Annotated in this window: 67 protein-coding genes; 34 read left to right on the top strand and 33 right to left on the bottom strand. The window is 57.6% G+C overall.

Annotation, left to right across the window (positions count from 1 at the left end):
* Positions 1 to 14: 14 nt before the first annotated feature.
* The gene (locus tag SIB72_RS00335) at positions 15 to 533 is read left to right on the top strand and encodes a DNA recombination-mediator protein A (protein ID WP_115018580.1); all 519 of its coding nucleotides are present in this window, start codon (positions 15 to 17) and stop codon (positions 531 to 533) included.
* Here the strand turns inward: SIB72_RS00335 and SIB72_RS00330 are convergent.
* Complete coding sequence (locus tag SIB72_RS00330) at positions 511 to 969, bottom strand: NfeD family protein (RefSeq protein WP_413744247.1); 459 nt, start codon at positions 967 to 969, stop codon at positions 511 to 513. The two genes, SIB72_RS00335 and SIB72_RS00330, sit on opposite strands and share 23 nt — an antisense overlap.
* Before the next feature lie 109 nt (positions 970 to 1,078).
* Here SIB72_RS00330 and SIB72_RS00325 point away from each other — a divergent pair, with 109 nt between their 5' ends.
* A complete protein-coding gene (locus SIB72_RS00325) occupies positions 1,079 to 1,993 on the top strand; it encodes an SPFH domain-containing protein (RefSeq protein WP_115118937.1) in 915 nt (304 codons plus the stop codon).
* 61 nt (positions 1,994 to 2,054) lie between these two features.
* Complete coding sequence (locus tag SIB72_RS00320; protein WP_413744246.1) at positions 2,055 to 2,525, top strand: nucleoside 2-deoxyribosyltransferase; 471 nt, start codon at positions 2,055 to 2,057, stop codon at positions 2,523 to 2,525.
* Positions 2,526 to 2,535: 10 nt separating this feature from the next.
* On the opposite strand, the gene SIB72_RS00315 is transcribed toward SIB72_RS00320, so the two are convergent.
* On the bottom strand, positions 2,536 to 2,991 hold the full coding sequence (locus SIB72_RS00315) for an MAPEG family protein (protein WP_413745142.1): 456 nt from the start codon (positions 2,989 to 2,991) through the stop codon (positions 2,536 to 2,538).
* A 74-nt stretch (positions 2,992 to 3,065) separates the two neighbouring features.
* On the bottom strand, positions 3,066 to 3,434 hold the full coding sequence (locus SIB72_RS00310) for a hypothetical protein (RefSeq protein WP_413744245.1): 369 nt from the start codon (positions 3,432 to 3,434) through the stop codon (positions 3,066 to 3,068).
* A 315-nt stretch (positions 3,435 to 3,749) separates the two neighbouring features.
* Here SIB72_RS00310 and SIB72_RS00305 point away from each other — a divergent pair, with 315 nt between their 5' ends.
* From SIB72_RS00305 to SIB72_RS00295, 3 genes are all read left to right on the top strand, one after another.
* Complete coding sequence (locus tag SIB72_RS00305) at positions 3,750 to 4,199, top strand: cupin domain-containing protein (RefSeq protein ID WP_413744244.1); 450 nt, start codon at positions 3,750 to 3,752, stop codon at positions 4,197 to 4,199.
* A 314-nt stretch (positions 4,200 to 4,513) separates the two neighbouring features.
* Positions 4,514 to 5,008, top strand: coding sequence for a YajQ family cyclic di-GMP-binding protein (locus SIB72_RS00300; protein WP_413744243.1), 495 nt, complete (start codon positions 4,514 to 4,516; stop codon positions 5,006 to 5,008).
* Positions 5,009 to 6,325: 1,317 nt separating this feature from the next.
* Positions 6,326 to 7,015, top strand: coding sequence for a hypothetical protein (locus SIB72_RS00295; RefSeq protein ID WP_413744242.1), 690 nt, complete (start codon positions 6,326 to 6,328; stop codon positions 7,013 to 7,015).
* 216 nt (positions 7,016 to 7,231) lie between these two features.
* Here SIB72_RS00295 and SIB72_RS00290 read toward each other — a convergent pair whose 3' ends face one another.
* Positions 7,232 to 7,492: a hypothetical protein gene (locus SIB72_RS00290; protein WP_413745167.1), complete on the bottom strand. Its 261-nt coding sequence runs from the start codon at positions 7,490 to 7,492 to the stop codon at positions 7,232 to 7,234.
* A 92-nt stretch (positions 7,493 to 7,584) separates the two neighbouring features.
* Between SIB72_RS00290 and SIB72_RS00285 the strand changes: the two genes are divergently transcribed.
* Positions 7,585 to 7,902 carry a hypothetical protein gene (locus SIB72_RS00285; protein ID WP_413744241.1) on the top strand — a complete coding sequence of 106 codons (318 nt, stop codon included), beginning with the start codon at positions 7,585 to 7,587 and terminating at the stop codon, positions 7,900 to 7,902.
* 197 nt (positions 7,903 to 8,099) lie between these two features.
* Here the strand turns inward: SIB72_RS00285 and SIB72_RS00280 are convergent, their stop codons facing one another.
* Both SIB72_RS00280 and SIB72_RS00275 read right to left on the bottom strand, forming a co-directional pair.
* Complete coding sequence (locus SIB72_RS00280) at positions 8,100 to 8,552, bottom strand: hypothetical protein (protein ID WP_413744240.1); 453 nt, start codon at positions 8,550 to 8,552, stop codon at positions 8,100 to 8,102.
* Between the two features lie 53 nt (positions 8,553 to 8,605).
* Positions 8,606 to 8,851 (bottom strand): hypothetical protein, encoded by a 246-nt coding sequence (locus SIB72_RS00275; protein WP_115018597.1) that lies wholly within the window; start codon positions 8,849 to 8,851, stop codon positions 8,606 to 8,608.
* A 63-nt stretch (positions 8,852 to 8,914) separates the two neighbouring features.
* Between SIB72_RS00275 and SIB72_RS00270 the strand changes: the two genes are divergently transcribed.
* Entirely contained in the window at positions 8,915 to 9,097 is a 183-nt protein-coding gene (locus SIB72_RS00270; RefSeq protein ID WP_115018599.1) for a hypothetical protein, read from the top strand.
* Positions 9,098 to 9,180: 83 nt separating this feature from the next.
* Here the strand turns inward: SIB72_RS00270 and SIB72_RS00265 are convergent, their stop codons facing one another.
* The 3 genes from SIB72_RS00265 to hemL all read right to left on the bottom strand — a co-directional run bounded on the left by SIB72_RS00265 (position 9,181) and on the right by hemL (position 12,809).
* The gene (locus SIB72_RS00265; protein WP_413744239.1) at positions 9,181 to 10,122 is read right to left on the bottom strand and encodes a DUF481 domain-containing protein; all 942 of its coding nucleotides are present in this window, start codon (positions 10,120 to 10,122) and stop codon (positions 9,181 to 9,183) included.
* Between the two features lie 101 nt (positions 10,123 to 10,223).
* A complete protein-coding gene (locus tag SIB72_RS00260; protein ID WP_413744238.1) occupies positions 10,224 to 11,489 on the bottom strand; it encodes a carbohydrate porin in 1,266 nt (421 codons plus the stop codon).
* A gap of 18 nt (positions 11,490 to 11,507) precedes the next feature.
* Entirely contained in the window at positions 11,508 to 12,809 is a 1,302-nt protein-coding gene (gene hemL, locus SIB72_RS00255; RefSeq protein ID WP_115118921.1) for a glutamate-1-semialdehyde 2,1-aminomutase, read from the bottom strand.
* Between the two features lie 137 nt (positions 12,810 to 12,946).
* Between hemL and SIB72_RS00250 the strand changes: the two genes are divergently transcribed.
* A complete protein-coding gene (locus SIB72_RS00250) occupies positions 12,947 to 14,404 on the top strand; it encodes an FAD-linked oxidase C-terminal domain-containing protein (RefSeq protein WP_413744237.1) in 1,458 nt (485 codons plus the stop codon).
* A 34-nt stretch (positions 14,405 to 14,438) separates the two neighbouring features.
* On the opposite strand, the gene xth is transcribed toward SIB72_RS00250, so the two are convergent.
* The gene (gene xth, locus SIB72_RS00245) at positions 14,439 to 15,269 is read right to left on the bottom strand and encodes an exodeoxyribonuclease III (protein ID WP_413744236.1); all 831 of its coding nucleotides are present in this window, start codon (positions 15,267 to 15,269) and stop codon (positions 14,439 to 14,441) included.
* Between the two features lie 19 nt (positions 15,270 to 15,288).
* Here xth and SIB72_RS00240 point away from each other — a divergent pair, with 19 nt between their 5' ends.
* Complete coding sequence (locus SIB72_RS00240; protein WP_413744235.1) at positions 15,289 to 15,618, top strand: hypothetical protein; 330 nt, start codon at positions 15,289 to 15,291, stop codon at positions 15,616 to 15,618.
* Here the strand turns inward: SIB72_RS00240 and SIB72_RS00235 are convergent.
* Positions 15,578 to 16,438: a tetratricopeptide repeat protein gene (locus SIB72_RS00235; protein ID WP_413744234.1), complete on the bottom strand. Its 861-nt coding sequence runs from the start codon at positions 16,436 to 16,438 to the stop codon at positions 15,578 to 15,580. The two genes, SIB72_RS00240 and SIB72_RS00235, sit on opposite strands and share 41 nt — an antisense overlap.
* 52 nt (positions 16,439 to 16,490) lie before the next feature.
* Here SIB72_RS00235 and SIB72_RS00230 point away from each other — a divergent pair, with 52 nt between their 5' ends.
* From SIB72_RS00230 to SIB72_RS00205, 6 genes are all read left to right on the top strand, one after another.
* A complete protein-coding gene (locus SIB72_RS00230) occupies positions 16,491 to 17,129 on the top strand; it encodes a hypothetical protein (protein WP_115118915.1) in 639 nt (212 codons plus the stop codon).
* Positions 17,129 to 17,806: a hypothetical protein gene (locus SIB72_RS00225; protein WP_413744233.1), complete on the top strand. Its 678-nt coding sequence runs from the start codon at positions 17,129 to 17,131 to the stop codon at positions 17,804 to 17,806. Before SIB72_RS00230 ends, SIB72_RS00225 begins: the two co-directional genes overlap by 1 nt.
* Positions 17,803 to 19,053: a LarC family nickel insertion protein gene (locus tag SIB72_RS00220; protein ID WP_413744232.1), complete on the top strand. Its 1,251-nt coding sequence runs from the start codon at positions 17,803 to 17,805 to the stop codon at positions 19,051 to 19,053. Before SIB72_RS00225 ends, SIB72_RS00220 begins: the two co-directional genes overlap by 4 nt.
* The gene (locus SIB72_RS00215) at positions 19,050 to 20,012 is read left to right on the top strand and encodes a lysylphosphatidylglycerol synthase domain-containing protein (protein WP_413745141.1); all 963 of its coding nucleotides are present in this window, start codon (positions 19,050 to 19,052) and stop codon (positions 20,010 to 20,012) included. The genes SIB72_RS00220 and SIB72_RS00215 overlap by 4 nt, the downstream gene beginning before the upstream one ends.
* Before the next feature lie 113 nt (positions 20,013 to 20,125).
* Positions 20,126 to 21,157, top strand: coding sequence for an esterase-like activity of phytase family protein (locus SIB72_RS00210; protein WP_413744231.1), 1,032 nt, complete (start codon positions 20,126 to 20,128; stop codon positions 21,155 to 21,157).
* On the top strand, positions 21,087 to 23,231 hold the full coding sequence (locus tag SIB72_RS00205; RefSeq protein ID WP_413744230.1) for a PhoX family protein: 2,145 nt from the start codon (positions 21,087 to 21,089) through the stop codon (positions 23,229 to 23,231). Before SIB72_RS00210 ends, SIB72_RS00205 begins: the two co-directional genes overlap by 71 nt.
* Here the strand turns inward: SIB72_RS00205 and SIB72_RS00200 are convergent.
* The 4 genes from SIB72_RS00200 to SIB72_RS00185 all read right to left on the bottom strand — a co-directional run bounded on the left by SIB72_RS00200 (position 23,210) and on the right by SIB72_RS00185 (position 26,705).
* Entirely contained in the window at positions 23,210 to 24,784 is a 1,575-nt protein-coding gene (locus tag SIB72_RS00200; protein ID WP_413744229.1) for an ABC transporter permease, read from the bottom strand. The two genes, SIB72_RS00205 and SIB72_RS00200, sit on opposite strands and share 22 nt — an antisense overlap.
* A gap of 228 nt (positions 24,785 to 25,012) precedes the next feature.
* On the bottom strand, positions 25,013 to 25,177 hold the full coding sequence (locus SIB72_RS00195) for a hypothetical protein (protein ID WP_170953782.1): 165 nt from the start codon (positions 25,175 to 25,177) through the stop codon (positions 25,013 to 25,015).
* Between the two features lie 67 nt (positions 25,178 to 25,244).
* Positions 25,245 to 26,360, bottom strand: coding sequence for a CobW family GTP-binding protein (locus tag SIB72_RS00190; RefSeq protein ID WP_413744228.1), 1,116 nt, complete (start codon positions 26,358 to 26,360; stop codon positions 25,245 to 25,247).
* A gap of 60 nt (positions 26,361 to 26,420) precedes the next feature.
* Positions 26,421 to 26,705: a 4a-hydroxytetrahydrobiopterin dehydratase gene (locus SIB72_RS00185; RefSeq protein ID WP_115118899.1), complete on the bottom strand. Its 285-nt coding sequence runs from the start codon at positions 26,703 to 26,705 to the stop codon at positions 26,421 to 26,423.
* Positions 26,706 to 27,213: 508 nt separating this feature from the next.
* Between SIB72_RS00185 and SIB72_RS00180 the strand changes: the two genes are divergently transcribed.
* Positions 27,214 to 27,564, top strand: coding sequence for a hypothetical protein (locus SIB72_RS00180; protein ID WP_115118825.1), 351 nt, complete (start codon positions 27,214 to 27,216; stop codon positions 27,562 to 27,564).
* Positions 27,565 to 27,993: 429 nt separating this feature from the next.
* Here SIB72_RS00180 and SIB72_RS00175 read toward each other — a convergent pair whose 3' ends face one another.
* A complete protein-coding gene (locus SIB72_RS00175; protein WP_413744227.1) occupies positions 27,994 to 28,842 on the bottom strand; it encodes a histone deacetylase in 849 nt (282 codons plus the stop codon).
* A 114-nt stretch (positions 28,843 to 28,956) separates the two neighbouring features.
* A complete protein-coding gene (locus SIB72_RS00170) occupies positions 28,957 to 29,196 on the bottom strand; it encodes a hypothetical protein (protein WP_413744226.1) in 240 nt (79 codons plus the stop codon).
* A gap of 391 nt (positions 29,197 to 29,587) precedes the next feature.
* Here SIB72_RS00170 and SIB72_RS00165 point away from each other — a divergent pair, with 391 nt between their 5' ends.
* Positions 29,588 to 29,902, top strand: coding sequence for a glycine zipper 2TM domain-containing protein (locus SIB72_RS00165; RefSeq protein ID WP_413744225.1), 315 nt, complete (start codon positions 29,588 to 29,590; stop codon positions 29,900 to 29,902).
* A 41-nt stretch (positions 29,903 to 29,943) separates the two neighbouring features.
* Here SIB72_RS00165 and SIB72_RS00160 read toward each other — a convergent pair whose 3' ends face one another.
* Both SIB72_RS00160 and SIB72_RS00155 read right to left on the bottom strand, forming a co-directional pair.
* Complete coding sequence (locus tag SIB72_RS00160) at positions 29,944 to 30,234, bottom strand: hypothetical protein (RefSeq protein ID WP_413744224.1); 291 nt, start codon at positions 30,232 to 30,234, stop codon at positions 29,944 to 29,946.
* A gap of 173 nt (positions 30,235 to 30,407) precedes the next feature.
* A complete protein-coding gene (locus tag SIB72_RS00155; protein ID WP_170953784.1) occupies positions 30,408 to 30,572 on the bottom strand; it encodes a hypothetical protein in 165 nt (54 codons plus the stop codon).
* Between the two features lie 175 nt (positions 30,573 to 30,747).
* Between SIB72_RS00155 and SIB72_RS00150 the strand changes: the two genes are divergently transcribed.
* Both SIB72_RS00150 and SIB72_RS00145 read left to right on the top strand, forming a co-directional pair.
* The gene (locus tag SIB72_RS00150) at positions 30,748 to 32,322 is read left to right on the top strand and encodes a carboxypeptidase M32 (protein WP_413744223.1); all 1,575 of its coding nucleotides are present in this window, start codon (positions 30,748 to 30,750) and stop codon (positions 32,320 to 32,322) included.
* 109 nt (positions 32,323 to 32,431) lie between these two features.
* A complete protein-coding gene (locus tag SIB72_RS00145; RefSeq protein ID WP_413744222.1) occupies positions 32,432 to 32,701 on the top strand; it encodes a hypothetical protein in 270 nt (89 codons plus the stop codon).
* Positions 32,702 to 32,709: 8 nt separating this feature from the next.
* On the opposite strand, the gene SIB72_RS00140 is transcribed toward SIB72_RS00145, so the two are convergent.
* Positions 32,710 to 33,186 carry a hypothetical protein gene (locus SIB72_RS00140; RefSeq protein ID WP_413744221.1) on the bottom strand — a complete coding sequence of 159 codons (477 nt, stop codon included), beginning with the start codon at positions 33,184 to 33,186 and terminating at the stop codon, positions 32,710 to 32,712.
* Between the two features lie 27 nt (positions 33,187 to 33,213).
* Here SIB72_RS00140 and SIB72_RS00135 point away from each other — a divergent pair, with 27 nt between their 5' ends.
* Complete coding sequence (locus tag SIB72_RS00135; protein WP_413744220.1) at positions 33,214 to 33,486, top strand: hypothetical protein; 273 nt, start codon at positions 33,214 to 33,216, stop codon at positions 33,484 to 33,486.
* Positions 33,487 to 33,532: 46 nt separating this feature from the next.
* Positions 33,533 to 33,775, top strand: coding sequence for a hypothetical protein (locus tag SIB72_RS00130; protein WP_115120362.1), 243 nt, complete (start codon positions 33,533 to 33,535; stop codon positions 33,773 to 33,775).
* 84 nt (positions 33,776 to 33,859) lie between these two features.
* On the opposite strand, the gene SIB72_RS00125 is transcribed toward SIB72_RS00130, so the two are convergent.
* Entirely contained in the window at positions 33,860 to 34,558 is a 699-nt protein-coding gene (locus tag SIB72_RS00125) for a class I SAM-dependent methyltransferase (RefSeq protein ID WP_413744219.1), read from the bottom strand.
* Between the two features lie 123 nt (positions 34,559 to 34,681).
* Here SIB72_RS00125 and SIB72_RS00120 point away from each other — a divergent pair, with 123 nt between their 5' ends.
* The 3 genes from SIB72_RS00120 (at position 34,682) to SIB72_RS00110 (ending at position 37,038) form a co-directional block, all read left to right on the top strand.
* Positions 34,682 to 35,236, top strand: a complete 555-nt coding sequence (locus SIB72_RS00120) for a hypothetical protein (RefSeq protein WP_413744218.1) — start codon at positions 34,682 to 34,684, stop codon at positions 35,234 to 35,236.
* A 209-nt stretch (positions 35,237 to 35,445) separates the two neighbouring features.
* A complete protein-coding gene (locus SIB72_RS00115) occupies positions 35,446 to 36,291 on the top strand; it encodes an LOG family protein (RefSeq protein ID WP_413744217.1) in 846 nt (281 codons plus the stop codon).
* Between the two features lie 48 nt (positions 36,292 to 36,339).
* A complete protein-coding gene (locus tag SIB72_RS00110) occupies positions 36,340 to 37,038 on the top strand; it encodes a hypothetical protein (protein WP_115120359.1) in 699 nt (232 codons plus the stop codon).
* Positions 37,039 to 37,041: 3 nt separating this feature from the next.
* Here the strand turns inward: SIB72_RS00110 and SIB72_RS00105 are convergent, their stop codons facing one another.
* Positions 37,042 to 38,310: a glycosyltransferase gene (locus tag SIB72_RS00105; protein WP_413744216.1), complete on the bottom strand. Its 1,269-nt coding sequence runs from the start codon at positions 38,308 to 38,310 to the stop codon at positions 37,042 to 37,044.
* Positions 38,311 to 38,465: 155 nt separating this feature from the next.
* Here SIB72_RS00105 and SIB72_RS00100 point away from each other — a divergent pair, with 155 nt between their 5' ends.
* Positions 38,466 to 38,651, top strand: coding sequence for a hypothetical protein (locus tag SIB72_RS00100; protein WP_115120440.1), 186 nt, complete (start codon positions 38,466 to 38,468; stop codon positions 38,649 to 38,651).
* 140 nt (positions 38,652 to 38,791) lie between these two features.
* On the opposite strand, the gene SIB72_RS00095 is transcribed toward SIB72_RS00100, so the two are convergent.
* Positions 38,792 to 38,944, bottom strand: a complete 153-nt coding sequence (locus SIB72_RS00095; protein ID WP_413744215.1) for a hypothetical protein — start codon at positions 38,942 to 38,944, stop codon at positions 38,792 to 38,794.
* 210 nt (positions 38,945 to 39,154) lie between these two features.
* Positions 39,155 to 39,568: a hypothetical protein gene (locus SIB72_RS00090; RefSeq protein ID WP_115120355.1), complete on the bottom strand. Its 414-nt coding sequence runs from the start codon at positions 39,566 to 39,568 to the stop codon at positions 39,155 to 39,157.
* A gap of 107 nt (positions 39,569 to 39,675) precedes the next feature.
* On the opposite strand from SIB72_RS00090, the gene SIB72_RS00085 reads away from it, so the two are divergent.
* The 3 genes from SIB72_RS00085 (at position 39,676) to SIB72_RS00075 (ending at position 40,937) form a co-directional block, all read left to right on the top strand.
* Complete coding sequence (locus SIB72_RS00085; protein ID WP_115120439.1) at positions 39,676 to 40,053, top strand: DCC1-like thiol-disulfide oxidoreductase family protein; 378 nt, start codon at positions 39,676 to 39,678, stop codon at positions 40,051 to 40,053.
* A 174-nt stretch (positions 40,054 to 40,227) separates the two neighbouring features.
* Positions 40,228 to 40,401 (top strand): Nif11 family protein, encoded by a 174-nt coding sequence (locus SIB72_RS00080; protein WP_115120352.1) that lies wholly within the window; start codon positions 40,228 to 40,230, stop codon positions 40,399 to 40,401.
* Between the two features lie 257 nt (positions 40,402 to 40,658).
* Positions 40,659 to 40,937, top strand: coding sequence for a hypothetical protein (locus tag SIB72_RS00075; RefSeq protein WP_413744214.1), 279 nt, complete (start codon positions 40,659 to 40,661; stop codon positions 40,935 to 40,937).
* 47 nt (positions 40,938 to 40,984) lie between these two features.
* Here SIB72_RS00075 and SIB72_RS00070 read toward each other — a convergent pair whose 3' ends face one another.
* The 4 genes from SIB72_RS00070 to SIB72_RS00055 all read right to left on the bottom strand — a co-directional run bounded on the left by SIB72_RS00070 (position 40,985) and on the right by SIB72_RS00055 (position 43,152).
* A complete protein-coding gene (locus tag SIB72_RS00070) occupies positions 40,985 to 41,503 on the bottom strand; it encodes a hypothetical protein (RefSeq protein WP_137007041.1) in 519 nt (172 codons plus the stop codon).
* Positions 41,504 to 41,532: 29 nt separating this feature from the next.
* Positions 41,533 to 42,303: a CsgG/HfaB family protein gene (locus SIB72_RS00065; protein ID WP_413744213.1), complete on the bottom strand. Its 771-nt coding sequence runs from the start codon at positions 42,301 to 42,303 to the stop codon at positions 41,533 to 41,535.
* A 122-nt stretch (positions 42,304 to 42,425) separates the two neighbouring features.
* Positions 42,426 to 42,917: a hypothetical protein gene (locus tag SIB72_RS00060; protein WP_413744212.1), complete on the bottom strand. Its 492-nt coding sequence runs from the start codon at positions 42,915 to 42,917 to the stop codon at positions 42,426 to 42,428.
* A 55-nt stretch (positions 42,918 to 42,972) separates the two neighbouring features.
* Complete coding sequence (locus SIB72_RS00055) at positions 42,973 to 43,152, bottom strand: hypothetical protein (RefSeq protein ID WP_115120342.1); 180 nt, start codon at positions 43,150 to 43,152, stop codon at positions 42,973 to 42,975.
* Positions 43,153 to 43,836: 684 nt separating this feature from the next.
* Between SIB72_RS00055 and SIB72_RS00050 the strand changes: the two genes are divergently transcribed.
* From SIB72_RS00050 to SIB72_RS00040, 3 genes are all read left to right on the top strand, one after another.
* Positions 43,837 to 44,580, top strand: coding sequence for a hypothetical protein (locus tag SIB72_RS00050; protein WP_413744211.1), 744 nt, complete (start codon positions 43,837 to 43,839; stop codon positions 44,578 to 44,580).
* A 475-nt stretch (positions 44,581 to 45,055) separates the two neighbouring features.
* The gene (locus tag SIB72_RS00045) at positions 45,056 to 45,208 is read left to right on the top strand and encodes a DUF2256 domain-containing protein (RefSeq protein WP_413744210.1); all 153 of its coding nucleotides are present in this window, start codon (positions 45,056 to 45,058) and stop codon (positions 45,206 to 45,208) included.
* A gap of 321 nt (positions 45,209 to 45,529) precedes the next feature.
* Positions 45,530 to 45,709 carry a hypothetical protein gene (locus SIB72_RS00040; protein WP_413744209.1) on the top strand — a complete coding sequence of 60 codons (180 nt, stop codon included), beginning with the start codon at positions 45,530 to 45,532 and terminating at the stop codon, positions 45,707 to 45,709.
* Positions 45,710 to 46,002: 293 nt separating this feature from the next.
* Here SIB72_RS00040 and SIB72_RS00035 read toward each other — a convergent pair whose 3' ends face one another.
* The 4 genes from SIB72_RS00035 to SIB72_RS00020 all read right to left on the bottom strand — a co-directional run bounded on the left by SIB72_RS00035 (position 46,003) and on the right by SIB72_RS00020 (position 49,022).
* The gene (locus SIB72_RS00035; protein WP_413744208.1) at positions 46,003 to 46,413 is read right to left on the bottom strand and encodes a hypothetical protein; all 411 of its coding nucleotides are present in this window, start codon (positions 46,411 to 46,413) and stop codon (positions 46,003 to 46,005) included.
* Between the two features lie 215 nt (positions 46,414 to 46,628).
* Positions 46,629 to 46,811 (bottom strand): hypothetical protein, encoded by a 183-nt coding sequence (locus tag SIB72_RS00030; RefSeq protein ID WP_413744207.1) that lies wholly within the window; start codon positions 46,809 to 46,811, stop codon positions 46,629 to 46,631.
* A gap of 1,359 nt (positions 46,812 to 48,170) precedes the next feature.
* On the bottom strand, positions 48,171 to 48,557 hold the full coding sequence (locus SIB72_RS00025) for a hypothetical protein (RefSeq protein WP_413744206.1): 387 nt from the start codon (positions 48,555 to 48,557) through the stop codon (positions 48,171 to 48,173).
* 249 nt (positions 48,558 to 48,806) lie between these two features.
* Positions 48,807 to 49,022 carry a hypothetical protein gene (locus SIB72_RS00020; RefSeq protein WP_413743967.1) on the bottom strand — a complete coding sequence of 72 codons (216 nt, stop codon included), beginning with the start codon at positions 49,020 to 49,022 and terminating at the stop codon, positions 48,807 to 48,809.
* A gap of 258 nt (positions 49,023 to 49,280) precedes the next feature.
* On the opposite strand from SIB72_RS00020, the gene SIB72_RS00015 reads away from it, so the two are divergent.
* The gene (locus tag SIB72_RS00015; RefSeq protein WP_413744205.1) at positions 49,281 to 50,417 is read left to right on the top strand and encodes an NAD(P)-binding protein; all 1,137 of its coding nucleotides are present in this window, start codon (positions 49,281 to 49,283) and stop codon (positions 50,415 to 50,417) included.
* A 155-nt stretch (positions 50,418 to 50,572) separates the two neighbouring features.
* The gene (locus tag SIB72_RS00010) at positions 50,573 to 50,815 is read left to right on the top strand and encodes a hypothetical protein (protein ID WP_413744204.1); all 243 of its coding nucleotides are present in this window, start codon (positions 50,573 to 50,575) and stop codon (positions 50,813 to 50,815) included.
* Positions 50,816 to 50,925: 110 nt separating this feature from the next.
* Here SIB72_RS00010 and SIB72_RS00005 read toward each other — a convergent pair whose 3' ends face one another.
* Positions 50,926 to 51,144: a hypothetical protein gene (locus SIB72_RS00005; RefSeq protein WP_413744203.1), complete on the bottom strand. Its 219-nt coding sequence runs from the start codon at positions 51,142 to 51,144 to the stop codon at positions 50,926 to 50,928.
* Positions 51,145 to 52,008: the final 864 nt, after the last annotated feature.

The raw sequence follows: 52,008 nt of genomic DNA, 5'->3' as shown, positions 1-52,008 counted from the left end.
TTAACAATGGCCGGATGTCTTTGAGCCGTTCCCTTGATCTTCCTTCCCTTGACAGGGTTGACACACTTGCCCAGGAACTGGCTCTTCTCCAGGACAAAGGCAAACGACGGATCGCAATTCTTGGTAGTCGGCACGTCCCGGTCGTGGCGATTCATCTCGTCGAGTTGATCGCCCGTTCTTTGGCTCAGGAAGGCCATTCGCTGATCACTTCAGGAGCGCAGGGTGTCAATGCCGCCGTGATCCGAGGTGTTCTCGAGGTGGATCCGGCTCAACTCACTGTTCTGCTGCCACAGAGCCTCGACCGGCAGGTCCCGGAGATTCGGGACAGCCTTGATCGGGTACTGCATCTGATTGAAAAGCCTGAACAGGACGATTTGCCTCTGCCACTGGCAAGCAGCCTGTGCAATCAAGACATCATCACGCGCTGTGATCAGCTGATCTGTCTTGCTTTCCACGACAGTGAGACATTGCTGAACAGCTGTCGCAGTGCCGAAGACATGGGCAAGGTGGTCAGTCTGCTGTTTTTCGACTGACTGTGGTCTGCGCCATCACTTGAAGCTGGGTTCCATCACGCCCCACAACCAGTACGCGTTCGCCCTCGGGGATTGAACGGTCGAGATCCAGTGACGCAGCGGCCCAGCTTTGACCATGCCAGCGCACCCTCCCCTCTCCGCCTGGCGCAATCGTGCCCAGAACTTCTGCGAGATCGTCGCGTTGCCGTTGCCTCTCCGGCGCTGGATTGCGCTGGGCTGACCACCGCATCAGCCAGAGGGTGCCTATCACCGTGATGGCGATGAACAGACTGACCTGAAGCAGCACTGGCAACGGCCCAAGGGCGGTGATCACCGACACGATCAGGGCCCCTATGGCAGCGAACATCAGGCCGTCGAAGGTGGGTTGCGCCAGTTCCAGGGCAAGCAGCACACCAGCGACCAGAAGCCAGATCAGCGGCACCCAGAAGGTGGTCATTGGGGTTGTTGCGGCAACGCACCACACTTTGAAGCCAATCCTGCCGGTTGTGGACGTGCTTGTGCGTTAGGAGCGCTGTCTTTAAGGTCCGAACAACTGCTCAGCTGTTTTGGAAGCGTTTTTTAGCCTGCCCGCTTTGATCCTTCTCGCGGTGCTTGGCACTGGCAGCGTCAAGGTGACCAGCGGAGGACGGTCTCGTCTGGTTGAGCGCTTGGGAAAGTTTGATCGCGAGCTTCAGCCAGGGTTGTCCCTTGTGCTCCCAGTGGTGGAAAAGGTCGTGAGCCACGAGTCTCTCAAGGAACGGGTGCTCGACATTCCTCCTCAGCAGTGCATCACCCGTGACAACGTCTCCATCGAAGTGGATGCGGTGGTTTATTGGCAGCTGCTGGAGCATTCACAGGCGTATTACGCCGTTGACAACCTCCAGGCGGCGATGGTGAATTTGGTGCTGACTCAGATCCGTGCCGAGATGGGCAAGCTGGATCTCGATCAGACCTTCACCACCCGCAGTGAAGTGAATGAGTTGCTGCTTCGGGAGCTTGATCAGGCCACGGACCCTTGGGGCGTGAAAGTCACCCGCGTTGAGATGCGCGACATCGTTCCCTCCGCAGGGGTGCAGCAGGCGATGGAACAGCAGATGACGGCGGAACGGGAGAAGCGGGCGGCGATTCTGCGCTCAGAAGGAGAAAAGGAATCTCAGCTCAACGAGGCACGTGGACGCGCCGAAGCTCTTGTGCTTGATGCCAAGGCTCAGAAGGAGGCACTCCTGCTGGAATCCGAGGCTCAGTCGCATCAGCAGCAGGTGCTGGCCGAAGCAAAATCCAAGTCAGCCCTGGTGATGGCACAAGCCTTGGAAGCCAATCCCAAGACGGCGGAAGCGATGCGTCTGATGCTCGCGAAGGACTGGATGGCGATGGGCGAACAACTGGCGGATGCCCCAGGTGGAAGCGTGCTGATGGTTGATCCTCAGTCGCCTGCCGCCCTGTTGGCTGCCCTGAAGCAGTTTCAAGGCGATCAAGGCTGATGCAGATGGGGGAGGATTCTGAGCAGCTCTTCCTTCGGTCGACCGATGCTCATCACAGCCGATGCCAGTGACAGCTAAGACGATCTATCTGGCATCTCCGTTGGGGTTTTCAGTCGAAAGTCGGCAACTGCTGCTCCCCCGTTACGTCCAGGCTCTTCAGGCCTTGGGCTTGAGGGTGTGGGAGCCTTTCGCGCGCAATGCCGGCGTCGATCTTGATCAGCCTGGTTGGGCCTACGCGGTGTCGCAGCAATGTCTTCAAGACGTGCGTGAGGCTGATGGTCTGTTCGCGATTGTGAACGGCACCCCACCCGATGAAGGCGTGATGGTGGAGCTGGGGGTTGCTTTCGCTCTGGCTAAGCCCGTGTTCTTGTTTCGCGATGATTTTCGTCGCTGTACCGATTCGGATCACTATCCACTCAATCTGATGGTGTATGCCGGGCTGCCTCAGCAAGGCTGGGAGAGCTACGTGCACGACTCGATCGACTCGATTGGAGCCCCGGACAAAGCTCTCGCCCAGTGGGCCCTGGGCTGAACGCCACTGATCAGGCTGCTTGGAGAAGGGCTTTGAGTGCCTCCAGGTAGAGCACACCTGTGCACATCAGCGCTGATGCCCAGCACAGACCCCGCAAGGGAGGAATATTGCCGACGTAGGCCCCGATGTAGAGCAGTCTCAACCCTGGCTGCAGAAGGGCCGCGGCAATGGCAAGCCCTGGTAGTGGACCTGTTTCACAGGCCGCGACCAACGACAAAATCGCTGCAGGGGCATGCAGGCTGAAGGCTTCAAAACTGTTCTGATGCGCCCAGCTGGCCCGTTGGCCCCAAGCTGGAAGGCGGTCGAACATGGCCCGCGGCGCGGCCATGTCGGCCATGGTGAAGTCCGCTTGGGATCGTGCAGCCCCCAGGGGAATGATGCTGACGATGACGACGGCTCCAGCCAGCACCAGCGACCAGGCGAAGGGGGCCGCGGCGTTGGCGGTGAAGAGTGCGGTGAGAGGCATCGTGTGCATGCTGATGCCTCTATTCAAAGGAACGGATCCCTATCGCTGTGAGCCCTACTGACCGCAGCCTTCGCTCAGAAAGCATTCGCCCGCAGCCAACCGATCGTCCCGGCTTGCGCATGGGTGGATGCGGTTTGCGATGCCGTGCTGTTCTCCACAATCCGTACCTGATACCAGAGGCCTTTCATCCCAGAGCGGCTGTGATGCACCGTCTGGAGCTGCTCCAGACGGCTGCCGCTTCCCACCAGTCCTCGTTCTCGGTTGGGACAGCCTGAGGAGATCGAGCTGACCGTTGCTGGTGATTGATGGCCGCAATCGCGCAGGAAGGCGGCTGACTGTGTGGTGATCAGAATCGGGTGGGCCATGGCGGCGCTGGCCAGTACGGCAGTGCCGCTGGCACAACTGATCAGGGTGGCTTTCAGGTTTGCTGGAAGTGGAGGCATGGCCAGACTGCGGAATGACTGTTGGGAAGCTGATGGATTCGGCTTCACGATTGGGTGATCGGGATCTCCAGTTGTTGTGATTCTGATCAAGCTCTTCAAGGCTGCGTTGTGCTCTGGGGCCCTCACTGGGACGTGCAGCTCATGCAACCAATGTTCCGCATCTCGATACCCTCAAACTCAAGCGTTGTTTGCTGAAGACCGCTTGCGGCAATGGGGTCGGCGAAGTGTGGCTAGGCATCGCTTGGACGTGTCGGTGTGGTGATGCATTCCAGCTGCTCTCGTCGCCACCATGTATTGAGCACCCACCTTGCAACCATGAAAAACATCGTGTTGACTCTGCCGCTGTTGCTGGTTGCTTCGGGTCTGATTGCGGCCCCTGGAAGGACCCATGACGGCCATGGCGCCTCAGAGTTGGGTGTCACAGTTGAAGAATTAGCGAACTCGAGCCGTCAATGGAACGGGGCGATTTTGCCGAAGTATCCCCGTGGACAACCTGAAGTGAAGGTTCTTCGAATCACAATTCCCGCGGGTGTCACCTTGCCTTGGCACTATCACCCTGTCATTAATGCCGCTGTCATCCTTCAGGGGAATCTTGAGCTGCAGTTAAAGGATGGTAGGAAAAAGATCTACCAAGAAGGTGATGCCTTGATTGAGGTGGTTAATACCATTCATTCGGGCAAGGCTCTGGGCTCAAAAGATGTCAATGTTGTTGTCGTTTATGCAGGTGAGAAAGGAGTCCCAACGACAGTATTGACCAAGCCATGAAAAACCGAAGCCTTATTGAGCCAGCACTTTGATTGATAAGCCAAAGCTTGAGTCAGAGTCGGTTCATGTCATTGCAGCGCGCTTTGATCAGAACTGGTTGGCCGCCGTTGATGGATCTTGGCTGTGCTTGTGGTGATGGCTGTTGCTTTGCATGCAATCCCACCGAAGCGGTCACCGTGGCTTTTGACTGACTGGGTTGAGGGCATGCACCTCTTCTCTCCTAGCGCTAGAGACACCTGTTGAGGTGCTGCAGTTGGCAGCTCGGCGCTCTGATTGCAAGACTGAACTCAGTCGGCAACGAAGAGAGCAGCGTTTTGGCAAGCTTTTCATTTGATGTGGTCTCCGATTTTGACCGCCAGGAGCTGGTGAATACCCTTGATCAGGTTCGCCGGGATGTTGGCAACCGTTATGACCTCAAGGACTCAGCGACGGAGATCGATCTCGAGGAGACCGAGGTGGTGATTACCACTGCCAGCGATATGACCCTTCAGGCTGTGGAGGATGTGCTCCGCGCCAAGGCGACCAAGCGCAACCTTTCGCTCAAAATCTTTGATTTTCAGACCCCTGAGGCCGTGGGCGGTAACCGGGTGAAGCAGGTGGTGAAGTTGCGCAAGGGGCTCAGTCAGGAGCTTGCCAAGAAGCTGAGCAAGAGCGTCCGTGATGAGCTGAAGAAAGTCACTGTTGCGATTCAGGGGGAGAGCCTGCGCATCACTGGAAAGAGCAAGGACGATCTACAGCAGGCGATCCAGCTGCTGAAAACCAAGGAGGATGATCTAGACGTGCCTCTCCAGTTCGAGAACTACCGCTAGTGATACTTTCCTCGCTTTAACAGCAGGTTTCGACTCTTGGTCGGTATCCCAATTTCTCTCTGTCGTCAAACTTATCGATGGGGTTCAAGCTGAACTCAGTAGAAACGAAGGCAATGGAACAGACAATCTTCAAGAGGTCTGTTCTTGGGCTGATCATTCTCATGGTCTTTCCGTCCACAGTATCTTCTCAGGTTCAATCCGAATGCCACTTCAATGGCGTGAAGGAGAATTGTATTTTGACCAGGCTATGGCGCAACGGCAGCATGTCGGGGGTCAAAGTTAGGTGGATCAGTGATGGGAAGGTCGTTAGTTATTACTATTCAAATTGCAGGAATTATGCTGGTGGAACGGTTGATGAGTGTCATGTAAAAATCGTTGAGGATAATGGGAGAATTACCTATGCCGCTTCGACCTCAAGTGGCAGGGGTACTCAAATAAGATCAACCTCGGGGAATAGAACAGTGATTCCTCCATTCTGAGATCAGCCTGATTGGTGAGTGAGAGCAGATTGATTGATTGATTGATGGCTTTGGATGTGAGCGAATGATTTTATTGATGCCAGCGAGGGCTGCATTGTCATGCCGTGTCTAGCTTTTTTGCTCTTTTGAGGTCAGAACTCCTTCGCCTCAGTCTTATTGCAGTGATCATTGATTGTTTTGAATGCTGTATCTCGAGTGCCATCCAATCTCAGCCTCTTGGCGGTAACATCATCGCTAACTTGCCCTAGATGCCATTCTGAGCAGGTACCTTTCTAGGTTTTGCGTTCGACCATTTTGTCAAATTTTCTACATTGGGGTGATCGCTCAACTTGTTAACTGTCTCTATGGTTGTGCACCCTGCGCGCTTTGAACACTGCAACTAGTGCCACGACTCGCTTCATTCGATATTGCTAGGATTTTTTATTGTGCCTGTTGAGCGATCTGTCGATGGTTTGATTTCTAGATCTGGCGTTGTTAGCGCCATGACGCTTGCCGTTGACGCTATTGCCAGTGTCAGGATGATTGCGATCAGTGAGTCCATGCGTGAGATGCGCTTTCCTTATTGGTAGCAATGCTTCTCGGCCATATCTTGTTTGCAATCAAAGTGACAGATTCTCGCAAAATTCCAGCCCCAATGCTTGCTTGTTGCTTGTGTTTGGCCAAGGGATTGGATGGATGACATCTTTAATCTTCTAGTTCATCCAGGAGGGAGACATGCCAAGGTCCATGCTGAACTCACCGGGCCTGGGTATTGTTCTGGTGAGGACTGGTCAAGGCTCTTCGGTTTACCAGCCCGTGGCATCAACTATCAGATTCGACAGTGTTTTAAGCTGAGTTGATGCGAACATTTCTTGTTGCAGCCTTGCTGTTGAGCCATGGTTCAGCCTTTGCTGCATGTGATGTCATGTATTCTGAGAAGCTCAATGCAGATGGCTCTCGGATTCGCATCACGCAACGTCAATGTGATGCGACAAAGAGTCGAACGCTCCACGTTGAATTCCAGCCTCAAGGCAGTGAATCCTGTCTCTCGCTGCTCAAACGCACACAGTCTGTCTCTCAAGCTCCTACAGGTGGTTGGCGGTTGAGAGATATTGATGCGGATGGACTGTTTGAAATTGAAGAGACTGGTGCCTGCGGTGCAGGTCCCAATTGTGAGCATCGTATCTTCAAGACTTCTGTCGGTCCTGGGCCGATCAACGCCTATCTTTTCTTCCAGGGTGGATATGCTGGGTTTAAGCGTATCTCCGACTATTACGTTGCAAGTGGTCGGTCTAGTTGTTGTTCATGGGATCATCAGGTCTACAAGAAACCAATGACTGCCGACCCCATCACTGACAGTGATCTCGTTTATGAAGTCATGGTTGGTGTTGATGTAGGCGACCCGCCAAGGACGCGCTGCCGAGTTTTTTCACGTGTTGATCACAACTTAATTCAAGTACCCCTGAGCGATAAAAAGCTTCTGACGCTGTGCGAGGTTTATGGTGAAAACTATGTTTTTAATCCGCCCTTCTTGAACGAGGGTCCTTAGCTTCTGTGCGTTCACAGTCTTGTTCCAAGCAAGTGCTAGGCCAAAGCCGTTGGCCTTGATCTCTTTGTTGTCCGTACTGATTTCCTGATTGGTTGATCGCCAACATGGTCAGCTGATGTGCTTGAGCAGTGTTGGTGATCTCAGGTCTACAACTTAAGAATGGGGAGTGGCCGCATCAGGGGAGGCAAGTGGTGTTCCCAAGCTGGGTGGCCAGCATCAAACCATGACGGGTTCTTCAGGGCTTGCGTGGTTGGCGGCGAAGATGAGCCCAGCCTTGCTTGGGAGTCCATGTTTGAAAACAGAAATCGACCGGCGTGGATGAACTGGCTCTTTTTGGCCATCTTCCTCTGGTCCAGTTGGCAATTGGCCGGCTTCTGGTTTGCGCAGCTCCACGGCTGATTTCGATCTGCCTGTCCTTGCGAAGGCAATGATCTGCTCCTGAGCTCCGCCAGGTTTCGCGCCGATCATCGTTGCCATGGTTCTCCGCTCAATCAGAGTTTGCGGCGCATTGACGGATGCTCCCTATCGTTGCAGTCAAGCCCCCATGAAGGACGAGCCTTCGCCTCTTGATGAAGCAAGTGATTCAGTTGCAGCAGTTTTTGCCTTTGCTGCTTTTTCTCTTTGTTCCTTTTTCAGTAAGCGCAGCGCCCAATAACAAGACGTCATGGAATTACTTCGGTGGATGTTTCACGTCTGATGTGATTTATGCTGAAAAGGGCATTTATTACTTGCCGGTGAATGGCAGGAATGTCGCTTCTGCGTGGAAGTATGGAGGCGACTATTCTGTTGTAAATGATGACAGTATTGCTCTTAAGGTTGAGGGTCAGCGGAATCCGTCGATCTATTGGCGAAGAGGGATGGCACGCAAAGTCTGTGGTCCAAACTAGTTGCAAACTGGGCGAGGGTAAGCCTCATCTACCGTGCGTGATGCATGCATTCGCATGGATTGGCGTTGCCTAGGTTGAGGTTGAGGTTGAGGTTGAGGTTGAGGTTGGTTGTTGGTTTGCTCCCTTGGGCTGATCGGCACCGCTGATCGAGATGCTCTTCGCCCTGTGAGTCCTTGCTCGGGTGGTCTTGGCCTTGTTCAGGACGCGCTTGCTTTCAGGGGCTGTCCCCAGATCAGCTGATCGCTGCAGTGCGGATCGGCTTGATCAAGATCTAGGACTGGAGTGTTTGGCGACAGGGCATTGCGGCCTGCCACGAACAGGAAACGCACCATGGCCTGGTCCGATTCCTTGGGGAGCTGGACACAGCCCATGCCGTGCCGTTGACGCAGCAGTCGCCAGGCACTGCCCCAGTCAACATTTGATTTGAGGAAATCGGGGCTCAGGCAGAAACGTTTGCCGCGAAAGCTTGGTCTCAGATGACCCCAGATAAAGGTTTCGATCGCCTGGATCCGATTGGGAGCCAAGACTTCCGCAAGCAAGCACGTGTCATTGAGGTCGTAGTGCTCATCGCCAAGCCTGGCTAGCACCAGCCCGATGTCGAGGTCCTGCATGCCCATGGCCAGCAGCTGGTCGGCAAGGGGCGCATTCACAGATGGAGGCTCCAGGGCCGGCGGATCATGTCTGCATCATCCCTGGGAATCCTTTACTCGGCATCGCGGCGTGCATCGATGATCCGAGCCAGTTGAAGCACGTAGCCGGCGGTGCACCACCGGCCATGGCTACGGGCTTTGTTTTCGAGGTCGGAGCGGATCTCCGCTGTTTCCGCCATCAGCAGATCCAGCTCTCCAGGGGCTAAGTCATACAGCTCTTGTAATTCCAGTTCGCGGCCAAGCAGATGGCTGCGGAACCACTTGCGTGTCTGCTCCTGGGCTGGGATGTCACGCGCCATCGGCAGAATCGTCCCATGTTTCCATGCTGTAAATGGTAAGCTGCCAAAATTGCTTGGATTTCAATGCCGACTGCAGCTGAAAAGAAAGCCGACGTCAAGCAGAGAATTCAGCAATTACGCAATATGTGCAAGGAGATGCACCTTGCGGTGATGGAGGACGGCACCATGCCTGAGGCGGCTGCGGTGCGGGAGTCGATCGAAAAGTTGCAAGGGTTGATTGATTTGCTTGATGGCAAGAAGAAATAGATCAAGTTTGATGCTTAAAAGGTTTTTGGTGAAAGTCTTTTAAGGGGCAGGATTGAGAAGCTGTGAACTGCGTTGTGACTTGATCACTTCAATTCGGTTCCGAGCTGAATTGACATGCTGTTGTTGATTTGTGGTGTTTGGAGCGAGTTGTAAATGGTCTGAGCACTGAATGAGGTAAAAAATGACTGATTGCCCGTTGGGAATACCTTCAGGGTTCCGGAAAATGTATTGCTCGGCGAGAGCCCATTCACATAGGCTCCGGTGAACTGGTTGGTGAGGCTCAGCTTGATGTTTTTGTTGGGTTTCCACTCCATATGAGCTCGCGCTGTGCTGGCGGCGTAGAGGTTGCCGCAGACCGGATCATTGATGCAGCCAGAGCCACCCCAGAGCTGTTGCAGTGAAGGGCCGATGGACAGGTTCACCACGGTGGTTGGCGTTTTGACCACATCAAGGCCCAGTCCGATCGAACCGACCACGGTGTCGGTTCCGATCGCATTGAGCGCGTCGTAGTTGTAGCGGCCGGAGATGTAGGTGCTGAGGTCGCCCTTGAGTTGGCGGGAGTAGCGCAGTTCGGCATTCCCTTCGTTGGTGTCGACACTGTTCTCGGTTTCTCCGACATCGCGAGAAACGTCGTAATGGGCCTGACCATTGAAGGTCAGCTCGTCCTTGTTCTGCTTGTACTTCGCAGACAGTGTCAGTGCTCCGCCTGCGGAAAGGTCATCGTCAGTGTTGGAACTGTTGATACCGGCGGACAGACTGGCGCTCCAGGGCCTGGTGGTACGGGGCTTGAGCGCTGCTTTCTTGATCTCCATGCGTCCAAGGTCCGGATGGATCAGCACGGTGACGTCTCCGTTGCTCTCTTCCTTGACGATGGTGCCTTTGAGGCTGTCACCATTGCGCAGGATTAGCTCCACCGTCTCGGCTTGAGCTCTGCCTATCGGACACGTGACTCCGCTCGCAAGCACAGTGATGACGGCGAGCGCACCGATTGGGCGGTGGGCCCCAGAGTTGAAGGTGTAGACCAAGGGGCATCGAAGAACCGCGGCTACTGTCTCATGCCACTGCTTGCATTGGTGTTCTTCGTTGAGGCTTGATCAATCGGTCTGTGCTCGTGGGCATCAACTGCTTAAAGATTCAGATTCAGCTGTAACCCCGTGGCCCAGATCCCAGGCACGGAACCACGACCAGATGGATTGAGAATCCATTGCATCAGGGGTTGCAACTGAACGTGTTGGGAGATCCAGATCGCATAGTTCAGTTCAATCACACCTTCAAAGCTTTGTTTGGGCAGCAGCGTTGGGCTGAAGCTGCTGCGGCTGATGCCTAAGGCGAGGACATCCAGTGGGCGATGCGGTACGGGACCTTGAGAAAGCCAGCCGGCTTCAGCAAAGCTTGGTACTGGGTTGTTGGCAGAGTCGAGACCTAGGGCGCCTGCGATCCACACCCTGTTGTCCTGGCCAATGGGTAGATCCATTGGCCAGGTGATGGATGCGTAGACCACGCGATTGATCCCGTCGCCGATATCAGAGGCGTTCTCTGTCAGGAGTTCGGTGTTGGCCAGTAACCCTCCTAATTGGACGGCGGGTGGCGGGAGCTGTCGCGCCACATGGCTGTTGTTGCTCTGGATCTCAATGGGCTCCAGCAGGTCTGTGCGTGCTGGTAAAGGATTCATGCTCCATTGCACTACCTGAACACTCCCGCGGAGATCAGGTTGTTCGGGATTGACACCCAGGCTTGCGGCGATGTTGTTTTCCTTGTCCAGATTGAAGTAGCCATAGCTCGTATCTCCAAGTGCAGTTGTATGCACGCTGAATCGCACTCCAGGTGCCACAAACGGATTGATTGGTAACCCCTCAACTAGGAGATTGAGCGTGTTGTTGAAGGTGGAGTTGATGTAGTTGTTCGTGGCTGGTGTGACCAGGAAATCAGGATTGAGTGAGATCAATCCGACCTCTGTACTCCACCAGCTCGTGCCACGATTGCGGCGAATGCTGGATTCACTGATCCAAGTGCCGTCTGGATATGACAGCTCTTGCAGTGCAAATCCTGCACCAAGTTCGTTGGCAAAATTCTGATTGCCCGCATAGTGACTGAGCTCCAGATTGAGCTGCCAGTGGTCGACTTCCGACCAGTCTTGTGCTGCTTTCTCAATTCCGGAGCTGAGTGTCAGGTTGAGCACCGTGGCTTGAATCCAGCTCGCAGCAGCTGGATTCAAGCCACCCAGAAGCCCCGCCATCGGTTCTGCGGTGTAGTCAACATTGAAGTCAACCCACTCGGGAAGCCCCAACCAGGACTGCATCGGGCTTGCCGCAGCAGCCTGTGGTTGTAATCCGGCAACAAAAAGACCTGCCAGGCCGGCCAGCATTCGCTGAACCGTGCATCTGCAGGTCATGGCTCTGGTGGGTAAGGCTTAGGCAATGGCGGCGAAGCTGTCGCGGAAGGCCTGAATGGTGGCCTCGATATCACCATCGCTGTGGGCCAGGGAGGTGAAGCCAGCTTCAAAGGCGCTAGGGGCGAGGTACACACCACGCTCAAGCATGGCGCGGTGCAGCTTGCCGAAACGCTCCGCGTCAGTTGCTTTGGCTTCTTCAAAGTTGCGAACAGGGCCTTCACACAGGAAGAAGCCGAACATGGCTCCGATGCTGCCCCCTGTAATCGGAAGCCCCGCTTCCGTAGCAGCAGCTTTGATCCCTGCAATCAGCTTTTCGGTCGTGGCGGTGAGCTTGTCGTAGCTGCCAGGTTGCTTGAGCAGCTCAAGTGTCTTGATGCCAGCCGTCATGGCCAGGGGATTGCCGCTGAGGGTTCCGGCCTGGTACATCGGGCCAGCAGGAGCCACCATTTCCATGATCTCCTTGCGTCCGCCATAGGCACCCACGGGGAGGCCTCCGCCAATGACCTTGCCCATGGTGGTCAGGTCAGGCGTCACACCGAAGTGGGCCTGAGCCCCTCCATAGCTGATGCGGAAGCCCGTCATCACCTCGTCGAACACCAGCAGAGCGCCGTTTTCTTTGGTGATCTCTCGCAGTCCTTCCAGGAAGCCTGGCTCAGGGGTGATGAAACCGGCATTGCCGACGATGGGCTCGAGAATCACGCCGGAGATGGCGTCAGGGTTCTCGGCAAACAATTGCTTGACGGCCTCAAGGTCGTTGTAAGGGGCGGTCAGGGTATTGGCGGTCGTACTGCGCGGCACCCCAGGGGAGTCGGGGAGTCCGAGGGTGGCAACACCGGAACCAGCCTTCACTAGGAACATGTCGGCGTGCCCGTGGTAGCACCCCTCGAATTTGATCACCTTGTCACGACCCGTGAAGGCACGGATCAGGCGCAGAACGGCCATGCAGGCCTCGGTTCCACTGTTGACGAAACGCACCATCTCAACGCTGGGGACGGCGTCGATCACCATTTCTGCCAGGGTGTTTTCCAAGGCGCAGGGTGCCCCGAAGCTGGTGCCCTTCTCAATGGCTTCTTGGAGGGCGCTGATCACCTCTGGATGGGCATGGCCACAAATGGCCGGCCCCCAGCTGCCGATGTAATCGATGTATTTGTTGCCATCGACGTCCCATGCGTAGGGACCTTTGACCCTGTCAAAGACGATCGGCTGGCCGCCCACCGACTTGAACGCCCGCACCGGCGAGCTCACTCCACCAGGCATCAGGCTCTGGGCAGCACTGAAGATGGCCTGGGAGTGGCTGGTGTTCAGGGTGGGAGCTGTCACGGGGACGGATGCCAAGGGGCAGATGCAAACCGTGAAGCATCCTGACTCAAAATGGTCACTTGCGACTGAACTGTGAACCTGGCCCTGCTGCTCCAGCTCCGGTTCTGTCAGAGTTGTCGGAAGCGAATTTGCGCCCCTTGACCCACGACTGGGCAGCTCTGGACAGAGATCTCAGCCGGCTCCTCCCGTCTGATGCTCTGGTGCGCAAACGTCAGGAATTGCTGGCGTACGACTGTGATGGTTTAACGATTGACCGTCATCAGCCCCCTCTGGCGGTGTTGCCACGCACGACGGATCAGGTGGCGGCCACGCTGCGTTGCTGCCGCGAGCACGGCGTGCCCTTCGTCGCTCGAGGCAGTGGCACAGGCTTGTCCGGAGGGGCAGTGACCGAGCAGGAGGCGCTGTTGGTGGTCACCAGCCGAATGCGGCAGATTCTTGCTCTTGACCTGCCGAATCAGACGATCACGGTTCAGCCGGGGGTGATCAATAGCTGGGTCACCCGAGCGGTGGCGGGGGAAGGGTTCTATTACGCCCCGGATCCCTCAAGCCAGGTGGTGTGCAGCATCGGCGGCAACGTGGCCGAGAACTCTGGTGGCGTGCATTGCTTGAAATACGGCGTTACCAGTAACCATGTGCTGGGCATGGAAGTGGTCCTTCCTGATGGCAGCGTCACCCATCTCGGGGCCGATCTGGTGGAGTGTCCTGAGCTGGATCTGCGTGGTGCGTTCATCGGTAGTGAAGGCACGCTCGGGATCGCCACGGCTATTACCTTGCGCCTCTTGCGGGCTCCGGAGCGCGTCAGTGTGCTGCTGGCTGATTTTCCGACGATGGAAGCGGCTGGAGAGGCGGTACGGCTGGTCACCGCTGCTGGAGTGCTGCCTGCCGGGATGGAGATCATGGACAACTTCATGATCAATGCGGTGAACGACCTGTTCGGGCACGACGAATACCCGCGTGATGCCGCTGCGGTGTTGTTGGTCGAACTTGATGGCCAAGCGGCTGAAGTGGCTGTCTCCGCAGACCGTGCTGCTCAGCTCTGCTGTGATGCCGGAGCCCGAGGCGTGCGCCGGGCCGATGAGGCTGCCGATCGGGCTCTGCTGTGGAAGGGGCGCAAGTCCGCCTTCGCCGCCGTAGGCCAGATCTCATCCACCTATTACGTCCAGGACGGAGTGGTTCCTCGCAGCAGCCTGCCTCAGGTGCTGTCCGCGATCGAGGACCTCAGCCGGGACCATGGTCTTCCTGTTGCCAATGTCTTCCATGCCGGCGACGGCAATCTGCATCCATTGATCCTCTACAGCCGTGATGAGCCCGGCGTGGATGCCCGTGTCAAAGAGCTCGGTGCGGCGATCTTGCGTGAGTGCCTGGCTGTGGGGGGCAGCATCACCGGTGAGCACGGTGTGGGCGCCGATAAGCGCTGTTATCTCGACTGGATGTTCTCGCCTGATGATCTGGCCACCATGCGCCGACTGCGGCTGGCGTTTGACCCCGAGGGACTGGCAAACCCCGGCAAGATCTTCCCCACCCCCACCAGCTGTGCAGAGGCCTCCCGCAAGGTTGTGACACTCCCGGCCGATTCCTCAGTGGTCGCCTTCTGAACCAACCCCAGCCAGGGGCTTGGTTCAGAACAGTTCATCCCCAGTCGTCCTCGTCGTCCTCCTCTGCCGGAGGCCAACACAGATCCACCACCACTGGCGCATGGTCGCTGGGCTGCTCGCGTCCTCGTTCCTGCTTGTCGATCACGCAGCCTCGTGCAGTGCTGAGCAAGTCGTCGGAAAGATAAATGTGGTCGATACGCCAGCCGCTGTCACGGTTCCAGGCGCCGCTTCGGTAATCCCACCAACTCCAGTGACCCGCATCAGGTTCAAACACGCGGAACACGTCGTTCATGCTGTCGCCGAGGGCTTGCTGCAAGGCCTCCCGTTCGGCGTCGGTGGCCATGATTCCTCCGCTGAGGCGCTCAGGGTCATGGATGTCACGGGGTTCCATCGCAATGTTGAAGTCCCCCACCACACAGAGAGGTTCATCTCGCGTTCGTGCTGCTTCGAGATAGCGCTTGAGACACGCCAGCCAACGCAGTTTGTAGGGATATTTTTCTGACGTCAGACCAGATCCGTTCGGCACGTAAAGGTTCACCACGCGCACACCGTCGATCAGGGCGCTGATCACCCGTTTCTGCTCCCCGAGTTGCAGGGCTTCGTCATCCTCAGCCAGTTCACCGATGAAGCCTTTGCGCACATCGTCGAGTGGCTCGCGACTGAGCATGGCCACGCCGTTGTAGGCCTTCTGACCATGGAAGCTGAGCTGATAGCCGCTCGATTCGAAGGCGGCAACAGGAAAGAGGGGGTCATCCACTTTGGTTTCCTGTAAGCAGAGAAGATCCGGCTGGGTGCGCTCCAGCCAGGCCAGCACATGCTCCAGACGGGTCCGTACAGAGTTGACGTTCCAGCTGGCAATCAGCATGGGGTTCCTTCCATCGTTGGTGACCCTTAGCATTGATCTCCACCGGAGTCAGACGATGCTGCCGATCCAACAACGCCTTGCTGTGATCGCCATGGCTGTGGCGTTGAGTGGAGTAGGTGCTGCCCAGGCTCAGGCTCCGCTTTCTGGCTACCAGACGCCGGCCGAGCAGGAGATTTACAACACGGAACCAGGAAAACCCAAGGGGTCGGTGCTGGATGCCACCAACCCAATGGATCTGCTCAATCGGCTGCGTCAGGCCACGTCAATGGACGATGCCACCGATCCCTCCGACGCCATTGACGCTGCCCTCAAGGGGTGGGAGTCGCAGACCCCAGGTTCGGTTCAGTAGCCGTCGTTCCCTCACCGACGGATCTGGCGCGGTTCGTCACCAGCCCCCAGCGGGCTGCCAAGGCATCCAGAGCCTGCGTGTCGGTTTTGGTTGCCATCTGCCGTTGCCGTGCTGTTTCGAGCAGCGCGAGGGCTCTCTTCCGTTCCCCCTTCTCCTGCCTGAGTACGGCCTCGGCCAGCAGAGGCCTGGCATCTTGCGGCGCTTCCTTGCTGAGTTGTTGATAGGTGCTTAGGGCAGCGCTCGGTGAACCGCTTTGTCGTTGAAGATCAGCCAGCAGAAGGCCGATCGGCATCCGTTCCGGTTTTGGACTGGCGCTCAGGGCTGACCGCACTGACTTCACTGCCTCAAGGTGACGGCCCTGCTGCAGCCGAAGCAAGGCCAGCGTCTGCAGCACCTCCAGCTCATTGGGTTGCAGCCGCATGAGGATCAGCAACTGCGTTTCGGCTGCCTTGGGATTGCCGTTGCGCAGTTGCAGCTGGCTCAGGAGCAGGCGCCAGCGCCAGGCCTTGGGCTGGGCTGCCAGCTGTTCCTCCACTAACACGATGGTTTCAGGGAGTCGTCCGAGGGCCAGCAGGCGTTCGATCAGACGCCGCTCGTCGGCTGAACTTAGGGGCTCCTGCTCACGTCTGCTGAGCAGGGCACTCACCTGACGATCCACTTCGATCCGGCTGGGTGATGGCGTGGACTGACCATTCATCAGCTCACTGAGCAGCCACCCCACTCCCAGGGCGACCAGCAGTCCACCCCCCAGCCACCAGCGCTTCTGTCCTGCCACCGATTTCGTCCTTTCCCCGCCAGGTCCGATCAGTCTGGAGGGCATCTCCAATGCTGGCTAGAGTTTGTTGCGGGCCACTGCATGCCCTTTCTGACTGATGCGCGACCATCCGATTTCCCCGGTCACTGAACCGTTGCAATACCGGGCCATCGGCGTTGTCCGCGGCACCTACCGCCCTGAATCTGACGAGCAGCTGACCCGTGGGGTGCTGGTCGATGACCAGGGGCAGGAACTGGAGGCCGTGGTCCTCGGCCGGATGCTCACACTGATGCGTCGACACCTGGCGATGGAGCAGCCTCACCTTTGGGTGGTGTACCCCCGCTCTCGCGATGGCGGCCATCTGCATCTTCAGATTGCTGGGATCTGGGAGCCGAGCACTCTTGAGCGCACTGATCAGTCGCCCCTTGCCGAGGCAGAGCCAGTGCACGACACCCTGCCGGAGGGAGATGATTTTTTCTCCATCCGCGGTGAGCTGATCTTTACGCGCCCGGAAAGTGGTGACCTTGTGGTCAAGGTGCGCCAGCAGCCCCGTGCGGATGGAAGTCGCCCGCTCCCTTTCAAGCTTCAGCTCAAGGGTGAGATCCCGCTTGATCAGCTGCGACATTTCGTCAGCCTCGATGTGCGACGTCAGGGGCAGGATTTGCAGGTTGAAAACTGCGAGGCGATTGCGCCGATGCCCACTCGCGGCGGCAAGGGTCGGGGAGGGAAGGGGCGAGGTCGCCGGGCCGAGGCCTGATGGAGCCTTCCTCGCCCTCTGAACGTCCTCAATCGCAAGGTTCTGTGTCGAGTGGCACTGCTGGAGTGGTTGTGGGCGGAGCCACGCTGGTGGGTGTTGTTGGCCCTTTGGTGGGCATCTCCCCGGCCTGGATCGCCGTGGGCGTGATCGGTCTGCTGGTTGGTCTCACTGTGGATGCTTCTCAGTGGCAAGGTCTGGGGGGTCACTTGCTGGCAGAGGCCTTGCCCGGCGGCCGGGCCCGATTACGTCGGATTGCTTGCCATGAGGCCGGTCATCTACTGCTGGCTCAGGAGAACGCGTTGCCTGTCAAGCGGGTGCTTGTAGGCACCAGGGCCTGCCTTCAGGCTGGAGTGCGTAGCAACGGTGCGACCGAATTTGTGATTCCCGACAGTGTGCGCATGCCACTGGAAGAACTCAGGCGCTGGAGTCGGGTGCTGCAGGCGGGCATCGTGGCTGAAACCTTGCTGTATGGCTCAGCCCGTGGTGGTGCTGATGATTCTGCTCTGCTCGGTCGTCTTTGGGGGATGTCTGGTCATGACGTCGACACCGCCCAACGGGAACAGCGGCGCGCACGCCGGGAGGTGGATCAGTGGTTGCGACAACAGAAGCCCCGGCTGGAACAGCTGGCTGAGCAGCTCCTGTCATCGCCCCAGTCCGGAACGGTTGAAGCCGGATGAGCACCCTTGTGGTCGACTGCCCCACGGGTCTCGCGGGCGACATGCTGCTCGCTGCCTGTCTGGATTTGGGGGTGCCTCCGGAGGTCATCCATCAACCATTGGCAGCCCTCGGCCTCGGCGATGCCTATCGGTTGGTGGTGGAGGAGAGCCTGAATGGAGGCCTGCGAGGACTCCAGCTCGAGGTGGAGTCCTCGCAGGCAGCAGAGCATCGTTACTGGCGGGACCTGCGCCTGCAGATCACTGAGGCCGCTTTGGATCCCTTGGTTAAGACTCGCGTGCTGGCGGTGTTCTCTGCCCTGGCAGAAGCCGAGGCGGCCGTGCATGGCAGCTCCCCGGAGCAGGTTCATTTCCATGAAGTGGGAGCGATCGACAGCCTGGTGGATGTGGTGGGGGTGTGTGCCGCCATCACATTCATGGCGCCGAAGCGACTGCTGTGTCTTCCCCCGCCTGCGGGTCGGGGAACCGTTCAGACCGCCCATGGATGCCTGCCCGTCCCGGTACCGGCTGTCTTGGAACTGGCCCGAAAGCACCGGGTCCCGCTCCGATCAGGCCCTGCTCTCCCCAGTGGTGAACTCATCACGCCAACGGGGTTGGCCCTGATGGCGGTCTTGGCAGAGGCGTTCGAGGAGCCCGGCGACCTCGTGGTGGAGGCGATTGGGGTTGGGCTAGGACACCGTCAACTTGATCGTCCCAATCTTCTGCGTCTGTTGCGAGTGGATGAGATGCCAGTACAGGCAGGGGAGCTGGCTGAGCCAAAGGCCCCACCGGAACAGCAGAATCTGGCTTGGCAAGAGCTCGTGGTTCAGGAAGCCTGGATCGATGATGCCTCCGCTGAAGACCTTGCTCACCTTGCGGAAAGCCTGCGCCAGGCGGGTGCGCTTGAGGTGGTCATCACGCCTGCGTTGATGCACAAAGCCCGCCAGGGGGTGGCGATGACGGCGCTGCTCCTTCCAGACAGGGCCGCGGCGTTGAGGGCTGTTTGGTTTGGGCAGGGCCCCAGTCTGGGCTTGCGTGAACGGCGCCAGGGCCGTTGGCTGCTCTGGCGAAGGATGGGGCTCTGCCCATCTCCCTGGGGTGATGTGCGTGTGAAGCAGGTGCGCAGGCCAGGTGGACACACCACGCTCAAAGTGGAACACGACGAATTGCGTCGTGTCAGCCTGCAGGCAGAGGCCTCGATCGAACAGGTGCGGATGACAGTGTTGGCGCAGGCCGATCGCTTCAGGCCTCTTGAGGATTGGTCGCTGTGAAGCTGCAGCTGCCGGGCGGACTTCGGCTCTGGGTCACGCTTGCCAGTTTTGGCTTCGTGGGCTGGGCCCTGTCCGGCCACATCGCTGGTCTGAGCGACCTGTCGATCAGTGCCCGGGGATGGTGGTGGCTGCTGCTGGGTTTGGCCTGCAGCTGGATGAGTCTGGTGGTGAATGCCCTGGCCTGGCGGGTGCTGGTGGATTGGCTGGGCCATGGACGTGAATCCCTGGCGCTCGTGCCTTTGCATCTGCGCACCAATCTGCTCAAGTACCTGCCCGGAGGCGTCTGGCATTTCGTCGATCGCCTGCGCACCCTGCAGCCCAGCCTCGGTGCCAACCGAGCTTTGGTGTCGGTGTTGCTGGAGCCGCTGGTGATGGCTGTAGCGGCCCTGCTCTGGGTGCCATTTGGTGGTTGGCAAACAGGGTTGGCACTGTTGTGTGTTCTGCCGTCCGTTGTTCTTCTTCCCCGTTTCCGGGAGCCGCTGCTGAAGAGGCTGGAGCGGGCCAAATGGAAGCAGATCAATCGGGCCGATGCAGACACATTGGCCCCTCTTGATCCCAACACTCTCGGCAGTGGTCGGGGCGGTTACCCCTGGTGGCCCCTAGCGATGGAGATGGGTTTTGTGCTCTGCCGGTTCGCCGGATTCTGGTGTTGCGTTCAAACGTTCGGTCTCGGCGAGGGGCACCCTCTGGGGATCTGGCTGGCAGGTTTCTCCCTGGCCTGGACGGTTGGCTTGGTTGTTCCTGCGGCCCCAGGAGGCCTTGGGGTGTTTGAGGCGATCCTGCTGCTGCGACTGAGTGGTTTTGTCGCTGAAGCCCCGCTGCTCGCCGTCGCCCTCAGTTACAGATTGGTGGTGACCTTGGCCGACGTGTTGGCGGCGGGAGCGGTGTTCCTGGATCAGCGGGCTTCGTGGCCCTTCATCGGTGCTGCGAGGGCCGAGGATGCGTCCGCGAAGCGTTGAACATCCCTCTGATGCTCGAGCCTGGTATGCGCAATGCGTAGGGCTGTGTTGTCGTTGGGCTTGATCGCCACTGCCTGGGAGCCGCTTGCGGGGCTGGCTTCAGGGTGGGACCGATGACCGCCGTGGATCTGCCGTCCTGGACTGATGCTCTCCCTTGCCCGCTATCGGCAGGTTGGGAGCTGGTGCGGCAGCAGGCCTTGCCTCGCCGGGCGGATGATGGCAAGCCGCTGGGTGGGTTTTCAGCGGCGGCGTATGCGGCTGATGAAGACAAGCTCTGGTTGCTGAGTGATGCGCCCCAGGGGCATCTGGTGCCTGTTCGGGGCTTGGCCCGTTGGATTCAAACCGGCCGGCCTCTGGAGATGGGGCTGAGTCTCATGCTGCGCAGGTCACAAGGCAAACCGTTGCCGGTGCGTCTCGATGGAGAGGGGCTGGTGTTGCGAGGCGACCAGGCCTGGATCGTCAGCGAAGGTCACCGGCAACACGGTCGGCCGGCTCAGCTTCTGCGGGTGTCTCTGCGGGACGGACGCCTTGAGCAGCAATGGGATCTGCCTCGGACCTGGCAGTTCTCCGATGGCTTTGGGCTGGCGACCAATCAGGGACCGGAATCTCTCACCTCTCGTGCGGATGGTTCCCTGCTCGTTGCAGCGGAAGCACCCTTGCTTCAGGACAAGTCTGCCGTTGGTTTCGATCAGGTTCGGCTTGCTGCGTTCAGCCTGGATGGAGGCTGGCGCGAGCTCGGGTCTCTCCCGATTGGACCTGCCGTTCGTTCATCGTCCATGGTGCAAGGTCTGACCGAATTGCTGGCCTTGCAGGATCACCCCGGTGTTCTGGCTCTGGTGCGTCGTTATCAGCCTCCTGCCCAGTGGGGGGCGCGGTTAGTGCTTCATTCCGGCGCTCCGGTGCTCCAGCCGCTCGTGGGATGGGATCTTCTCGATGCTGGTCTGCCGGCGGATAATTGGGAGGGATTGGCCTGGGGGCCGCGGCTTCCGGACGGACGGCGCACTCTTGTAGCCGTGAGCGACGACAACTTCAACCCGCTTCAGCGAAGCTGGGTCACCGTGTTGGCTCCTCGTCATGCATCGCCGTTCGGCGCTCAGTCTGCTCGGTCTTGGCAGTGCGGGCCTGGTGCTCTCTCAGTCGACTGAGGACGGAGTGGCTTCTGCCTTGTCGACCTCGACAGGGCCCTCCTGGCCGTTCACGCCCGTGGCCACACCCTTGCCGCTGGACAGTGATGGTCTCTCCACTGCTGAACAGAGGGAGGTGTATCGCCGCGTGAGCATCGACGACCGGCTTGTCGTGCCTGAGGAGTTCCGAGCCGATCTCATCGCGGCTTGGGGAGACCCGCTTGCCAATGGTCGGTTTGGCTTCAACAACGACTATCTCGGCTTTGTGGCTCTGGGGACGGACCGCGCCCTACTGAGCGTCAATTTCGAATACATCAGCCCTCGGCCCTGGGCGGATGGCTTTGCGGACGTGATCGCTGCACCGCTGCCCTGGCAAGCCTTGGTGGATGCGTTGGCGTCCCGCGGCGGTGTGATTGATGCGAGTGCCCTGGAGTCTGATGATCCGCTTTTGGATCTGATCCGGGCTGTGAGTGATCAGGCCATGGCTGATCTGGGAATCGGGGTGATTCACCTGCGCCGGTCGGCTCAGGGGGTGTGGACTCGGCATCTGGATCCTCGTGAGCGCCGTATTGATGGTCTGGCTGGTTGGTACAAGCCGGAGTGTTGTCTTCAGACCACAGGTCCTGCTCAGGCGGTGTTCTCGGCCTCTAGCCGGATTGGTTACGACGATGGACTTGGTACCGCTGTGATCGGCACCTTCGCGAACTGCGCCGGAGGCATGACCCCCTGGGGCACGGTGCTCAGTGCCGAGGAAAACTTTCAGGTTCAAGTGCCAGAGGCGGTGTATGCCGATGGCAGTGCCCAGGCACTGCAGGCTTGCCCCTTTGAGTGTCGGGAGGGGCGTCTCAAGGGGCTGGGCAATGTCTATGGTCTCGCCGGCAACAAGTACGGCTGGATGGTGGAGATTGATCCGCTGGATCCGCACTCAACCGTGCTGAAACATTCCGCTCTTGGGCGCTTTCGCCACGAAGCTGTGGCGGTGCGGGCTGTGGCCGGTGAATACCTGCAGGTGTATTCGGGCTGTGATCGCCGTGGGGGGCATCTCTATCGCTATGTCAGTGCGGAACGGCTTAGTTCGCCTCAGGATCCGTCCAATTCGCGCTTGCTGGAGAAGGGTGAGCTGCAGGTGGCCCGCTTCAGTCCCGATGGCAGTGGGGAGTGGCTGCCTTTGCGTCCCGAGACGTCTGTGCGGCCTTTTCTCCCGAGCGCGTATGCGGCGGCGGGGATCGACTGTCCGCTTGCCTTGCCCCATTCCGATCGAAGCCAAGCGGGTGCAGAGCTCTTTCGTGACGATGAGGCCGTGGCCGCTTATGCCCGCCTTCACCCTGATTTGGCCAGCCTCTACCTGGGCAAAGGCGACGCTTTGCAGGGGGCCATCTTGGTGGATGCCCATCTCGCCGCGAGTGCGATCGGGGCTACGCCGACGGCGCGCCCCGAAGACACCGAACTCGATCCGATCAGCGGTGACCTGCTGGTGGCCTTCACCTCAGGGACTGCCGATGGTCAGGGCGGAGCAGACCCGGCGATTTTTCGAGGCCCTGATGGCCAAGCCACCTGGTCACATGGCTGGGTGATGCGTATTAGTGAGGTGGATGGTTGCCGCTTTCGGTGGCGCATGGCTGCCACCGGGGGGGAACCCTGGTGCGGAGGGCTGGGATTCTCCAATCCCGACAACCTTGCCATCGATCGCGGCGGGAACCTTTGGGTTGTGACCGATCACGTCGGCCAAGACGCAGACGTCTTCGGCAATAACACTTGCTGGTTCATTCCCCGTGCTGCGAAAGGCAGCGCGGAGGTGGCAGCCTGTTTCGCGATTGCTCCGATGGAATCGGAACTCTGCGGCCTCAGCCTTGATGCTCAGGAGCGCAGTCTGTTCCTGGCGGTTCAGCATCCAGGTGAGCGCAATGGCCGTCGCCTTCAAGGGGCTGAGGTTGTGCAGGCCCATCAGGTTCAGGACAGCGATGGCCAGCCGATCAAGCAGTTACGCACGGTGCCATTGGGGTCAAACTGGCCAGCCCAAGCACCAGCTCGCCCACCGCGACCGGGGGTAGTGGCGGTGCAGCGCCGAGACGGTCAATCTTTGACCGGGTTCTGATCCTTGGGGCTGTGGTCGAGACCTGGCACCAGAGCCAGAGATGCCATCAGGCCGAGGGCCAGAATCATGAGCGTTGGCCATAGCGCTGCCGCCAGACGCTCATCGCTGGCGTACTGATACACCCGCACTGACAGCGTGTCGAAGTCGAAGGGGCGTAAGGACAAGGTGAGCGGTAGTTCTTTCACGGTGTCGACGAACACCAGTAAGCCACCCACAGCAAGCGGGCCGCGCAGTAGTGGTAAATGAATGCGTTGCAGCACATCAGGCCATCGACAGCCGAGGCCGGTGGCCGCCTCGTCGAGGCTGGGGGAGAGTCGTTCCAAGGCGGCGTCGAGGCCTCCTTTGGCGACGGCCAGAAAGCGATCGCTGTACCCCCAGAGCAGGAGCAGGAGTGGGGCCAGTTGCCATGGCCCGCCCAGCAGCAGCAGGCCTAAGGCCAGCACCACGCCTGGGATCGCATAGCCCATGCCAGCGAGGAAGGTGAGGCTTTGGAGCCAGCGGGCTTGGCTCCAGCGTTTGGCGATGGAAAGCAGCAGGGCTGCCACGAGTGCAATCCCGGCGGCGGCAAGGGCTAGGCCGAAGCTTCGCCCCGTGAGCAGCAGCAGTTCGGGTGAGAGCCCTTGTCCGAGTTGGTCAACGTTCATGCCCGCCCAGAGCAGAGGAGTGCCCAGGCTCAGCAGGGGTGGAATGGAGCCAAGCAGCTGCGCTGTGATCGCCCGGCCTCCATGCAGGGGCCAAGCCGGGGATTCGCCTCCGGCGACTCCTTCTGACCAGCGACGACTGCGCCGACGCATCTGACGCTCTCCTCCCAGCAGCACCATCACGATGCAGAGGGTGATCAGGGCCAGACCAACAGCACCGGCAGGGTTGCCCTCCGTTTCCCAGGCCTGGAGGATTCCCGAGGAGAGGCTGGGGATGCCGAGCAGGCGCACAGCGCCAAGTTCATTCACCACCTCCATGCCCATGAGGGCAATGCCGGCACCGATTGCTGGCATTGCCATTGGCAGCGCGATCCGCCAGAAGCTGTTCCAGGGGCCGACGCCAAGGCAGCGACAGGCCTCCAGTTGGCGGCGGCCGCAGATGGTGAAACTTTCCGTGCTTAGGAGAAAGACGTAGGGATAGGTGGAGAGTGCCATCACCACCACCCCCCAGCCGAGGCCATAGATGCGCACACCATGGGGGCTGCCAAGGTCTACCAAGGTGGCGGCGAGGAGGTAGGAGGGGGTGGCCAGCGGAATCAGCTGAGCGATGCGCAGGAGTCGGCGTCCTGGGAAGCGGCAATTGGCGAGGAGCCAGCCATTGGCAGTGCCGACCAGGGAGCCCAGCAAGGTGGTGCCGATCAGCAGGCTGATCGTGCCTCTGATCTGCTCAACACCATCGGCGCCCAAGCTGGCTGACCCATCCCTCATCCCTTGGAGCCCTGCTCCAATTAGCCCGACCAGGGGGAGCAGCGCCAGCACTGCCAGCAGCATGGCCAGAAGGCTGAGCAGCCTGCGGTTTGGTCCCCAGAGGATGCGGTTCGAGGGGCTTGGTGACCCAGCTGGCTGACTCATCGCCAGCGATTAGCGGTCATCAGCTCCACGGCTTTGCCATTCAGTGCCGAAGCCAGGAGTCTCGAGAGGGATGCGGTTCGTAGCCAGAAGGCCCTGTTCAAACTGAACCGCATTAGCGCGTATCGGGACGATGATAATGATACGCAATAGCGCTTTGTGTTGGTCGCTGCAGGCATCAAAAAACCCGCCTCTTGGGCGGGGATGAGTCGCATGGTGATCACTGCACCTTCAGCGCCGGTTGGTTCGAATCGGAATGGGAACGAGGGAGGGTTCCATGAGGCCGCCACCGCTGTTGTCGTCGTCGGAGTCGGCAAGCATCAGCACAGCAACGCAGATTGCTGTGAGCGCGAGCGCTGCGGTAAGGAGTTCAACCATGCCGTCTCCCAAAGTCATGTCACCTTAAACACGTTGACCAGATCCTGCTTGTCGTAATTGCAGCCCTGTCATCCAGAGGCGTGTGTTAGCTGAATCCTTTGCCAGCATCCTTGGCCACACAGGCCTGAAGTTGCTTGCGCAAACAGTTGTGGTCGAGATCGCGGCCGATGATCACCAGCTGGTTCTTGCGCGCTCCAGGCCAGTCGCTGTCATCAATGGAGAAGCGTTTGCCCGCAAGGTGAAACACATGTCGCCGCTCGCTTTCGTTGAACCAGAGGATCCCCTTGGCACGGAACACAGAGGAGGGGAGCTGATTGTCGAGGAAATACTGAAATTTGCGTAAGGAGAAAGGTCCATCGCTTCTGAAGGAGAGGGATGTGTACCCTTCGATCGCCAAGTGGTCGGCATGGTTATGGCCGTGGCCGTGGTCGTGGCCGTGGTCGTGGTCGTGGTCGTGGTGCCCGTGCTCGCCATGGTTGTGGGGCTCATGGTCGTGCTCATGCCCGCCATGGTGATGGTGCTCATGCCCGTGCTCATGCTCATGCTCGGCGGGGCTGACGACCCGATCGCTTTCAAACAGACCCACGCTTAGGAGCAGAGGAAGCGGTACGTCGCCTTTGACGGAGCGCAGGATGCGAGCATCCTTCTTGACATCGCAAAGCTTCTGCTCGATGCCCTGGAGGCGCTCCTCGTCAACGAGGTCTGTCTTGTTCAGCAGAAGAATGTCGCCATACACAACTTGGGATCGTCCAACTTCACTCGCCAGAAGCTGGTTGTCGAAATTCTCCGCATCAACGAGAGTGATGATCGAATCGAGCCGGGTCTTGTCTCGTAGCTCGCTACCAAGGAAGGTCATGGCAACCGGCAAGGGGTCCGCCAGACCAGTGGTTTCGACGACTAAATAATCGACTGGCTGAGGTCGGTCCAGGACCCTGTCCACTGCCTCGAGCAGCTCGTCGTTGATCGAACAGCAGATGCAGCCGTTGCTGAGTTCCACCATGTCGTCGCCGGCGCTGACCACCAGGTCGTTGTCGATGCCGATTTCTCCGAATTCATTCACGAGAACGGCTGTCTTCATGCCGTTTTGATTGGTGAGGATGTGATTGAGCAGAGTGGTTTTGCCTGCCCCCAGGAAGCCCGTAAGAATGGTGACCGGCACACCGCTGGTCTGGATCTCTGTACTGGGAGATGAAGCGGTCATTGGCTGTCGCAGGTGAAAAGGGCGCTCATCGGCCGCCAGATTTGCTCATGCTGGCAGGGATCAGCTCAGCGCGTCGATCGCCCGCGCCAGGTCGAGGTCGAGATTGGAAAGTCCGCCCAGATCATGGGTGCTCAGTTGGATCGTGACACGGGAATAAACGTTGCTCCAGTTGGGATGGTGGTTCATGGCTTCTGCCAGCAGGGCGACCTGGCTCATGAATCCCCAGGCGCTCACGAAATTGGAAAACGTCCAGTGGCGTTCAAGCCTCCCATCCACCAGTTGCCATTGAGGCAGGGTCTGGGGAAGTGCCTGGATCTCCGCTTGATTGAGCAGGGTTGTTGCCATGGTTCTGACTGGTCTGCGCTCAGTCTGGGTTGAACAAGCTGCCTAACGTGTGGATGTCAATGTCTTGATGGTGTGAAGCTCCAACACTGGAGACTGGTGGGAGGCGTCATGGGTGCCACCGCCGTTGGTGGTGCCCTCATCCATTCAGTTTGTGCGCCTGGAGCTTGGGGCCAGCGCGTGGTCCCCAAGCTCCGGGAGATCTGTCCAATGGGATATGTGGATACTGCTAAGGGGACCTGCAGCACTCTTGGGCTGATGACCCACACCGTGCAACCGTCGAAGGGTGAGGCTTGCCCTTCGGGATGGGCCAATGCAGGTGGAGGCTATTGCCGCAAGAGCGATGGAAGCTAGTTCAAGCCGTCCTGATTGCTTGATTCCCTCTTCGATTGGCCTTTTCAGATAATGCTTCTATTGGTTTAATTGCTTTCGCAGGTAGTGGCTCTACCTCTCTAATCAGTGGAAAGGGCTTGGGTCCCTGTCCTAGTCTTCAGACAGTTGGTTTGAGCGAATGACTGTTGCTCCTGTCAAGAGGCCTGGCGTCGTTCTCTGGGCAAAGGTGTATATGGGTGCGTTGTCTTTGATGTATTTAATTTTGATTCTTTTGTCGCCCTTGATGTTTCTGTCGGGCGAAGAAGAGGCTTTCGTTACTGGTTTGGTCTTTCTTGTTTTAGGGATACCTTGTCTTGTGATCTCATTTGTTCCACTCTTTCTGCCTCCGAAGCCATGGGTTTGGGTGTGGATTCTTGTTTTGATTGCCATCGGTATGACCAGCATGTGTTGCCTGCCGGTCACGATCCCGCTTCTGATCTTCTGGATCAAGCCTGATGTCAGGCGCTATTACGGCAACGTTGTTACCTAGGCAGTAAGCCTTCTGTTGTGGTTCCCTGAATGGTTTTGTGGCTCTGCCTGTTATGAGCTGGTCTCGAAAGGTTGCGGCTGAATGGATAGGGGTGAGGTTGCTTGTGTTGAGGCGATCGTCGTTGGGAAGTGTTGTCCAGTCGGTATACAGCCTTATGTTCGTAGCCTTCTTGTAGGCCTTTTGGTTTCAATCTTCCTGCTGGGTTGAGACCAGTTGTGCTCGTTTGTGTTGGGCGCATCGTGGGTATTCCGTATCTGCTTGACGGGAGAGCCTTTGTCAAGCAGCTTCTTTGTGCCTAAAGCTTGTTGCTTTTTGCCCGGGTGTATTGGTTTTCAAAAAGGTGAGTGTTGGTGTGAGTGTCAAAGGTGAGGCGTCATGCATTGCTGTTTCAAGCTTTTGCTGAGTCAGCTGATGTTGTAGGCCACGGTGTTAGATCCCGAAGAGCCTGGCCTGTTCGACGGCTGCCCTGAATACGATTGCGTGCCGTTCTACGAGCGGGGTGATCGCGTCGTAGCCGCCGCCGATCACGGTGGCGATCGGAATGCTTCTGCGTAAACAGGCGTCAATCACCAGGCGGTCGCGATTCAGCAATCCCTGGTTGGTGAGGCGAAGTCGTCCAAGCTTGTCGTCGCGATGTGGGTCTACACCTGCGTTGTAGAAAACGAGATCTGGCTTCAGGTGATCCAGTAGATCTGGTAATTGATCACCGATGGCCGCCATGTAGGCCTCATCATCGGCTTGATCCTCAAGGGGGATGTCTAAGTCGCTGCTCACCTTGCGCAGAGGAAAGTTGCTGGCGGCATGCACCGACAGGGTGAACACCCTTGGCTCCTGGGCGAAGATGGCGGCGGTGCCATCCCCTTGGTGGACGTCCAGATCGATCACCAGCACCTGCTGCACAAAGGCTTGCTGAAGCAGCACTGAGGCGGCGACGGCACAGTCATTGAAGATGCAGAACCCGCTGCCGAAGCTGGGATGCGCATGGTGGGTGCCACCGGCAAGATGGCAGGCCAAGCCTGTCTCGAGTGCCAGACGAGCTGTGAGCAGGGTGCCTCCTACTGCCAGCCAGGTGCGCTGCACCAGGGGACGGGTGCATGGCAGGCCAATGCGGCGTTGCTCTTCGCGGGTGAGGCTGCCCCGGCAAAAGGATTGGTGGTACTGCCGATTGTGCGCGAGCTCGAGATCACGCCTGCAGATGCTCAGTGGCCGGTGGATCTGTTGTTCCTGAATGAGGGAGCTGTGCAGCAGATGGTGATAAAGCAGCTTGAATTTGGCCATCGGGAAGCGATGGCTGCTCGGCAGAGGGGCTGAATACAGAGGGTGGTAGACAAGCGGCAGCACAGCCGGTTCAAATCAAACCACCGGCGCAGTCTGATGGATTTGAACCGCGGTTCAGGCTGCTTTGGAGATCAGCCTGTGGGTGCTCAGTTGGTGATGAGCGAGATTGCTGGCATAGAGGCGTCCGGCAGCATGGGCCTCTCTTAACGACTGGAAGTTGCCAACGAAGTCATAGTCGGCGCCGTTCAAGGTGGCGGCTACTGCAAACAGCCGTCGGGACACCTTTGTGACGGTCCAGCTCAGGTGGCAGGCCGGCGCTTTGATTGGGTCGCTCACGAGACAACCTCCGGTCATGTTTTCAGAGTCTGACAATTCCGGGATCAGGCGGGATCATCCTTAGTCGTTCTTCATCACCCTGGTGGGTGAGCGCAGCTCACTCAGGCTGGCTGCAGCGCATCGTCAGCTTCACTGCTTTGATGAGCCTTGGCTCTGCTCAAGCAATCTGGCAACTTGCCATGATTTTGGCCTGTGTTCGTTGTGTGGGCCTCGAAGCCTCCACGCCTGGGTCTGATCGCTTGTGAAGAAGTCCTGACAAGCAGCGGATGGCAGGGTGGCTGGTCGTGAGGTGCAGTTCAGCCCTGAGGGCAGTGTCTGACTCAGTCACATCTGAATGGATATTCGATCTGTTTCAGTCACGCTTCTGAGCCCAGGAACAGCAGGCTTGGTGGGTTGCATTTCTCTCGCCATGAAACGCGCGCTTGCCATCACCGGCCTGGCGTTGTTCACCGTCTGCACCTTCAGTGTGCTTCCGGTGCTTGCCGATCGCCACGGCGATTCAGTGTTCCTCGACGATTTCGATGACGCTGATGATGAGAGGGATCGTTCCTCCACCACGGTGCGTGATCCAGACACCAACAGCTGTGTCGAGGGCAGCGTGATCGGTGGCTTGCTTGGGGCGGGCCTTGGTGCAGCACTTTCGCGAGGCAATGGTCGCTGGATCGGTGTGCCTTTGGGCGGTGCTGCCGGTGCTTTGGTGGGTTGTCAGGTGGATGGAGGCTGAGCGAATCCCAACGTTTCGCTCAGTGGGCCTGCCTTGTCTGCTCAGCGGTTGAGCACAGCACGTTCCTGGCGGTCAGTGAGATAACAGCGGCCTGCAGTCGCCCCGGAGGCCAGCATCAGTTTGGGGTTGGGTGGCATGGGGATGGCCTGAAACGGCACGGCTGGATCCAGGCTCACCTCCTCTGTTCCCACCACCAGCGCTTTGTTTCCGCTGCTGCGTTCCACCGCACAGGCGAACCATCCTCTGGCTTGGCTTTGTGGCGAGGTGGCGAGCATGCCCACGGTGAGGGCAACGGTGATAGCGAGGCTCGTGCGAGGGCGTTGATATGCCATGGCGCTGGAGGGTTCTCGGGTCTGTTGCCAGCCACCCTCAGGCCGTTGTCGGCTTGATGACTTGAGCAAGATCACTTGGGAATGTGATCTTGCTCATGGGCTTGGTGCTCTCCTTGGTATGGCCAGTTCCGACGGTTCTTTCACTGCTTGAGGCTGATCTGTCTGGTGGAGGGCTATCTGCAGTCGTTGATGTCCCAGCGATCGCCCCAGGCCTGTTTCACATGGACTGTCGCTCCGTCCAGTTGTGCCTTCGCTGTAAATGGGCTCACGATGATTGCTGCAGCCAGCAGCGTGATCGCGGCAGGCATCGCCAGACGGATCCAGTCTTCTTTCAGCATGGTGGTCTTGTGCGTTGACGTCTTCGACGATGGCCTGATCTGCCTTTGATGTGTTCTCTTGGCTCCAATCTGTTTCTTTGCCGCCTCTTTCCTTTCAGCCCTGGTTTGACATCTCAGGCAATCTCGGCTGAGTGGTTGTGTTCGTGACTGCAGAGGCGTAAGGCGCATCTGTCGCTTGGTTTGCCAGGCTGGTCTGATCACAGGACGGGAGATCGGAGTGAGCGGTAAAACCGCATGGGATCGTCTCGGTCGTCACCTCCATGAGACCCGGCTTCTCGGCAGCATTCAAAGCACGCTCTATTGGGATCAGAACACCCGGATGCCTGCTGGAGGCGCCCCCTGGAGAGGCGAGCAACTGACGCTGCTGGCCCGTCAGTTGCATCAGCGCCAGAGTTCGGCTGATTATGCCGCGCTTGTCGCTGAAGCTCGTGCTGATTGGCAGCATGCCCGCCGCCTTGAGCAGCTCTCAGAGCGTGAGGAACAGGAGCGGGGCAGGAATCTGGAGCTGCTGGAGCAGGATCTGCGCCGTCAGCAGCGGCAGGATCCAGAGTTGGTGGCAGCCCTCGCTACCGCAAAGGCTGAAGGGTACGACTGCTGGCAGCAAGCACGTGCCAGCAATGATTTTCCTTTGTTCGCACCGGCGCTTCGCAGTCTGATTGGTTTGCGTCAGGAGCAGTCTCGTCAGTTGGATGAGCCGCGAGGCTGCTGGGAGACCCTGGCTCAGCCGTTCGAACCTGATCTGCGCCTCGATCGCCTGCTTGAGCTCTTCGCTCCCTTGCGCCAGCGCTTGCCAGAACTGCTCGATGAGGTGCAGGCAGCACCATCGACTCGTGGTGTCGATTGGGATCTCAGTGCAGACCAGCAGCACCGTTTGTGTGATCAGCTCTTGAAGGAATGGGGCCGTGATCCAGCGATCACCTGTGTGGCCACTTCACCTCACCCGTTCTCGATCACGCTCGGTCCGCGTGACTTCCGTCTCACCACAAGGGTGGTCACCGGTCAACCCCTCTCCTGTTTCTTGGCGACCGCTCATGAGTGGGGGCATTCCCTTTATGAGCAGGGATTGCCCACTGCCAGTCATCAATGGTTCGCCTGGCCGTTGGGGCAGGCCACATCCATGGCGGTGCATGAAAGTCAGTCCCTGTTTTGGGAGAACAGAGTGGCGCGCAGTGAAGCGTTTGCGCAGCGTTGGTGGCAGCGTTTTGCTGCCGAGGGGTCGCCTCTTGATTCCGCCACGATGTTGTGGCGGGCAATGAATCCGATTGTTCCGGGTCCGAATCGAGTGGAGTCGGATGAGCTCAGTTATGGGCTTCACATCATGATCCGTACAGACCTTGAGTTGGCGTTGCTGGAGCAGGGGTTGCCTGTGGAGGACCTCCCGCGGGAATGGAACCGTCGCTATGGCGAGCTGCTTGGCGTCACCCCTGCCGACGATGCCCAGGGTTGCCTTCAGGACGTTCACTGGAGTGAGGGCCTTTTCGGCTATTTCCCTTCCTATCTTTTGGGGCACTTGGTCAGTGCTCAGCTCAGTGAGGCGATGACGGCAGACATCGGTCCTCCTGAGCAGCACGTGGCCAGCGGTGATGTCAGACCTCTGCTCGCCTGGTTGAGAGACAAGGTGCATTGCGTGGGGCGGGCTCTGAATGCAGAGGATCTCGTGGCGGAGGTGAGTGGTCATCCCTTGTCCAGCCAGCCCTTCCTCTCCTATCTCGAAGCGAAGCTGATCCAATTGCGCCCGCTGGCTGATTGAGGCCGGCGTCTCAAGCTGTGCTTGCGGTGGCTCGACAGGCTGCTTGAAGCCCATGCGAAGGTGGATCACATCGCAGCCCGACTAGCTTCCGATCGCCTGGATCAAGTTGATGGAACCAATTCAACAAGGTTTGGAACAGTCGTTTGAAAGTGAGCGGTTGTCGCGATGGATTCGTGAATGTCAGGACATCGACGAGTTGCGCGAGGCGGCGCTTGCCTTGCTGAAACAGCTTGATCAACAGAAATCGGCTCGTGCATGGTTGGCTGCTCGAGCCTCAGAGTCTGAGAATGCGAAACTCAACATCCTGGCTGAGTTGATCAAGAAGTCTGGGGAGGAATCGACCGGCGCTGATCAAGATCAGGAGCGACCGGAGCCCTAGGTAGGGCCTTAGTGGGGCTGTTGACAGATCCAATCCACCTTCTCACGGGTGCCTGGACGGCCTGAGTAGTCCTCCCAACTGCCATCGCTCTGTTGGCGTTCCAGTCGCCCTTCACTACAGATGGCGCGCATGGTGAGAGGGCGCACACTCCATGGCGATGCACTGGATCGTTTCAGTAGCAGGAGCCCATCGAATTCCACCAGGCCATCCTCTGCTCTGAGATTGCTTAGGTATTCAGCGGCTTGTGTGCTCTCGCGGTCGAGGGAGCCGAAGAAGATCCACGGTGCGACGGCGATCGTGCCTGCGCTCTGAAGGCTTTGGCGAACGCTCAGCCATTGCGTTGGTTCCTGCGGCGGCTGCCAATTGGCACTGAGTGCTGGTATGGCAATGGCTGTCATGGCAAGCGTCGTGAAGACATGGTGAGCCAGTCGGCGTGGCCTGGAAGCAATGCCGTCGTCTTGCATGGTGCCTGAGCCTTCCCTCAAGTTGGTGCAGCGGGGCGTTGCAACCTGATGCCGCTTGCTTTCACCCTAGCCACACTGCAAGCAGCGTTTTGCTTGCTGATGGAGGACGGAGACCGTGATGCTCGACCGGATGCTTCCGAGCCAACGGTGGAATTCTCTCTGAATGCAGGTGGTTTACGCCTGCTCTTGGATGCGGTGACGTTCCGCCTCGACCGTTGGCCAGGAGGTGATCCGATGGAGCAGGCTGATTTGCAGCGCATGCAAGTGCTGCTCAATGCCGCGATTCTGGAGGTCACCTTCGGGGAGACGGGAATGCGTTGAGCGGCAGCAGCTGCAGGCAGACTGTGGCTACCAGCATTGATGGCCGATGGGTAAGGACGAGGCGCTCGCGCAGGTCAGTGAGATTGCAATTGCGATGGAGCAAGCCGCCCAAGCCTTGACGCCTGATTTGATCCGGGCTGCAAGAGCGTCGACTGAAGGTGCTGAGCGATTGCAGCGGATGGAAGATGCGATCAATACGATCGGCAAGGCGTTGATCCTCACCGACTTCAAACTTGATCAGTCGAAAGATCTCGATAAGTTGAAGGGCTTTCGTTCGCAGCACTCCTGATTGGTCGGAGTGCTGGACTGTCGCAAGACCTGCAGGCTTGGGTTTGGCAAGTCTGGGATTCCCCCAACCTGCCAGACCTGAGGGTCAGGGGCGCTGGCAGAGCCAGAGGTGGGCGAACAACCCCTGATAAAGCACGACAGGTGTGTCCAGTCCCTCCTGGGTTAGAACCGTGCGCACGCGTTTGTCATCCACGGAGAACACCAAGCGGTTGCGCGTGGCCAGTAAGGCGGCGACGGTGTCTTTTGACATGCCGCGATCCACGAGCCGTTGGCTCGCCACCGCCAGCATTTGCTGGTAATCGGTTGGCGCTTCCGGCTCGCTGTAGCCGCTTAGTAGCAGTGTGCCTCCGCAAGTGGTGACATCGGCCAGCTCACGCAGCATGGCTGTTTGCTCTGCAGCGGCCATCAGATGAAGCACGTTGTGGCAGAGCACCAGATCGAAGTGGGCACCATCAAGCTCCCCGGAGCGAGCTTCCGTCAGGCTCGCCTGCAGGAAGCGACAGCGCTCGACTCCAGGCAGTGAGGCGATTTTGTGTTTGCATGCCTCCAGCATTTGGCCACTAGGCTCCACCACCACCACCTCAGCTTCAGCAAAGGCACTGAGCAGTGGTAAAAGCTCGTCGCCGGGTCCAGGGCCTACCACCAGAACCCGTCTGACGGGAGTCGCCACGCAATGGACAGCGGCTGTAGCGATCTCGTGCAGTACGTCGTAGCCAGGCACTGAGTCACGGATACTGGTGCAGTAGGTCCGTCCGTAGTCGCCGTCGAAGTCGAGGTTGGGCATTGTTCGACGCCGTGGCTTTGATCACTCTTTCTGGCGAGAGACAGCCTCTGCTGTCAAGGTGGCAGCGTATGGAGAAGGCGCCGCGCTGAATCGCCGCCTGCTGCCTGCCGCCTGCTGCCTGTGATGATCCCGCTAACGGGCGGGTTCCAGCAGATTCAGGGTCTGGGTTGGAGCGATGTGGAGATCTTTGATGCTGCAGGCCTACGCACTTACACCACGTCGCTTCATGGTCGACTCCGCTTGGTCGACAATCAGCGCGTTCAGTTGTTCCCGAGGGGGATCGCTGAACTCGAGAGAGAATCGGTCGTGGTGCGGCGCCACGCCAAAGACACCCAGCTCGATCACCATCTCCTGATTACCTATCCCTTCGCTGGCTTCTTTTATGTCAGTCGTGCCAACCCTGCTCTGGCTACGGCCATCGAGGTGGGGTTCAAGCAAGCGATTGCTGATGGTTCTTATCAGCAGCTGTTGGAGGAGGTGCTCTTCACTCCATGGCTTCGGAATCGTCTCAACCTGAGTGAGCGCAGGGTGATTCATCTGCGTAATCCCGATGCCGCCCAGGCTCTAGCGGGGGTGGATCCTGCCCACTGGATCGTGCCATGGCGATCTCTTGAAGCGAGCAGGCTCACGCAAGGAAGCCAGTTGTGCGTGTATCAGCGTCTGCGCAAATTATGCTAATCAGCAGTCTTTGAAGCGTGTTTCAACGGCTGCGTATTCGTGAAGAATCTCCACGGAGATGAGAAATCTCATCGAGATCTGTTGAGATTGGTTTGTGTGAAATGAGCAAGATGTCAGATCAGTTTCCTGGCAAAGAGTCTCTTGGTTACGGAGAGGCAGGTGTTGGTTGGAGAAGTGAGGACTCAGCTCTTGTTGATCACAATCTTGCAATGATTCTTCGTTCGTCGAGTTATCGCCTCGCTCATGCTGATGAGTCGCTGCTTGAGAGTGAGGACATGCGGGGGGTTCGCATGCTGCTGGAGATTACGAAAACCCAACAGGTTCTTGATGCTGAAGCTGTTGACTCAACGATCATCATCTTTGGTGGCGTGAATGTTGTTGAGCGCTCTGTTGCTCAGAAGAACCTTGCGCAGTCAGAAGCTGCCGCTGCCGATGATCCGCTCAATCGCAGCCTGCAGGATCAGCTCAGGCGTAGTCGCACCCAACTCGGCTTCTCGCGCTATTACGAAGCGGCACGGGAGTTCACCCGGCTAGTCGCTCAAGATCAGCAGAAGGGACTGCATTCCCATGTGGTGGTGACCGGTGGTGGCCCCGGCATCATGGAGGCGGCGAATCGCGGTGCTTTCGATGCCGGTGGTCGTTCGATCGGTCTGAGTATCAAGCTTCCCGGGGAGCCTGAGCCGAATCCATATATCACCCCGGAACTATGTTTCCAGTTCAATTACTTTGCCCTGCGCAAGTTTCACTTCGTGATGCGCTCAGCGGCGGCAGTGTTGTTTCCAGGTGGATTCGGAACACTGGATGAACTGTTTGAGGTGCTCACGCTGCGTCAGACGGCGATCAAAAGTCCGATGCCTGTGATCCTCTTTGGCAAAGAGTTCTGGAGTCGACTGATCGACTTTGACTACCTGGCTGAATGCGGGCTGATTCGTGATGAGCATCGGAATCTTTTCCAGTTCGCCGAGACGGCACAGGAGGCTTGGAATTTGATTCAGGCGTTCGATGCAGACGCTTGTGATGCGTCCGCTCCAACCTCCTCTTCCATGGCAGCCTGATCGTTGAGGCAAAGGGGGGGCTCAATGCAATGGCGACTCCCTTGGCCCATGGGCCGCAAGCGTTATCCGGTCCTCGATCCCGGTTGCTTCGATGACCCGGTGGCCATCCAGACTGGCTGGACACCACTCGCCCCCGGTGGCTATCGCCAGACGTTGCACCGTCTCCGGCCGATTGCTCCTGGAGTGCTGAGTTTTCGGCCGACACTCCAACGCCACTGGCAGACGCTGGTGCAGGTGGCAGGGCTCGTGGCCATGATCCATGCCCTCGTCATCGGTCTTCAGGGGCATGACCATGCGACGCAGCAATTGTGGCCGATGCTGGTGCAGATCGCGCTGGCCTGTTCGGTTTCCTTGTATCTGACCAATCGCCCCGTTGTGATTGACGGGAACGTTGGCGAGGTGCGCCTCGGACCGCAGCAATTGGCCTGGCTCGGCCGGGTGGAACTGCTGCGGGGTTTGGTCTGCCGCGCGATTCCGTTTCAAGAGGTCTACAGCATTCAGCTACTGGATGAAGAGGTTCATACCCGTCAGCGCCACTATTGGAGCTACGAGCTGAACTTGGTGCTGCGAAATGGCCAACGCATCCATCTGATCGACCACGGCAACCAGCAGGAGATCCGTTGGGATGCCGGCGACCTCGCGCGCATGATCAACGTGCCAATTTGGGATTTCATTGGCTATCGCCTCCCTGACCAGGAGATGGATATCGTCGAGATCAAGAGCAGGATCCTTGATCAGATGCGCTGAGGATCAGATCTCTGAATCCGATGCGATTGCGACGGGCGCCAGTGAGCGGCCTTTCCAGGTCCAACCCCTGCCGGTGAGACTGCGCCAAACGGAGGTTGGTGCGATCGCGCCCACGATGAGCCCTCCCACACCCATCAGCCACCAGTAGGTGATGGGCACGCCGAACTGCTGTCGGGTCCAGAGGCGGATGCTCAGCTGAAGGCTGATCCCCACCAACCCCGTGGCTATCACCACCTCCTCGAGCACAAGCTGCGGAGATGTTGGTAGCGCAACCACTGGCATCATTCCTGCAAGAGCGATCAGTGCCCAGGGGGTCGTGAACATCAGCACCACCACCGCACCGGCTCCCAGGGCCTTGATCACATTGCGGTCGAGGCCAAGAAACCAGTTCTTGCTCCAGCCTTCCCAGAGGGAGGGGAAATCGGGATACATCTGCAGATCGACTGCATCGAGCCCGAGGCAGTAGCGCAGCCGTTTGCCACTGCATTTGATTTTGCGCGCCAGGGCGAGATCTTCCACCACCTCTCCGGCTAGGCCGCGGTGGCCACCGATTGCTTCATAGCTGTGGCGACGAAAGAGCATGAATGGGCCTGCTGCGAAGGCCACCTCCGAGCTTGGGTCGTTGGCTTCACGGATCGGGAAGCCGAGGCCGAGCAGGCTGGCCATGATCGGTTGCACCATCCACTCCGCTAGGCAGCTGCACACCAGTCGCGGAGCGAGGCTGAACAGATCGGCCTCCTCTCGGATGGCTTGATCCATCGCCCGGCGCAGGGTCTGGGGATGCAGACTCACATCGGCGTCGATGAAGAGCACCCAGTCGCTCGTCACCTGCTCCATGGCGCGGCTGCAGGCCCAATTCTTCCCGACCCAATGCTCTCCCTCTGGTCTGGGGCCGGCTGCTATCACCGCAACCGAAGCTCCACGAGAACAGTAGGCGTGGGCCGTGGCCTCGGCGAGGCTGGCAGTGGCGTCACTGGAGTCATCGTCGACCACGATCACCTGCCACTCGCGGGCAGGTTGATCGGAGCGCAGCACACTGCTGAGACATCGCTCGATGTTGCGGGCTTCGTTGTAGACCGGGATTACCACTGTGAGTCCAGGCGCCAGAGGATGGGAATCCTTGGCTGTTGGTGCGGCCGCCAGGGTTGGGGCGGTCGAAAACACCCGTTGCAGGCTGACCAGCACGATCAGAAGGCCAACATCGGCGATTAGCCCAAGAGCAATCAGAAGCAGGCTGGTCAGGGTGATCGGGTCCAGGTTCCATGTCGCCATCGTCAGACTGCCGCCGGACCTGAGTCTGGGGGGCTCGGACGGTGGGTTGCTCCTTGCTTGGTCTTGATCGCACTGGATCTTCCAGGATTGTTCGACTTTCCCCGCTGGCTTCGCTGGCTTCTCTGGATAGGTTGCGCCCAGGTGATTGGGATCTGATGCACCAGCTCGATCTTGAAGTGGTCAATGTGATGTGTTTCCAGCAGATGCTGGAGGCCATTGAGGAGGAGCGTTGGAACGAAGCGGCGATGGCCTTGTACAAGCTCTACGCGATTGAGGAGGGGGAGCGCTTCTCTGATCTTGAGGTCGCGCCTGAAGTCGAGATGCAATACAACGCCGCCTGATCACTCAGGCTTGCATCGCCGGATCGGTGCTAGGTCGTGGGCAGCGACATCAGTTTGATGGTCTGGTTCTACGTGTGGATCGCGGCAGTGATTCTGTTGCTGTCTGTGCTGCTATGGGCTCTCAACCTGGCTGAGTTGGATCAGGTGATCGCCAAGCCGAGACGGATGATCAAATCTCTCAGGCATCGATCACGTCGGCGAATGCGCTGGTGACGACGAAGGTGAACAGGTTCGATCACGGTCTGTTGCACCTGGCCAGCCTTGGGTTGGGCGCTCTCCCATTTCAGCGTCATAACAGCAGGAGATCTTAACGACGTGTTGATGCCCGCCAGTCGCCCCCCGATTCGCTTTCATCATTCCCAGGATGAAGAGCCCTGCCGATGTCTTGAATGCCGTCGTCTTGAGGATGCGATCCGCCGGGCAGTCCAAACTCAGCCCAGCTTTGAGCGGCTTTCAGCCTGATTGGATCGCTCAATCCCTGCAGGTTGTTTGGCCGGTTGGGTTCACGGTGTTGGATCAAGGGGTCTACAGGCGTAGCTAATGATGCTGCCGCGACGTTCCTTCCATTCAGGCGTTGCGGGGTCTTCAGCACGCCACCACCAACGTCCATCCGTATAGCTGGGGGTGCCTGCATTATTCGTTCGGGGTAGCTGCAGTGTTTCTCCACGCCAGGTGATCAGCACCCCATCCCCTGGGGCGGTGCCTGCCTCGATGTTGGGCACCTCTGTGGTTAGACCCCGTAGGTCAACGGCTCCTGGCGTCGTGCGGACGCTCAGGGGATCTCCATCGCACTCCCAGACTTGTATTGCCATGTCGGAGGGCATCAGGGATGGTTCGTTCAAGGCTGCTGTGGGCAGGGGCATGATCAGTAGCACCAGCAGCAGGCTGAGTAGTTGCTGAACCAGAAAGAACGGCACTGGATGCTTGTGGCTGTTGCCATGCTGCCCCTTTCGCTTCGTTTCAGGCGAGCTTGATTCAGATTCAGGTGTCCTGTATTCGTGAGGTGCCTGAATCTGCAGCTCTGATGGCGCTCACCCTCGTGTTTGACGGTTCCTGCCCTTTCTGCCGTCAGTTCGCCCTGCGCAGCGAGCTCAAGGCAGGCATTCCTGACTTGCACATCATTGATGGCCGCCAGGAGAATGATCTGCGGCGTCGCTTGAGCGAACGCGGCCTCAATCTGGCTGACGGAGCTGTGTTGCTCGAAGGCGAGCAGGCCTGGCACGGTAGTGCGGCGATCGCAGAGATCTCCCGGCGGATGAAGCCGAGTGATCCGCTGTTGAAGCTTCTCCAGGCTGTCTTCCATGATCGTGAGCGTGCTGCCTTCGCTTATCCGGCATTGCTGTTGGCCCGGCGCCTGGCTCTTCTGATCCAGGGCCTAAGGCCCGATCCCGATGCCTTGTAGCCCTGGCCAAGCTTCAGGCAGTGCAGTGGGGCCGTGAGGGCCTTTTCTCGAAACCCCGAGCCTGCTCAAACAGGGGTCCTGCTCACCATCCAGATTGGAAGAAAAGCAATGGGCTCGTCGTAGGTCTTGCCTGGCTTGTTTAACGGTGGTTTAACCCATCGCGAGGTTTCACCCATGTCGATGAAGCAACTGCAGACGTTTTTGTCCAAAGCGCAGAGCAATGATTCCATTCGCCGCGAAGTGGAGCAATGCGGCAAGGACAACACCTGTGTGGCCAAGGTTGGCCAGCGCCATGGCCATAAGTTCTCCCCAGCGAATCTCACCCGTTGGCAGCGGGATCATCAGTGAATCAGGGCTCAGCCGGAGCGGTTGCTCCGCTCCGGCTGAAGATCAAGAAATAGAACGGTGAGAGGCCCCTAGACAAGGAAGAAGGGATGCTTTTTGCATGGGAATCACACATTGCCCCCTCTGTATTGGCTTGGCGCTGCTCTCAGCGTTTCGCTTTATGGCCCATGTCGTCATGCTGATTCAGCTTGAACGGCAGGGTGTGGAGCAGTTCGCCCATCCAGCAGGTCTGCTGGGCACGGTCTTCGAGCTCTGAAGCCATGAAGCAGCTGCCGGGCCGGCAGCGGCCGCGTTGGCTGCAGCATTTGGCCAGTGCTTTGGCGGGCCTGGTGATGACCATTTGGCTGGTTTCACTGCTGCCTGTTCTGCTCTTGGTAGGGCTGTTTGCCGGCTTGCTGTTGCTGCCAGTGTTGCGTCAGCTGCGCCGTGAGCTGGAGAGCATGGAGTCGGGGCAGGGCCCCGCGACTGAACGAGGCGAGCCGCTTCGCAATGCCACTCCCTGGCACCAGCGCCTGCGCAATCAGCTGCGCTGGTGGTAAGAGCATCAGGTTGTGTTCCCACCTGCGAACGGCTCCTTCTCGAGCGTTCAGTACCTCAGGATCAGCGGACGGCCGAACCAGATCGGCCACCAGCGGGCGGCGCGTGCTTCCGCTGCTCGGCGCTGTTCCAGCGCCAGTTGATAGGCCTGCCGCCGCCGCTCCCGTTCTGCTTTCAGACGGTCGTAGCGCTCCGCGGACCGTTGTTCTTCCAGCGCCCGGTCATGCTCCAGGAGCGAGCGCAACTCCCGAAGCTGTGCGGTGCGGGCCTGGAGCACCGCTTCGACCTCATCCACTCCGCTGAGGTGGCGATGGCTTTCGAGGAAGGCGTTGATCCGCATCACCGTGAGTTCGCTGATGCGATCCGCTTCCTCAAACATCAGGGCGCGATACAGCTCTTCAGCCCGATCCAGCTGGCGCAGGAAAGCATTGAGGGCGTCCCGGCTGGTGGCACCAGGCGCTGACGCGATCACCGCAGTGTCATTGGCTGCCGTTGAGGCTCGAGCTCTAGTAGCGCCAAAGGCAGGCTCCGCCAGCAGTGGCAAGAGCAGCAAACACGCGCTTGCCACCCTGGCTGCAGATTGGCTGGGGCCCTGCATCAGAACTCGAGCACGTCTTTGGTGGCCTCGCGTCTGTTCTGTTCCTTGCGGTCGTAGTCCGCGATGCAGCTGTTGCGCAGGTACAAAACGCAGTTGAGATACTCACTTACCTCGATCATGGCGGCCCGAACGGCTTTGGAGGCGGGAACCTTCTTGGACGATGACTGGGAATCGCTGAAGGAGAGTCCGTACATTCCGCCGCTAGAGGAGGTGGAGTTGGACGACGACGTGGCTTTGCCCTCGATCGTGCGTGAGTATGCGATTTCACCGGTAGTGGTGTCGACCACCCTGATGTCGAGGGCGACGTAGGCCTTGCTCTGACTGGACGACTTGCGCTGGCCGAATCCCATGATGTTGAAGCCACCGCCGCCGCTTTTGGTCTCCATTCCCTGCTGATAGTCGCTGACGCTGCCGAGCACGTAGTACTTCGCGCCAGTCATCATTCCCCGTTTCGGTGCTGTGCTCTTGCGGGTGATGCCCAGCTCGGCCAGCTCTTGCTCACTCAGCACTTGTTTGACGCTTTGTCGCTCCACCAGCGTGAAGTTGCCGGTGCTCTTCAGTTCATTGGAGAGCATGTCGGTGAGCTGTTTCGACACCCGTGGACTCCACCACCAGACACCGGAGGCGTTATTGGTGATCTCTTTGACGGCCACGGTCACGGGCTGGCTTGGTGCTACACCTTGCACTTGGGCCTGAACACTGCTGGGTACGCCTAGAGCCAGTGGTATGAGACCAGCAATGGCAACGGCTTGCAGGGGAAGGCGATCCATGAGGAGGCGATCAGTCTTGCTCCACTGATAGGGGGGACTGATTACCTGTGCACGCCTGGTTTGTGGATTCTTTATCCCTATCCCAATCCCTACCCCATCCTCATTGGCATGGGCTGGGCTGGTCATGGGCGCATGGTCTTCATTAGCCGGGTCATCGCATCCAGCAATTTGGCTTGGAGTTCCGGAGCAAACTCTTCGCCGATCTTGAGCGCTCCAGGCAGCATCTCCAAGTCCTTTTTGATCGCCATTTGGTAGCGATTGTCCTGGCAGAGATCCAGCACAGTCTTCAGCTCGTTCTCGGTGTAGTGGCGGCCATAAAGCTGCTCATATTTGGGCTCCACCTTGTCCCACGAGAACACCGCGTCAGCCACTTGGTGATAGGCCTCCAGCATCTGTTGCTTCAGTCCGTCGGGAATCGCGTCCGCATTGATCGAGCTGTTGAGGCCAGTCTCAAAACCGAGGTCCCTCGCCAAGATGAAACGTTGCTGCACGCGTGTGCACTGGATCACATCGCGCACCATTTGCCGTTTTGGATCTGCGGCGGCGGGGAGTGCAGAGCCCAGCAGCACGGCGATCACAAGAGCGAGTCGGAGCCGGCTTGGAGAGGATTTCATGCTTGGGTCGCAGTCAAAGACGCGGAGCTGAATAAGGGGTCTGGGGTTGGCTGGGTTAGGGGAGATCCTTCTGCCAAATTCGTTCCAGGCGAGCCCGTACCGCCTTGCTGCTGTCTCGCTCTGGGTTTGGACTCAGGCTGCCTCGCATCTGTCGCGCTAGGCGTGCGAATTTGAAGGCGGCTGCCACCGCGCAGACGCTCCATGCGAGCAGAGTCCAGCGCAGATCATGCGTCACGGCTTAATCACCTTGGAATGGCTGGGATGCGCTGCAAACACTGGGTGTGTGTCCTGATCTTTGTCCTAACGCGTGTCTTGAAAACCCGGAATGCCCAGGCGGAGCGCGCGTCTTAAGTATTTAAAGACGGATGGACGGGGATGGCTGATCTATGTGCGGCAGATCCCCACAAAACTCCGCCCATTTCTGGGAAACAATGGGGCGATCAGGCGGACGTTCAGAGCAGTGATGGAATATAGACATGTTGCCGGCATTGAGAAACCACTCTTTTGAAAAAATGGCATTCGAGCTGCGGGGCTTTCTGATCCAGCAGGGGTATTGCTTTCAACGAAACAGAAGAACCACCTCTCACCAGATGGCAGAACGTTCGACAAGATAGAAGTTGGTCGAACATTGGCCATGGTGCCTAGTCACTACATAATTGGCAGCTATTGCTACCGTTTTTAGTCGCTTGTTGCTGGCAAATGTCAATAATAACTATTCACACTGATGCCTCGCTTGGCTAGTAAAGTGGCAAAAACGTGTAAGCAAGTAATGAAAATAAGCGCAGTGCTCTTCAATCTGATGGTGCTCGGCATGGCGCGTAATCCCCATGCGTGATCGCACAGATGGCAGTGATTAGCATCACTATTGTGTCAAACAGGTGTCGATACATTCATTTTTGTTGGGTCATTTTTTCGCCTCGTGAAGACTTTCCCCCTTGCTTTGGCGGCCCTTGCCCTGGTTCCTCAGGCAGCTTTCGCCTCTTACCCCCCTCGGGGGGCCTCCAGTTCCTTTAGTCCTACAGCCGCTCAGTGCTACAGAGGCCACCACTTCCTTGTGTCGCGGCCACATGGGGCCGTTGTTGCCATTCCGGGCGGACAGAAACGCCTCACTGTCCGTTATGGCAATGTTTTGGAAGTGTCCTGGAGCCCCTTCAGTCGTCAGTGTACTTACACGCCTAAGGCGCGTTTAAATCATTGGCAGAGGGGCATTCCCGGCTCTTCCTTTCGCTATGTATTTTCTCCCGGTGGTGGTCAGCTGATCCGCGAATATCGTGTGGTTGGAGGGCCGATTCGCCGCGTTTACTACCGCACGGTGTTAAGCCAATCGTTGCAGAACGGTGGTCAGCTTTTGGACAGAGTGGCAAAACAGCGGTGTCTAAGCCAGGCGAACTATCGCGCCACCATTCAGAGCCTCGCTATGCACTCCATTCCGGAACATCTACAGGTGCGTTTCAATCAAGTGCACCGCGTCAATTGGAACCCGCACCTACGACGTTGCGATCTGAATCATCTCGGCCGCGTGGATCAAGCCCCCTCCATGTTTGTGAGCCATGGTCGCCCGGCGTTTCATTTTGAACGGGGCAACCTGATTCGCCGGACTCAGGTCGGCAGCGGTTGGGGAGCAGCCTCGAGCATTAGCACTTCCACCTTTGTACGGATCTGATACACCACTCCCGAAAATTGGATGTCGAGCTTGGATTGTCATTAAACATTCGTTCAGCCCAGGCCTCTAAGAGGTCTGGGCTTTTGAGTGGCCAACTGACCTCTTTATTCGATTGATCAGGAACGACAAGCATTTTGTCGATGTTGAACAGGCCTCCTGCGATGCAGATCGCGATGACGGATGCATAATCGCAGTCAATCGGATAGTGTTATGCAACATTTTGGGCTGAGTGTATCTACTGGCTAAATGACCGGAGTTTCCACAGCAAGGAGCCGCACCTTGTGCTGTCAGTGCACAAGGAAGAGAGCAGCCGATTCGCCTGAGGCGGCTGGTTACTTCGCGGGCTGGTTCAGCTTGTAGATATTGAGAGCAAAGCATGCAGAGCAGAAGCTAACTGCCAGCACGAGGAGATCTTGAGTGGTCATGCCGCCGTGGCAAAGATGCTCTTACACTAGTATTAAGTAGTGTAAAGCGCGTGAAGGGCGATCGTCCGTCAAAGATTTGCCCGGTCTGTGGGCGTCCATTTCAGTGGCGGCGCAAGTGGAAGAAGGTGTGGGATGAAGTGCGCTACTGCTCTGAACGCTGCCGACGCAGAAAGGGAGAGAAAATCCCCAAAGCGCTTAGTTGATTAGGCGGCTGGCTGATCTCTGCGGTGGTCATTGGTGCCCTAAGAGATCAGACCAATCGATAGCGCCATAACCGCCTCCAATGAGCTGACGACAGCACTGATGCGACACAACGCGATTGAATCCTGGGAGACCATGCAGAAGGCAAGTTGGCAGCGATGTCAGCCCAGGTGGTGACTGGATTCTGAGCCATTCACCCGGCCTTTACCAGAACCCGCCTAAGTCTCCACCACAACCATGCACTGGGGATCACCACAAGGGCTGTGATCTTGAAGGAGTCGAGGGGGCCACACCCCCGGCTCAGTTATTCACTCCTTAACACCATGGACCGCTTTCAAAACCTTGCCGCCCTCGAAACCATTGTCGAAGCCATGCATGCGCAAAGCCCGGACTCTATGGGAATGGAAAATCTGCGGAGAGCTGCCTACCTGCACACGATCATCGAAGCCATGCTCAGTGACCAAGTGGCCTGCCTTCCAGACACCGGAAGAGTCTGCTCCTGAGTAGTGAGACCACCATCAACCAACGAGACCCTCGCTTTTTCCAGGAGAGCAAAATGAACCACCGAGGGATCCATTTACGACTCAGAGGTTAGGAGAGGCCCCAACGAGTAATCGCCTCCAAGCCTCGGGGTTGGATTTAGCCCAGCGAAATCAATGCCTTCGTCTCAAGGCGGGCTTTTTATTTCTTTGATCACTGCATGATCACACCTAAATGTTATCCAATGCCTGGCACTAATTAGTGCTTGGTCCTGCCACTGGTGAGGATTTTTATTGCCTGAACTTTCGAACTGGTTTTACTGGAGAGGCTTGCAGGTACCGCTTGCTTTCCAGTATTTATATGAGTTGTCGTCGCTGTCCCAGCGTTTGTCCCAGGTGAAGCTGTTGGCTTCCCTGTCGATGACAGCCTTTATTGTCTCTGTTTCCTGAATATATGGTTCTTTTGTGCCGTACTTGCCCTTGTATTCGCTGAAGAACTTGATGTAGGCATTGTCAATAGTCGCGTTGAACTCCTCAGTACTATTCGTATCCATTCCAAATATCTTGTATGTCAGCTTGACTTTGCTGTCGAGCGCCTCAATGATCAGATCCCAAGCAGGCAATGTTTTGGATGTTGATTTTGTCTCGTCCCACGAATATCGCCATTCCTTCTCGGCTCGCTCAAACTTGCAGATGAGTTTGTCGGGAGGGGAGCCGTAGCATGCCATGAGAGGGATCATGAGAGCGCTGGCTAAAGCAGCACTTAGAATGTTTTTCATAAGGTCTTACCGGTTTTGACCTCTTCAATTTTTATGGCAAATATGAGGCTCCTTGGTGAAACCTCAATCCGTTGCTTCAATTCAGGAATGTAGACCTCAGAGCTGTAAGGCCTAGGCCATATCTACGCGCAAAAGTGCGACCACAATGAATATCCCAACATGTTTCAATTCACATACCAGTTATTTGCTGTGCTTGGCAGCCCTTTGGCTACTTTGGCTTTCTCTGCAGCAGTCATTTCAGACCAGAGCTTGTATGTGCAATCCAGTGCACCTCGGTCTTTGAGAGCTTCTTGATAGCAAGCGGATAGCTCTGCAAACTCTTTGGCACGGTCAATGGGAACGGTCATGCGGTTTGCCCAGTACTCACTCATGGTCATAGAAACCAGTGTTACCAACAGTTCTAGCAATGAAGAGGAAATTCGCTACTAGGCCTGTATTGCTGCTCATAGAGAGCAATTCTCCCTTCCCTCCAGGTTCAAGATCCCCGTAGCAATTCCAGGAGACCTTCTTGGCCTTCTAGGCATGAACTTGGGAGCGATGTAGGCGAGGCCTGGCAGAGAGGCGATTTGAGGGCAGACCTCACTCCTCATATCCCACATCCCCCAAATGGGGATTTTTCAGCGCCCCCAGTAGCCAAGGCTGTTTCGCCATCCTGTGCTGATGCCAAGCAAGGATCGCCCTCTTGTTGATCGCCACGCCCCGAAAGACGGTGAAGGGTGGCCTGGAACTGCTGCATCAGGAGCATCTTGAAGAGGCCGTGCCAGTAAATAAATGACGGACTATCCCTGGCGATCAGTCTTGCCCGTAGCCGATCGTCCCTCACCCACCAGCCAAGAACAGCGCTGTGAAGCGAAGAGCTGTTCCAGAGCCGCTCTTCTGGTTAAGAGATGTGAAGCCAGAGTGCTCAAGGCCCAATTGCAACAGGTTTTTCATGAACTTGGGTTACGGGCGCGTGAAAGAATGCAAAGCTGTAACCCATCTAAATATTGGCTTTACCGATTCTCTTTAGATTCTTGGGAGCGTTGCTTCTGGGCACAGCCCTTCTCCCAATGGCTAATTCCCGTAAAGATTTCATCTTGCTTGGCGGATCCTTTCTGGTCGGCTTAGGAGCTCTTCAGATCGTCCTGACTCTTGGAGGGTTCTGACTAAGCAGATGGAAATCGCCAAGCACTTTTACGCTGACGGAATAGAAGAGGCCAGCGCTGCAAGCTCTTAATAGTTCAGTAATTTTTAGCGAATCAAGCAGTGGTTCGCCGCACATTGGCTGCTGAATCCACTGATTGCAGTTGTTGATTGGTGCGATCCGCTGGCGCAGAGCTGCATTCTCCGAATGCAGCAACAAAAGGCACTGTCCGGATTGTCGAGTGCAATCCCCGTGGGCAAATCTTTGGTGACAGTGAGAACGCTAATGCTTAGCTACCAGCACGACACCTTTAATCAGATTCTTGCCGAAGGTGGGTCATCATGCACTTTGTTACACATGTTTTATCTTCGAGATCGCACTCAGTAATGCACTCAAAGTAGCCGTCCACTGTTTGCCATCTTTCAGTGATGGATGTGGCATTGTGTTCATTCTTGAATGTATCTCTCACCGGCATTCCTCCTGGGCTTGACGAACGCTATGCCGAATATTTGATCGGGTCAAGCGCTCTATTGAGCTGGGTGAAGTGCCTAAGTAATTTTTACTAAGAGCGAATAAATTGACTTCAAGTCGTTGCTCGGCTGAAGGTGAGGCATCCCAGGCTCATTGCGAGCAACCGTGCTTCCTTGCAGAAGAGCGCCAGAGAGGCGGCTTTTGGCTTAGCCATTGAATGCGATTGAATGCGATCCACGGCTTGACAGTTCCTCTTCATGGATTCAAAGCGTTGAACCACCCCAATCCCTGGCAGGGTGCTTGTTTTGATGGCGTCTTGAGGTGGCTCGTCTGCATTGATACCAAATTCTTCAATGAACGGCTGATTCATCTCGGTTATTAAAGGAAAGCCGTCGTGCGCCTCGCTTTCCTCTTTGCAGTCGAAAGGAGTGCCGAGTAAAGGGAAGCAGACAGTCACTTCGTGAGGCCTAACTCTTTTCAATGAGCTTGCATCTTCCATGCATGATGTGCACGCACTTGGCTGGAAGTGAGAAGATGCTACCCAGACAATTCTGGCCACGCTCGTTACTCTCTCCATCAGCTAGGGGGGCTTCGGAGTGTCTTTGCGTAGCCCTTTGCTGTATCGAGGCAGCCTGAACCAATCGAACGCGATTGGCTACAGCCTTGAGCTCTTCAAGAGATGCTTCTTGCTTCGTGGTGTTGGCTTTTGGCTGAGCTCAGGTTTTGGTCAGGCTTGGCTGAAGCTTGCTCAGAGGATGACCCTTCCGCAGAATCCTGAGGGGCGGATCGAGTGCTGATCGGCACCAGCGTCTTGTGGAATCGTGGCTAAGCAGGCTTGGGCCGGGCTGGAGCTGTTCAGGAGGATCGTCTGCATCGCCAAGGCTGAACCCAGCATCAGCACAGATCCTCCGGCCATTCCCGCCGTGAATGCGATCAGGGATTTGATGGTGAGTTGAACTTGCATGGGTCGTCTTGGTCGATGCCATCAACATCGACTGGGCTTTGGTGAAAGCCCGTGCTGCTTTGTTTGCAAGTTCAGGACGATTTCTGGTGAAGACCTGGTGAACCAGGCCCGACGGACGCTCGGCTTGCGGTCGATTGACCCAGCTCAGGCGTCCTAGATTTTCAGAAGAGCTGCACGCGGTGGATCGCCGAAGGTCTCAGACCGGCATGGTGTTCCCCACGATTCGCTTGGACAGAACCCCTTGGCCCTTGGCGCTTCATGACCGTTGTTCGTGATTCACCGCACTTAGACGTTGATCTTGCTGTGATCGGAGCTGGTCTTGCCGGCACTGGTCTTGCTGCTTCGCTTCGACAACGCGGTTTTGACGGCACAATTTTGCTGTTAGAGGCAGGTCGTGGTCCGGGTGGCCGAGCGGCGTCGCGGCGCCGACGTGATGATTCGCTTTGGCGGCTTGATCATGGAGCACCTTGTTTCAGCTTCAGCCAACCACCGCAGGGTCTTCTTGCTGAACTCTGGAATCCGCTGATTGAGAAGGGAATTGTTCAGCCCGATCGAGGTCTTGTTGTTGGCTTGAGTGCGGCGGGTTCGATTGTCGATCCACCCGATCATCCACTGCTTCAGGGCCCACGTTTTCGTGGTGTGCCAACCATGGCATCTGTACCGGAAGCTTTGCTGAAGGCTGCAGGCTCAAAAACGCAAGGGGCGTTTGGAGAACGAATCAGCAGCCTGCGCAGGCAAGACGGATGGTGGTGTCTCTCAGGTCAGCGTCGGGCACGTTCTCTCGTGGTCACTGGAAATCTTTTGGCCCATCCCCGTTCCCTGGCGATGTTGGGTTGGCGCGATGTTCCTTTGCGTTCGGCAGTTCCGTTGCATGTGGATCCCTGCTTCGATGCTGCACTCGAGCAAATTAGTGAGATGCGTGCATCGGTACGTTGGAATTTGATGCTCGAATTCCCTCGCTGTTCCGATCATCTGCCTCGGCAAATTTGGTTGACAACAGAAGCTCAAGCAAAATTTGGTATCGAACGGATTGTTCTGCATCGTCAGCAAGATCACAGGCTGGGCTTAGTCGTCCACGGCTTGGACGACGGATCCCCAATTACGCCAGCTAGCCAGCCTGGTTTGTTGGTGGAGCAAGAAGCACGCCAACGGAAAGCTTTGACTGAGCTGTTGCTGCCTTGGCCCGAGTTGGCTCAGGCAGTTGCCCTGGCCCGATCCTTAGGCGTGATGCGTTGGGGAGCGTCTCAGCCCCTGGATGCCCCCCTACCCAACTCCCTTCAATGGTGCGAGCCCAGCGCAGTTGGTTTTTGTGGAGATTGGATTGCCGGCCCAGGCTTTGGCATGGCTGAAGGGGCTCTTCAAAGTGCGGTTGATCTTGCCACCCAACTGATCTAAATGAGGCAGTATCGCTGAAGGATTGATCACAACAATCTCAGAGTGGATTGCCAGCATTGGCGAATGCTCCATCGATGCATCAAAATGTGCAGATCACCTGATGTATGCGCCCATCGTAATGTTATGATTTGATTGATTCCTGGACCAGGTGAGCAATGGATTTCACGCTTGTTATCCTCAATCAATATGTTTCTGCTTATCCACAGATGGAGTGGACTGAATGGAAAGACAGTAATAGGAAGAAAATGAAAAGCCAAGGAGACAATTGGTCGAAGACGACTTTGCCGGGTGATGATATTTGGGATTGCCTCAATAGTTATAAGATCGACTCCCGTCATCTTGTGCAATGGAAGCCAGCCGCCGATACGCTGTATCGAGTCAGTCTTCCAAGTCAGTAGTTCAGGCTAGGCGTTCATTTCTTTCAATCTTTTTGTTGGCGCCCTAGTTGTTCACAGGCTCAGGGGGCCTGAAGCGCAGTGCGCCGCAGGCGTGTGATGTCCGGGCGGCATCACGAGTCTGTCTTGGCGATGGCAATAGCAATAGCTCGCTGGTGCTTTCCAGCCCGTTTATTTTTGATCAACGGTTGTCTTCTCCCTTGGCGTGTCAATGGTGACGAGTCATCTGTTTGCTCGCCGATATTTGTGCAGACTGCTGCTAAAAGCGTCTTGCCGGGAATTTTGCTTTTGTTTTGTTGATGTTTGTGTGATTGAATCGCCGCCAATTGCATGGCCTTGCAGTAGCCGCCCGCATGAGTGCAGGGGCTAAGTATTATTGCTCTGTCAAAGTTTTATGTGCTTTTGGTTATTGGCTGCCGAATCTCGCCTAAAAAGGTATTCGAGTAAGGGAGTTTTGATGAGCTTTTCGCTTACGACCATCTTGATTGGTGCTGCAGCATATCTTTTTATGCACATCATTCTGTCGCCCTTGCTTTCTTGAGTCTGGCCAGTTTCTCTTTGCCGCACTGTCGCTCAGCGCCTTGATGTGTCAAGGGTCTCCACTTCGCTTGAATGAAAGCCAGAAAATGCGTTCTGGATTCAGTTCAGTTCACCCTGGCTTGGAGGTCTGGGCTCCAGGTTGATCGGGTCTCTGCCCCTTGTCTTGATGGTGGTGGTCAGCGCAGTGCCGGACCGAGTAAGGCCAGAAAGTAGATGTAGATTGCCGTGCCTGCAGCAATCGTTGTGATTGAGAAGCTCATTGAATGATTGCGGCTATTGATAACGTATTGATGCCAAAATTTCATCGTCGTTGCTTGTGATACCAAAAACTGTGATGGGGTAGGAATACTCAAGCAGCACGTTTCCTGCTTGCAACGTCTTGGTCAACGATCAGCGTTGCCTGGCTGTAGGGCAGATTGCTCGGCAATCCTGGCTTGCAGGACGCTGATCGAGGCTTGGCTGGCTTCGCCCCTCCATTCCGGTTGGTTGGCGCGGGCTCACTTGGCTGCCAAGCAGGCAGAGAAAGTGTTGCTGCAGGGCATGACCCCTGGCTGGAACGTCGTCTGGCCTCTGTTGTCGTCTGAGCAGTTTCAGGATTTCTACAGGAAACAAGTGTGAAGCTAGGGTCACGCCATTCCGGCACTTATACCTAGGTT

The sequence above is a fragment of the Synechococcus sp. MIT S9451 genome (assembly GCF_047304725.1).
GTDB lineage: Bacteria > Cyanobacteriota > Cyanobacteriia > PCC-6307 > Cyanobiaceae > Synechococcus_C.
Note: the sequence above shows the minus strand (reverse complement) of the source record. Positions and strands in the feature narration are given on the sequence as shown.

Bases quoted from the DNA above. Each gene is read 5' to 3' on its own strand.
- SIB72_RS00220 (WP_413744232.1), top strand. From the start codon at position 17,803: ATGAGCACCCTTGTGGTCGACTGCCCCACGGGTCTCGCGGGCGACATG.
- SIB72_RS00115 (WP_413744217.1), top strand. From the start codon at position 35,446: ATGATTCTTCGTTCGTCGAGTTATCGCCTCGCTCATGCTGATGAGTCG.
- SIB72_RS00040 (WP_413744209.1), top strand. From the start codon at position 45,530: ATGGACCGCTTTCAAAACCTTGCCGCCCTCGAAACCATTGTCGAAGCC.
- SIB72_RS00105 (WP_413744216.1), bottom strand. From the start codon at position 38,310: ATGGCGACATGGAACCTGGACCCGATCACCCTGACCAGCCTGCTTCTG.
- SIB72_RS00330 (WP_413744247.1), bottom strand. From the start codon at position 969: ATGACCACCTTCTGGGTGCCGCTGATCTGGCTTCTGGTCGCTGGTGTG.
- SIB72_RS00275 (WP_115018597.1), bottom strand. From the start codon at position 8,851: ATGGCGCGTGACATCCCAGCCCAGGAGCAGACACGCAAGTGGTTCCGC.
- SIB72_RS00160 (WP_413744224.1), bottom strand. From the start codon at position 30,234: ATGGCATATCAACGCCCTCGCACGAGCCTCGCTATCACCGTTGCCCTC.
- SIB72_RS00010 (WP_413744204.1), top strand. From the start codon at position 50,573: ATGGATTTCACGCTTGTTATCCTCAATCAATATGTTTCTGCTTATCCA.
- SIB72_RS00205 (WP_413744230.1), top strand. From the start codon at position 21,087: ATGCATCGCCGTTCGGCGCTCAGTCTGCTCGGTCTTGGCAGTGCGGGC.
- SIB72_RS00025 (WP_413744206.1), bottom strand. From the start codon at position 48,557: ATGGAAGATGCAAGCTCATTGAAAAGAGTTAGGCCTCACGAAGTGACT.
- SIB72_RS00180 (WP_115118825.1), top strand. From the start codon at position 27,214: ATGACTGTTGCTCCTGTCAAGAGGCCTGGCGTCGTTCTCTGGGCAAAG.
- SIB72_RS00075 (WP_413744214.1), top strand. From the start codon at position 40,659: ATGAAGCAGCTGCCGGGCCGGCAGCGGCCGCGTTGGCTGCAGCATTTG.
- SIB72_RS00110 (WP_115120359.1), top strand. From the start codon at position 36,340: ATGGGCCGCAAGCGTTATCCGGTCCTCGATCCCGGTTGCTTCGATGAC.
- SIB72_RS00095 (WP_413744215.1), bottom strand. From the start codon at position 38,944: ATGACGCTGAAATGGGAGAGCGCCCAACCCAAGGCTGGCCAGGTGCAA.
- SIB72_RS00155 (WP_170953784.1), bottom strand. From the start codon at position 30,572: ATGCTGAAAGAAGACTGGATCCGTCTGGCGATGCCTGCCGCGATCACG.
- SIB72_RS00015 (WP_413744205.1), top strand. From the start codon at position 49,281: ATGACCGTTGTTCGTGATTCACCGCACTTAGACGTTGATCTTGCTGTG.
- SIB72_RS00165 (WP_413744225.1), top strand. From the start codon at position 29,588: ATGAAACGCGCGCTTGCCATCACCGGCCTGGCGTTGTTCACCGTCTGC.
- SIB72_RS00195 (WP_170953782.1), bottom strand. From the start codon at position 25,177: ATGACTTTGGGAGACGGCATGGTTGAACTCCTTACCGCAGCGCTCGCG.
- xth (WP_413744236.1), bottom strand. From the start codon at position 15,269: ATGCTGATTGCCAGCTGGAACGTCAACTCTGTACGGACCCGTCTGGAG.
- SIB72_RS00200 (WP_413744229.1), bottom strand. From the start codon at position 24,784: ATGAGTCAGCCAGCTGGGTCACCAAGCCCCTCGAACCGCATCCTCTGG.
- SIB72_RS00120 (WP_413744218.1), top strand. From the start codon at position 34,682: ATGATCCCGCTAACGGGCGGGTTCCAGCAGATTCAGGGTCTGGGTTGG.
- SIB72_RS00315 (WP_413745142.1), bottom strand. From the start codon at position 2,991: ATGCCTCTCACCGCACTCTTCACCGCCAACGCCGCGGCCCCCTTCGCC.
- SIB72_RS00130 (WP_115120362.1), top strand. From the start codon at position 33,533: ATGGGTAAGGACGAGGCGCTCGCGCAGGTCAGTGAGATTGCAATTGCG.
- SIB72_RS00085 (WP_115120439.1), top strand. From the start codon at position 39,676: ATGGCGCTCACCCTCGTGTTTGACGGTTCCTGCCCTTTCTGCCGTCAG.
- SIB72_RS00060 (WP_413744212.1), bottom strand. From the start codon at position 42,917: ATGAAATCCTCTCCAAGCCGGCTCCGACTCGCTCTTGTGATCGCCGTG.
- SIB72_RS00335 (WP_115018580.1), top strand. From the start codon at position 15: ATGTCTTTGAGCCGTTCCCTTGATCTTCCTTCCCTTGACAGGGTTGAC.
- SIB72_RS00270 (WP_115018599.1), top strand. From the start codon at position 8,915: ATGCCGACTGCAGCTGAAAAGAAAGCCGACGTCAAGCAGAGAATTCAG.
- SIB72_RS00210 (WP_413744231.1), top strand. From the start codon at position 20,126: ATGACCGCCGTGGATCTGCCGTCCTGGACTGATGCTCTCCCTTGCCCG.
- SIB72_RS00310 (WP_413744245.1), bottom strand. From the start codon at position 3,434: ATGCCTCCACTTCCAGCAAACCTGAAAGCCACCCTGATCAGTTGTGCC.
- SIB72_RS00305 (WP_413744244.1), top strand. From the start codon at position 3,750: ATGAAAAACATCGTGTTGACTCTGCCGCTGTTGCTGGTTGCTTCGGGT.
- SIB72_RS00005 (WP_413744203.1), bottom strand. From the start codon at position 51,144: ATGCAATTGGCGGCGATTCAATCACACAAACATCAACAAAACAAAAGC.
- SIB72_RS00035 (WP_413744208.1), bottom strand. From the start codon at position 46,413: ATGGCATGCTACGGCTCCCCTCCCGACAAACTCATCTGCAAGTTTGAG.
- SIB72_RS00170 (WP_413744226.1), bottom strand. From the start codon at position 29,196: ATGACCGGAGGTTGTCTCGTGAGCGACCCAATCAAAGCGCCGGCCTGC.
- SIB72_RS00320 (WP_413744246.1), top strand. From the start codon at position 2,055: ATGCCAGTGACAGCTAAGACGATCTATCTGGCATCTCCGTTGGGGTTT.
- SIB72_RS00185 (WP_115118899.1), bottom strand. From the start codon at position 26,705: ATGGCAACAACCCTGCTCAATCAAGCGGAGATCCAGGCACTTCCCCAG.
- SIB72_RS00260 (WP_413744238.1), bottom strand. From the start codon at position 11,489: ATGACCTGCAGATGCACGGTTCAGCGAATGCTGGCCGGCCTGGCAGGT.
- SIB72_RS00285 (WP_413744241.1), top strand. From the start codon at position 7,585: ATGAAGCAAGTGATTCAGTTGCAGCAGTTTTTGCCTTTGCTGCTTTTT.
- SIB72_RS00175 (WP_413744227.1), bottom strand. From the start codon at position 28,842: ATGGCCAAATTCAAGCTGCTTTATCACCATCTGCTGCACAGCTCCCTC.
- SIB72_RS00125 (WP_413744219.1), bottom strand. From the start codon at position 34,558: ATGCCCAACCTCGACTTCGACGGCGACTACGGACGGACCTACTGCACC.
- SIB72_RS00295 (WP_413744242.1), top strand. From the start codon at position 6,326: ATGCGAACATTTCTTGTTGCAGCCTTGCTGTTGAGCCATGGTTCAGCC.
- SIB72_RS00100 (WP_115120440.1), top strand. From the start codon at position 38,466: ATGCACCAGCTCGATCTTGAAGTGGTCAATGTGATGTGTTTCCAGCAG.
- SIB72_RS00135 (WP_413744220.1), top strand. From the start codon at position 33,214: ATGCCGCTTGCTTTCACCCTAGCCACACTGCAAGCAGCGTTTTGCTTG.
- SIB72_RS00020 (WP_413743967.1), bottom strand. From the start codon at position 49,022: ATGCAAGTTCAACTCACCATCAAATCCCTGATCGCATTCACGGCGGGA.
- SIB72_RS00225 (WP_413744233.1), top strand. From the start codon at position 17,129: ATGGAGCCTTCCTCGCCCTCTGAACGTCCTCAATCGCAAGGTTCTGTG.
- SIB72_RS00230 (WP_115118915.1), top strand. From the start codon at position 16,491: ATGCGCGACCATCCGATTTCCCCGGTCACTGAACCGTTGCAATACCGG.
- SIB72_RS00030 (WP_413744207.1), bottom strand. From the start codon at position 46,811: ATGACCGTTCCCATTGACCGTGCCAAAGAGTTTGCAGAGCTATCCGCT.
- SIB72_RS00145 (WP_413744222.1), top strand. From the start codon at position 32,432: ATGGAACCAATTCAACAAGGTTTGGAACAGTCGTTTGAAAGTGAGCGG.
- SIB72_RS00080 (WP_115120352.1), top strand. From the start codon at position 40,228: ATGTCGATGAAGCAACTGCAGACGTTTTTGTCCAAAGCGCAGAGCAAT.
- SIB72_RS00190 (WP_413744228.1), bottom strand. From the start codon at position 26,360: ATGACCGCTTCATCTCCCAGTACAGAGATCCAGACCAGCGGTGTGCCG.
- SIB72_RS00065 (WP_413744213.1), bottom strand. From the start codon at position 42,303: ATGGATCGCCTTCCCCTGCAAGCCGTTGCCATTGCTGGTCTCATACCA.
- SIB72_RS00290 (WP_413745167.1), bottom strand. From the start codon at position 7,492: ATGGCAACGATGATCGGCGCGAAACCTGGCGGAGCTCAGGAGCAGATC.
- SIB72_RS00235 (WP_413744234.1), bottom strand. From the start codon at position 16,438: ATGCCCTCCAGACTGATCGGACCTGGCGGGGAAAGGACGAAATCGGTG.